57 protein-coding genes (2 of these 57 running past the window's edge) are annotated in these 54,732 nt (G+C 71.6%); 20 read left to right on the forward strand and 37 right to left on the reverse strand.

Annotated features, from left to right (window positions below):
• The 6 genes from ACWEOW_RS06345 to ACWEOW_RS06370 form a co-directional block, all read right to left on the reverse strand.
• A protein-coding gene (locus ACWEOW_RS06345; protein WP_452268325.1) for a sulfate adenylyltransferase subunit 1 crosses the window boundary here: on the reverse strand, positions 1-224 show its 5' portion. It extends 1,093 nt beyond the left edge of the window; 224 of the gene's 1,317 nt are visible here — the first part of the coding sequence; the start codon lies at positions 222-224; its stop codon lies off the left edge, out of view.
• 76 nt (positions 225-300) lie between these two features.
• Positions 301-1,245 (reverse strand): sulfate adenylyltransferase subunit CysD, encoded by a 945-nt coding sequence (cysD, locus tag ACWEOW_RS06350; RefSeq protein WP_452268326.1) that lies wholly within the window; start codon positions 1,243-1,245, stop codon positions 301-303.
• Positions 1,242-1,991, reverse strand: a complete 750-nt coding sequence (locus ACWEOW_RS06355; protein ID WP_452268327.1) for a phosphoadenylyl-sulfate reductase — start codon at positions 1,989-1,991, stop codon at positions 1,242-1,244. The genes cysD and ACWEOW_RS06355 overlap by 4 nt, the downstream gene beginning before the upstream one ends.
• Positions 1,988-3,763, reverse strand: a complete 1,776-nt coding sequence (locus ACWEOW_RS06360) for a nitrite/sulfite reductase (protein ID WP_452268328.1) — start codon at positions 3,761-3,763, stop codon at positions 1,988-1,990. The genes ACWEOW_RS06355 and ACWEOW_RS06360 overlap by 4 nt, the downstream gene beginning before the upstream one ends.
• A 91-nt stretch (positions 3,764-3,854) precedes the next feature.
• Positions 3,855-5,444: a 5-oxoprolinase subunit B/C family protein gene (locus ACWEOW_RS06365; RefSeq protein WP_452268329.1), complete on the reverse strand. Its 1,590-nt coding sequence runs from the start codon at positions 5,442-5,444 to the stop codon at positions 3,855-3,857.
• An 8-nt stretch (positions 5,445-5,452) separates the two neighbouring features.
• Positions 5,453-6,211 (reverse strand): LamB/YcsF family protein, encoded by a 759-nt coding sequence (locus ACWEOW_RS06370; RefSeq protein WP_452268330.1) that lies wholly within the window; start codon positions 6,209-6,211, stop codon positions 5,453-5,455.
• A 77-nt stretch (positions 6,212-6,288) separates the two neighbouring features.
• Here ACWEOW_RS06370 and ACWEOW_RS06375 point away from each other — a divergent pair, with 77 nt between their 5' ends.
• Positions 6,289-6,585 carry a hypothetical protein gene (locus ACWEOW_RS06375; protein WP_452268331.1) on the forward strand — a complete coding sequence of 99 codons (297 nt, stop codon included), beginning with the start codon at positions 6,289-6,291 and terminating at the stop codon, positions 6,583-6,585.
• 22 nt (positions 6,586-6,607) lie between these two features.
• Here ACWEOW_RS06375 and ACWEOW_RS06380 read toward each other — a convergent pair whose 3' ends face one another.
• A complete protein-coding gene (locus ACWEOW_RS06380; RefSeq protein WP_452268332.1) occupies positions 6,608-7,969 on the reverse strand; it encodes a 6-phospho-beta-glucosidase in 1,362 nt (453 codons plus the stop codon).
• Positions 7,970-8,079: 110 nt separating this feature from the next.
• On the opposite strand from ACWEOW_RS06380, the gene ACWEOW_RS06385 reads away from it, so the two are divergent.
• On the forward strand, positions 8,080-9,207 hold the full coding sequence (locus tag ACWEOW_RS06385) for a carbohydrate kinase family protein (protein ID WP_452268333.1): 1,128 nt from the start codon (positions 8,080-8,082) through the stop codon (positions 9,205-9,207).
• A 10-nt stretch (positions 9,208-9,217) separates the two neighbouring features.
• On the opposite strand, the gene ACWEOW_RS06390 is transcribed toward ACWEOW_RS06385, so the two are convergent.
• Both ACWEOW_RS06390 and ACWEOW_RS06395 read right to left on the reverse strand, forming a co-directional pair.
• Entirely contained in the window at positions 9,218-9,397 is a 180-nt protein-coding gene (locus tag ACWEOW_RS06390) for a hypothetical protein (RefSeq protein WP_452268334.1), read from the reverse strand.
• A gap of 70 nt (positions 9,398-9,467) precedes the next feature.
• A complete protein-coding gene (locus ACWEOW_RS06395) occupies positions 9,468-10,268 on the reverse strand; it encodes a DeoR/GlpR family DNA-binding transcription regulator (protein ID WP_452268335.1) in 801 nt (266 codons plus the stop codon).
• A gap of 120 nt (positions 10,269-10,388) precedes the next feature.
• Here ACWEOW_RS06395 and ACWEOW_RS06400 point away from each other — a divergent pair, with 120 nt between their 5' ends.
• A complete protein-coding gene (locus ACWEOW_RS06400) occupies positions 10,389-11,288 on the forward strand; it encodes an SIS domain-containing protein (protein WP_452268336.1) in 900 nt (299 codons plus the stop codon).
• 339 nt (positions 11,289-11,627) lie between these two features.
• On the opposite strand, the gene ACWEOW_RS06405 is transcribed toward ACWEOW_RS06400, so the two are convergent.
• The 8 genes from ACWEOW_RS06405 to ACWEOW_RS06440 all read right to left on the reverse strand — a co-directional run bounded on the left by ACWEOW_RS06405 (position 11,628) and on the right by ACWEOW_RS06440 (position 17,588).
• Complete coding sequence (locus tag ACWEOW_RS06405; RefSeq protein ID WP_452268337.1) at positions 11,628-12,461, reverse strand: class II fructose-bisphosphate aldolase; 834 nt, start codon at positions 12,459-12,461, stop codon at positions 11,628-11,630.
• The gene (locus ACWEOW_RS06410; RefSeq protein ID WP_452268338.1) at positions 12,458-13,411 is read right to left on the reverse strand and encodes a 1-phosphofructokinase family hexose kinase; all 954 of its coding nucleotides are present in this window, start codon (positions 13,409-13,411) and stop codon (positions 12,458-12,460) included. The genes ACWEOW_RS06405 and ACWEOW_RS06410 overlap by 4 nt, the downstream gene beginning before the upstream one ends.
• On the reverse strand, positions 13,408-14,313 hold the full coding sequence (locus tag ACWEOW_RS06415; protein WP_452268432.1) for an ROK family protein: 906 nt from the start codon (positions 14,311-14,313) through the stop codon (positions 13,408-13,410). Before ACWEOW_RS06415 ends, ACWEOW_RS06410 begins: the two co-directional genes overlap by 4 nt.
• A 106-nt stretch (positions 14,314-14,419) precedes the next feature.
• Positions 14,420-14,665, reverse strand: coding sequence for a ferredoxin (locus tag ACWEOW_RS06420; protein ID WP_452268339.1), 246 nt, complete (start codon positions 14,663-14,665; stop codon positions 14,420-14,422).
• On the reverse strand, positions 14,649-15,755 hold the full coding sequence (locus ACWEOW_RS06425) for an NADH-ubiquinone oxidoreductase-F iron-sulfur binding region domain-containing protein (RefSeq protein WP_452268340.1): 1,107 nt from the start codon (positions 15,753-15,755) through the stop codon (positions 14,649-14,651). Before ACWEOW_RS06425 ends, ACWEOW_RS06420 begins: the two co-directional genes overlap by 17 nt.
• Positions 15,752-16,315, reverse strand: coding sequence for a ferric reductase-like transmembrane domain-containing protein (locus ACWEOW_RS06430; protein ID WP_452268341.1), 564 nt, complete (start codon positions 16,313-16,315; stop codon positions 15,752-15,754). Before ACWEOW_RS06430 ends, ACWEOW_RS06425 begins: the two co-directional genes overlap by 4 nt.
• Positions 16,315-17,277 (reverse strand): FAD:protein FMN transferase, encoded by a 963-nt coding sequence (locus tag ACWEOW_RS06435; protein WP_452268342.1) that lies wholly within the window; start codon positions 17,275-17,277, stop codon positions 16,315-16,317. The genes ACWEOW_RS06430 and ACWEOW_RS06435 overlap by 1 nt, the downstream gene beginning before the upstream one ends.
• A complete protein-coding gene (locus tag ACWEOW_RS06440) occupies positions 17,277-17,588 on the reverse strand; it encodes a hypothetical protein (protein ID WP_452268343.1) in 312 nt (103 codons plus the stop codon). Before ACWEOW_RS06440 ends, ACWEOW_RS06435 begins: the two co-directional genes overlap by 1 nt.
• A gap of 195 nt (positions 17,589-17,783) precedes the next feature.
• Here ACWEOW_RS06440 and ACWEOW_RS06445 point away from each other — a divergent pair, with 195 nt between their 5' ends.
• Positions 17,784-18,188, forward strand: coding sequence for a VOC family protein (locus ACWEOW_RS06445; protein WP_452268344.1), 405 nt, complete (start codon positions 17,784-17,786; stop codon positions 18,186-18,188).
• A gap of 27 nt (positions 18,189-18,215) precedes the next feature.
• Here ACWEOW_RS06445 and ACWEOW_RS06450 read toward each other — a convergent pair whose 3' ends face one another.
• Together ACWEOW_RS06450 and ACWEOW_RS06455 are read right to left on the reverse strand one after the other, a co-directional pair.
• Positions 18,216-19,091 (reverse strand): alpha/beta hydrolase, encoded by an 876-nt coding sequence (locus tag ACWEOW_RS06450; protein ID WP_452268345.1) that lies wholly within the window; start codon positions 19,089-19,091, stop codon positions 18,216-18,218.
• A 123-nt stretch (positions 19,092-19,214) separates the two neighbouring features.
• Positions 19,215-19,556 (reverse strand): MmcQ/YjbR family DNA-binding protein, encoded by a 342-nt coding sequence (locus ACWEOW_RS06455; RefSeq protein WP_452268346.1) that lies wholly within the window; start codon positions 19,554-19,556, stop codon positions 19,215-19,217.
• A gap of 169 nt (positions 19,557-19,725) precedes the next feature.
• Here ACWEOW_RS06455 and ACWEOW_RS06460 point away from each other — a divergent pair, with 169 nt between their 5' ends.
• On the forward strand, positions 19,726-20,544 hold the full coding sequence (locus ACWEOW_RS06460) for a hypothetical protein (RefSeq protein ID WP_452268347.1): 819 nt from the start codon (positions 19,726-19,728) through the stop codon (positions 20,542-20,544).
• Here the strand turns inward: ACWEOW_RS06460 and ACWEOW_RS06465 are convergent.
• The 4 genes from ACWEOW_RS06465 to ACWEOW_RS06480 all read right to left on the reverse strand — a co-directional run bounded on the left by ACWEOW_RS06465 (position 20,517) and on the right by ACWEOW_RS06480 (position 23,008).
• A complete protein-coding gene (locus ACWEOW_RS06465) occupies positions 20,517-21,023 on the reverse strand; it encodes a GNAT family N-acetyltransferase (protein WP_452268348.1) in 507 nt (168 codons plus the stop codon). The two genes, ACWEOW_RS06460 and ACWEOW_RS06465, sit on opposite strands and share 28 nt — an antisense overlap.
• A gap of 12 nt (positions 21,024-21,035) precedes the next feature.
• The gene (locus ACWEOW_RS06470) at positions 21,036-21,863 is read right to left on the reverse strand and encodes a CPBP family intramembrane glutamic endopeptidase (RefSeq protein WP_452268349.1); all 828 of its coding nucleotides are present in this window, start codon (positions 21,861-21,863) and stop codon (positions 21,036-21,038) included.
• A gap of 126 nt (positions 21,864-21,989) precedes the next feature.
• A complete protein-coding gene (locus ACWEOW_RS06475; protein WP_452268350.1) occupies positions 21,990-22,481 on the reverse strand; it encodes a nitroreductase family deazaflavin-dependent oxidoreductase in 492 nt (163 codons plus the stop codon).
• Complete coding sequence (locus ACWEOW_RS06480; protein ID WP_452268351.1) at positions 22,478-23,008, reverse strand: mycothiol transferase; 531 nt, start codon at positions 23,006-23,008, stop codon at positions 22,478-22,480. Before ACWEOW_RS06480 ends, ACWEOW_RS06475 begins: the two co-directional genes overlap by 4 nt.
• A 337-nt stretch (positions 23,009-23,345) precedes the next feature.
• On the opposite strand from ACWEOW_RS06480, the gene ACWEOW_RS06485 reads away from it, so the two are divergent.
• The 4 genes from ACWEOW_RS06485 to ACWEOW_RS06500 all read left to right on the forward strand — a co-directional run bounded on the left by ACWEOW_RS06485 (position 23,346) and on the right by ACWEOW_RS06500 (position 27,367).
• Positions 23,346-24,761 (forward strand): FAD-binding oxidoreductase, encoded by a 1,416-nt coding sequence (locus tag ACWEOW_RS06485; protein ID WP_452268352.1) that lies wholly within the window; start codon positions 23,346-23,348, stop codon positions 24,759-24,761.
• Positions 24,762-24,900: 139 nt separating this feature from the next.
• Positions 24,901-25,521 carry a PIG-L deacetylase family protein gene (locus tag ACWEOW_RS06490; RefSeq protein WP_452268353.1) on the forward strand — a complete coding sequence of 207 codons (621 nt, stop codon included), beginning with the start codon at positions 24,901-24,903 and terminating at the stop codon, positions 25,519-25,521.
• A complete protein-coding gene (locus ACWEOW_RS06495) occupies positions 25,518-26,198 on the forward strand; it encodes a WbqC family protein (protein WP_452268354.1) in 681 nt (226 codons plus the stop codon). The genes ACWEOW_RS06490 and ACWEOW_RS06495 overlap by 4 nt, the downstream gene beginning before the upstream one ends.
• Positions 26,195-27,367, forward strand: coding sequence for a glycosyltransferase family 4 protein (locus tag ACWEOW_RS06500; protein ID WP_452268355.1), 1,173 nt, complete (start codon positions 26,195-26,197; stop codon positions 27,365-27,367). Before ACWEOW_RS06495 ends, ACWEOW_RS06500 begins: the two co-directional genes overlap by 4 nt.
• Positions 27,368-27,374: 7 nt before the next feature.
• On the opposite strand, the gene ACWEOW_RS06505 is transcribed toward ACWEOW_RS06500, so the two are convergent.
• Entirely contained in the window at positions 27,375-28,007 is a 633-nt protein-coding gene (locus ACWEOW_RS06505; protein WP_452268356.1) for an RNA polymerase sigma factor, read from the reverse strand.
• A gap of 239 nt (positions 28,008-28,246) precedes the next feature.
• Between ACWEOW_RS06505 and ACWEOW_RS06510 the strand changes: the two genes are divergently transcribed.
• The 4 genes from ACWEOW_RS06510 to ACWEOW_RS06525 all read left to right on the forward strand — a co-directional run bounded on the left by ACWEOW_RS06510 (position 28,247) and on the right by ACWEOW_RS06525 (position 32,649).
• On the forward strand, positions 28,247-29,227 hold the full coding sequence (locus ACWEOW_RS06510; RefSeq protein WP_452268357.1) for a glycosyltransferase family 2 protein: 981 nt from the start codon (positions 28,247-28,249) through the stop codon (positions 29,225-29,227).
• On the forward strand, positions 29,224-30,342 hold the full coding sequence (locus ACWEOW_RS06515; RefSeq protein ID WP_452268358.1) for an acyltransferase family protein: 1,119 nt from the start codon (positions 29,224-29,226) through the stop codon (positions 30,340-30,342). The genes ACWEOW_RS06510 and ACWEOW_RS06515 overlap by 4 nt, the downstream gene beginning before the upstream one ends.
• Positions 30,343-30,621: 279 nt before the next feature.
• The gene (locus tag ACWEOW_RS06520) at positions 30,622-32,313 is read left to right on the forward strand and encodes a sigma-70 family RNA polymerase sigma factor (RefSeq protein WP_452268359.1); all 1,692 of its coding nucleotides are present in this window, start codon (positions 30,622-30,624) and stop codon (positions 32,311-32,313) included.
• Between the two features lie 102 nt (positions 32,314-32,415).
• Complete coding sequence (locus ACWEOW_RS06525) at positions 32,416-32,649, forward strand: MerR family transcriptional regulator (protein ID WP_452268360.1); 234 nt, start codon at positions 32,416-32,418, stop codon at positions 32,647-32,649.
• A 63-nt stretch (positions 32,650-32,712) separates the two neighbouring features.
• Here ACWEOW_RS06525 and ACWEOW_RS06530 read toward each other — a convergent pair whose 3' ends face one another.
• From ACWEOW_RS06530 to ACWEOW_RS06570, 9 genes are read right to left on the reverse strand one after another with little or no spacing between them, the layout of a single operon-like run.
• Entirely contained in the window at positions 32,713-34,527 is a 1,815-nt protein-coding gene (locus ACWEOW_RS06530; protein ID WP_452268361.1) for an ABC transporter ATP-binding protein, read from the reverse strand.
• Positions 34,524-35,591, reverse strand: a complete 1,068-nt coding sequence (locus ACWEOW_RS06535) for a glycosyltransferase family 4 protein (RefSeq protein ID WP_452268362.1) — start codon at positions 35,589-35,591, stop codon at positions 34,524-34,526. The genes ACWEOW_RS06530 and ACWEOW_RS06535 overlap by 4 nt, the downstream gene beginning before the upstream one ends.
• Entirely contained in the window at positions 35,582-37,828 is a 2,247-nt protein-coding gene (locus tag ACWEOW_RS06540) for an N-acetylneuraminate synthase family protein (protein ID WP_452268363.1), read from the reverse strand. Before ACWEOW_RS06540 ends, ACWEOW_RS06535 begins: the two co-directional genes overlap by 10 nt.
• Complete coding sequence (locus ACWEOW_RS06545; protein ID WP_452268364.1) at positions 37,825-38,532, reverse strand: acylneuraminate cytidylyltransferase family protein; 708 nt, start codon at positions 38,530-38,532, stop codon at positions 37,825-37,827. The genes ACWEOW_RS06540 and ACWEOW_RS06545 overlap by 4 nt, the downstream gene beginning before the upstream one ends.
• Positions 38,533-38,543: 11 nt before the next feature.
• Positions 38,544-39,572: an RNA-binding protein gene (locus ACWEOW_RS06550; RefSeq protein ID WP_452268365.1), complete on the reverse strand. Its 1,029-nt coding sequence runs from the start codon at positions 39,570-39,572 to the stop codon at positions 38,544-38,546.
• Positions 39,563-40,573 carry a CgeB family protein gene (locus ACWEOW_RS06555; RefSeq protein WP_452268366.1) on the reverse strand — a complete coding sequence of 337 codons (1,011 nt, stop codon included), beginning with the start codon at positions 40,571-40,573 and terminating at the stop codon, positions 39,563-39,565. Before ACWEOW_RS06555 ends, ACWEOW_RS06550 begins: the two co-directional genes overlap by 10 nt.
• Positions 40,570-41,484 (reverse strand): glycosyltransferase family 2 protein, encoded by a 915-nt coding sequence (locus tag ACWEOW_RS06560; RefSeq protein WP_452268367.1) that lies wholly within the window; start codon positions 41,482-41,484, stop codon positions 40,570-40,572. Before ACWEOW_RS06560 ends, ACWEOW_RS06555 begins: the two co-directional genes overlap by 4 nt.
• Positions 41,481-42,035, reverse strand: coding sequence for an arsenate reductase/protein-tyrosine-phosphatase family protein (locus ACWEOW_RS06565; RefSeq protein ID WP_452268368.1), 555 nt, complete (start codon positions 42,033-42,035; stop codon positions 41,481-41,483). Before ACWEOW_RS06565 ends, ACWEOW_RS06560 begins: the two co-directional genes overlap by 4 nt.
• Entirely contained in the window at positions 42,032-43,459 is a 1,428-nt protein-coding gene (locus ACWEOW_RS06570; RefSeq protein ID WP_452268369.1) for a polysaccharide biosynthesis tyrosine autokinase, read from the reverse strand. Before ACWEOW_RS06570 ends, ACWEOW_RS06565 begins: the two co-directional genes overlap by 4 nt.
• Before the next feature lie 115 nt (positions 43,460-43,574).
• On the opposite strand from ACWEOW_RS06570, the gene ACWEOW_RS06575 reads away from it, so the two are divergent.
• Positions 43,575-44,783: an O-antigen ligase family protein gene (locus ACWEOW_RS06575; protein ID WP_452268370.1), complete on the forward strand. Its 1,209-nt coding sequence runs from the start codon at positions 43,575-43,577 to the stop codon at positions 44,781-44,783.
• Positions 44,784-44,819: 36 nt separating this feature from the next.
• On the opposite strand, the gene ACWEOW_RS06580 is transcribed toward ACWEOW_RS06575, so the two are convergent.
• From ACWEOW_RS06580 to ACWEOW_RS06590, 3 genes are all read right to left on the reverse strand, one after another.
• Positions 44,820-45,929, reverse strand: coding sequence for a glycosyltransferase family 4 protein (locus ACWEOW_RS06580; RefSeq protein ID WP_452268371.1), 1,110 nt, complete (start codon positions 45,927-45,929; stop codon positions 44,820-44,822).
• Positions 45,930-46,072: 143 nt separating this feature from the next.
• Positions 46,073-47,329, reverse strand: a complete 1,257-nt coding sequence (locus ACWEOW_RS06585) for a LacI family DNA-binding transcriptional regulator (protein ID WP_452268372.1) — start codon at positions 47,327-47,329, stop codon at positions 46,073-46,075.
• A gap of 23 nt (positions 47,330-47,352) precedes the next feature.
• On the reverse strand, positions 47,353-48,576 hold the full coding sequence (locus ACWEOW_RS06590; protein WP_452268373.1) for a hypothetical protein: 1,224 nt from the start codon (positions 48,574-48,576) through the stop codon (positions 47,353-47,355).
• 168 nt (positions 48,577-48,744) lie between these two features.
• On the opposite strand from ACWEOW_RS06590, the gene ACWEOW_RS06595 reads away from it, so the two are divergent.
• From ACWEOW_RS06595 to ACWEOW_RS06610, 4 genes are all read left to right on the forward strand, one after another.
• Positions 48,745-49,632: a nucleotidyltransferase family protein gene (locus ACWEOW_RS06595; protein ID WP_452268374.1), complete on the forward strand. Its 888-nt coding sequence runs from the start codon at positions 48,745-48,747 to the stop codon at positions 49,630-49,632.
• The gene (locus ACWEOW_RS06600; RefSeq protein WP_452268375.1) at positions 49,625-49,948 is read left to right on the forward strand and encodes a PqqD family peptide modification chaperone; all 324 of its coding nucleotides are present in this window, start codon (positions 49,625-49,627) and stop codon (positions 49,946-49,948) included. The genes ACWEOW_RS06595 and ACWEOW_RS06600 overlap by 8 nt, the downstream gene beginning before the upstream one ends.
• Positions 49,949-50,122: 174 nt before the next feature.
• Positions 50,123-51,649, forward strand: coding sequence for a sugar transferase (locus ACWEOW_RS06605; protein WP_452268376.1), 1,527 nt, complete (start codon positions 50,123-50,125; stop codon positions 51,647-51,649).
• A 237-nt stretch (positions 51,650-51,886) separates the two neighbouring features.
• The gene (locus ACWEOW_RS06610) at positions 51,887-53,074 is read left to right on the forward strand and encodes a hypothetical protein (protein ID WP_452268377.1); all 1,188 of its coding nucleotides are present in this window, start codon (positions 51,887-51,889) and stop codon (positions 53,072-53,074) included.
• Positions 53,075-53,139: 65 nt separating this feature from the next.
• Here ACWEOW_RS06610 and ACWEOW_RS06615 read toward each other — a convergent pair whose 3' ends face one another.
• Positions 53,140-54,141: a glycosyltransferase family 2 protein gene (locus ACWEOW_RS06615; protein ID WP_452268378.1), complete on the reverse strand. Its 1,002-nt coding sequence runs from the start codon at positions 54,139-54,141 to the stop codon at positions 53,140-53,142.
• Positions 54,142-54,462: 321 nt separating this feature from the next.
• On the opposite strand from ACWEOW_RS06615, the gene ACWEOW_RS06620 reads away from it, so the two are divergent.
• Together ACWEOW_RS06620 and ACWEOW_RS06625 are read left to right on the forward strand one after the other, a co-directional pair.
• Positions 54,463-54,642 carry a hypothetical protein gene (locus ACWEOW_RS06620; protein WP_452268379.1) on the forward strand — a complete coding sequence of 60 codons (180 nt, stop codon included), beginning with the start codon at positions 54,463-54,465 and terminating at the stop codon, positions 54,640-54,642.
• Between the two features lie 79 nt (positions 54,643-54,721).
• Positions 54,722-54,732, forward strand: partial view of an ArsR/SmtB family transcription factor gene (locus ACWEOW_RS06625; protein ID WP_452268380.1) — the beginning only. Its footprint extends 307 nt past the window's final position; only the first 11 of its 318 coding nucleotides appear in the window; its start codon is at positions 54,722-54,724; its stop codon lies off the right edge, out of view.

Here is a 54,732-nt window from a genome sequence, read left to right on the forward strand (position 1 = left end):
CGGTAGGCGACATCGATGGTGATGCCCTGCTCACGCTCGGCCCGTAGGCCGTCGGTCAGCAGCGCCAGGTCGGCGGCGGTCAGGCCGCGGTCGCGCGAGACGCGCTCGACCGCGGCGAGCTGGTCGGACAGCACCGACTTCGTGTCGTGCAGGAGGCGCCCGACGAGAGTGGACTTGCCGTCGTCGACCGAGCCGGCGGTCGCGAGGCGCAGCAGGTTGGTCATCTCGGAGTGTCCTTGTCGTCTTGGGGCCCCCGCGAAGTATCGGAGCGAGGGACGAGCGGAGAACTTCGTGGGGAGTTCAGAAGTAGCCCTCCTTCTTGCGGTCCTCCATGGCGGCCTCGCTGATCCGGTCGTCGGCGCGGGTCGCGCCGCGCTCGGTCAGGGTCGAGGCGGCCACCTCGGCGACGATCTCGGTGTTCGTGACGGCCGCAGACTCGACGGCACCGGTGCACGACATGTCACCGACGGTCCGGTAGCGCACCAGCCTGGTCTCGACGGTCTCGCCGTCGCGGGGCTGGCTGTACGGCCCGACAGCGAGCCACATGCCGTCGCGACGGAAGACGTCCCGCTCGTGGGCGTAGTAGAGCGACGCGAGCGGGATGTCCTCACGCTCGATGTAGCGCCACACGTCCACCTCGGTCCAGTTGCTGATCGGGAAGACGCGCACGTGCTCGCCCGGACGGTGCCTCGGGTTGAACAGGTTCCACAGCTCGGGCCGCTGGTTCTTGGGGTCCCACTGGCCGAACTCGTCTCGGAGGGAGACGATCCGCTCCTTGGCGCGGGCCTTCTCCTCGTCGCGGCGGCCGCCGCCGAAGACCCCGTCGAAGCGGTGCTCGGCGATGGCGTCGAGCAGCGGCTGGGTCTGCAGCGGGTTGCGGGTGCCATCGGCCCGCTCACGGAGCCGCCCGTCGTCGATGTAGTCCTGCACGCGAGCGACCTCGAGCCGCAGGCCCAGACGCGCGACCGTCTCGTCGCGGTAGGCGAGGACCTCGGGGAAGTTGTGCCCGGTGTCGACGTGCAGCACGGGGAACGGGATCGGCGCGGGCCAGAACGCCTTCGCGGCGAGGTGCAGCATGACGACCGAGTCCTTGCCGCCGGAGAAGAGCAGCACCGGCCGCTCGAGCTCGGCGGCGATCTCGCGGATCACGAGGATCGACTCCGCCTCCAGGGCGTCGAGGTGGCTGAGTCTGCGGTCGGGCGCCTCGGGCGCGAGGGCGGCCGGCGGGGTGATGGTCGTGGTCATGTGTGGAGTCCGCACTCGGTCTTGGTGAATCCGGCCCAACGGCCGGCACGGGGGTCCTCGCCGGGCTCGACCCGGCGGGTGCACGGCTCGCAGCCGATGGAGAGGAAGCCGTCCGAGAGGAGCGAGTTGACCTCGACCTGGTTGTCGACGGCATACGCCTGGAGCTCGTCGAAGGTCCACGCGGCGAGCGGGTTGATCTTGACGAGGCCGTTCTTCTCGTCCCACGTGACCAGCGGCGTGTTGGCGCGTGTCGCCGCCTCCTCGCGCCGCACGCCGGTCACCCAGGCTTCGTATGCCGGCAGCGTCCTCGCGAGGGGCTCGACCTTGCGCATCTGGCAGCAGAGTGCCGGGTCCCGCTCGTAGAGGCGCGGGCCGTACTTCTCGTCCTGCTCGGCGACGGTGAGCTCGGGCAAGACGTCGACCAGGTTGATCGGAAGGTCCTCGGCGACGATGTCGCGAGTGACGAGGGTGTCCGAGAAGTGGTATCCGGTGTCCAGGAACAGGACGTCGACTCCTGGCGCGAAGCGAGAGACGACGTGCGGGAGGACGGCGTCGGCCATCGAGCAGGCGACGGCGAGCGACCCCTCGAAGTGGAACGCGGCCCACGCGGCGACCTCGTCGGCCGTCGGCTCGTGCTCCGGGTCGGCGCCGAGCGTCGCGTTGAAGTCGTCGACGAGCGCTTTCAGCTCGTCGTTGCTCCGTCGCCTGCGGGGCACTGTGGGCGTGGCGAGGGACACGGTCGTCATACGAGTGCTCCTTCCTCTGCTCGGGCGGTCCACTGGGAGAAGGTCTCTCCGGCCTCGCGCTCGTCGAGGAACCGGCGGACCACGCGCTCGACGTAGTCGGGCAGGTCGTCGGCGGTCACCTTGAGGCCGCGCACGGTGCGGCCGAGGCCGGCCTCGTCGCGGTCCGCCGAGGCGAGACCGCCGCCGAGGTGGACCTGGAACCCGGGCACCTGCTGTGGCCCGGAGCCGTCGGGTCCGTCGACGGTGATGATCTGGCCCTTGAGACCGATGTCGGCGACCTGGATGCGCGCGCACGAGTTGGGGCAGCCGTTGACGTTGAGCGTGATCGGCGTGTCGAGCCGGTCGGTGATGTCGGCGAGGCGGCGCTCGAGCTCGGTGACGGTGCGCGCCGCGGTGGCCTTCGTCTCGACGATCGCGAGCTTGCAGAACTCGATGCCGGTGCACGCCATGGTGTTGCGGCGGAACGGACTCGGCGCCGTGGCGAGACCCAGTGCCTCGAGCCGGCTCACTGCACCACGGACTCGCCGCCCGGGGACGTCGAGGACGACGACCTTCTGGTGCGGGGTGAAGCGGAGCCGGTCCGAGCCGACCGACTCGAGCAGGTCGGCGAGGCCGGCGAGGACATCGCCGCTGATGCGACCGGCGACCGGTGAGGCGCCGATGTAGCGGGTGCCGTCCTTCTGCAGGTGCACGCCGACGTGGTCGCCGGGGCCCGTCGCGGGGGCCGGTGGGACGCCATCGGGCAGCGGGTGCCCGAGGTACTCGTCCTCGAGGACGTGGCGGAACTTCTCCGGCCCCCACTCGGCGAGGAGGAACTTGAGGCGCGCCTTGTTGCGGAGCCGCCGGTAGCCGTAGTCACGGAAGATCTGGATGACGCCGTGCCACACGTCGGCGGCCTGGTCGGGCCGGACGAACACCCCGACCCGTTCGGCAAGGCGGGGGGCGGTGGACAGACCGCCGCCGACCCAGAGGTCGTAGCCGACGCCGAGGTCGGGGTGGACGACGCCGACCAGCGAGACGTCGTTGATCTCGTGGACGACGTCGAGGCTGGGGTGGCCGGTGACGGCGGTCTTGAACTTGCGGGGGAGGTTCGCCAGCGACGGGTCCCCGATGAAACGGCTCCGGATCTCGTCGATCACCGGCGTCGGGTCGACGATCTCGTCGGCCGCGATGCCGGCGAGGGGGCTGCCGAGGATCACGCGCGGCGTGTCTCCGCAGGCCTCGGTCGTCTGCAGCCCGACGGCCTCGAGGCGGCGCCAGATCTCGGGGACGTCCTCGACGCGGATCCAGTGGTACTGGATGTTCTGCCGGTCGCTGATGTCGGCGGTGCCGCGGGCGAACTCGGTGGAGATCTCGGCGAGGGTGCGCAGCTGGGCGAGGTTGACGGCGCCGCCGTCGAGCCGGACCCGGAGCATGAAGTAGCGGTCGGAGAGCTCGGTGTCGTCGAGCTGGGCGGTGCGGCCTCCGTCGATGCCGGGCTTGCGCTGGGTGTAGAGCCCCCACCAGCGGAAACGTCCGCTGAGGTCCTGTGGTGGGATCGAGTCGAAGCCCTGCTGTGCGTAGATGGTCTCGATGCGCTCGCGGACGCCGAGGCCGCCCTCCTCCTGCTTCCACGTCTCGTTCGCGTTGAGCGGTGTGGTGCCGTCGACCTTCCACTGGCCGTTCGAGCGGTCGGCGCGCGGCGGCCTGGGTGCCGGCCGCGCGCCCGGAGTCCCGGGAGTCCGGGGGGTCCCGGGAGTCCCAGACGGCGCGGAGGTCTCGGTGACGGTCATGTAATCGAATGTATAACCGTCGCTTATCCACGATCATGCCGGGTCCGCCATCCGGCCCTTTCCCACTGATCTGGTGGGAGAACTGCGCGGCTCAGGACCAGGCCAGCCGCACCTCGTCCCCTGGTCTGAGCTGTGCGGCTCGGTCGATGGCCTTCGATGTCAGCACCGCGACGACCGGGTAGCCACCGGTCACCGGGTGGTCGGCGAGGAACACGACGGGCTCGCCGCCCGACGGCACCTGGATGGCCCCGGGCACGAGTCCCTCGCTCGGTAGCTCCTGCCCGTCCAGATCCCGTCGTCGCGCGACCTGCATGCCCTGAAGGCGGATTCCGACGCGGCTGCTTCGGGGGGACACCGTCCAGGTCGTCCTCGTCAAGGCCGTGAGGTCGCACCAGTCGGCACGCGGTCCGAGCGTCATCCCCAGCACGACGGCTGTCCCTTGGTCCGACTGAGGCAGGGGCGCCAGGTCCGTGACCGGGAACCGCTGCGGCGGCTCGCCGATCGGCAGCACGTCACCCACCGCGACTGCCGGCGGGCCGAGCCCGGAGAGCGTGTCGCTCGATCGCGAGCCCAGCACGGGCGGCACGGCGAGGCCACCTCGCGCGGCGATGTAGGTCCGCAGCCCTGATGTGGCGCGGTCGAGCCTGAGCACCTGACCGTCCCGCAGGGCGAACGGAGCGGCGTGCGGCACCGGCCGACCGTCCACGGATGCTGGGCAGGGCGCGCCGGTGATCGCGAGGAGGAGGTCTCCGCGCGCCCGGGCGACGAGGCCGCCGAGCACCACCTCGAGGGACGCCGGCGCCGCCGCGTCGGGGCCGAGCAGGTGACCTACCAGGCGAAGTCCCAGCAGGTATGCCGCCTGGTCGGCCGCCCCGGATCGCGGCACTCCCGCGTCGGCGAGACCACGCCGCCCCAGGTCCTCGACGAGCACGAGGGGCCCGGTTGCGAGCACCTCGAGCGCGACGCTGGGGACAGGGGGTGCAGGCCGTTCGTCGGGCGACGAGGGTGTCGGGTCGACGGAGGGCACCCTCCGGACGCTGATCGCCCGGAAGCGCACCGTCGTGCCCGGCTCGAGGAGGGCGGGCGGGGTCCGCTCGGCGTCCCAGAGCACCAGGTCGGTCGACCCGAGGATCTGCCAGCCGCCCGGCGATTCCTGGGGATAGATGCCGCTGAACTCGCCTGCGAGAGCGACGGACCCGGCTGGCACGCGCTCACGCGGTTCGTCACGGCGCGGGACCCGCAAACGCGTGTCGCCACCCACGAGATAGGCGAAGCCAGGCGCGAACCCGCCGAAGCCCACCTTCCACTCGGCGCCCGTGTGCGCATCGACGACCTCCTCTCGCGACAGTCCGGTCAGCCGGGCGACCTCGTCGAGGTCAGGTCCGTCGTAGACGACCGGAACCTCGACCTGTCGCGCAGACGAGGCGGCCGGAAGTGTGGAAGCGGTCGCACCTGCGATCCCCAGCGCTGCCTCAGTCACGGGGGCCAGGCGGGCAGGGTCTGACACCCTGACGAGCACGGTGCGGGCGCCGACGACCAGCTCGTCCACCGCCTTCAGTGCGCTCTCGCTCCCAGACCGGATCGCGGACCGGAGCGCGGCTCGCAGGGCCAGCGCGGCGGCGGTGTCGTCGACCTCGACGAGCGCTGCCGTTTCGCCCATCGGATGCAGGCGCGCCTCCATCGGCCTCCTCAAAGCACGAACGGGCGGACGGTGACGCCGTCGGCCTCGAGCGCGGACCGCACCGCTCGGGCCATTCGGACGGCTCCGGGCGTGTCGCCGTGGATGCACACGGACTCGGCCTGGACCGCGACATCTCGCCCGTCGACAGCGGTGACGACCCGGTCCCGGACCAGGCGCACGACGCGCGCGGCGACCTCGTCGACGTCACGCAGGACGGCACCAGGCTCGGTGCGCGGGACGAGGTGGCCGTCACTGGTGTAGGCGCGGTCTGCGAAGGCCTCGGACACAGTCCGAAGGCCGGCCGCCGCCGCGAGCTCGAGCACGGCGCTGCCGGGAAGTCCCATGACCGGGAGCGACCGGTCGACGGCCACGACCGCCTCGACGACGGCCCGGGCCTGGCCCTCGTGCGTCACGATCGCGTTGTAGAGGGCTCCGTGCGGCTTGACGTAGGCCACCCGGGCGCCGGCGACCCGGGCCATCGCCGCGAGCGCCCCGATCTGGTAGATCACGTCGGCGGCGAGCTCGTCAGGAGGCACGTCGACGAACCGCCGTCCGAAGCCGGCGAGGTCGTGGTAGCCCACCTGTGCGCCGACCACGACACCACGCTCGGCGGCATACCGGCATGTCGAGCGCAGGGTCAGCGGGTCGCCCGCGTGGAAGCCACACGCGACGTTCGCGCTGGTGACGACACCCAGCATCGCGTCGTCGTCACCGAGGGTCCACGCCCCGAACGACTCCCCGACGTCGGCGTTGAGGTCGATGCGCATGGCACGATCCTGCCGCACGGACCGGAGGTGGAGCCCGGGAGCGGCTATCCCCGTTGATCGTGAGGGGCCGGGCCGCCGTGACCCCGTTCCAGGAGAAGTTCGCCCGGGCGGGCCACGCCCACGCTGGGGTGCTGCTCGTCCTCGCTCTGCTGTGTCAGCTGTTCGTCGACCACGCCTCCCTGACCGGCTTGTGGGAGTGGCTCGCCCGCGCGGGCGTCGCCGTGGCGGCGCTGCTCATGCCGGGCGGCTTCTTCTTCTCGTCGATGGGCGCCGGTCGCGACCGGCCGAACCGCCTCATCGTCATGGTCTTCGCCGGTGCCGCGCTGCTCGCGGTCAGCCTCGCGACGCTGGGGGTAGGCCTCATCGTGGCGTGACGCGGGCGACGCGCCCGGCCGACTAGCGAAACCGGTCGTAGAAGTCGGGCAGGCTGCGACGGTAGCCGGCCATGAGGTCACGGGCGACGGTGACGCTGTCGACGAGCGGGTGGAGCGCAAGGGCTTGCACCGCAAGGGATTCCGAGCCCTCGCGGACAGCCTCGAGGACGAGCTCGTCGACCGCCTTGACCTGCTGGGCGAGGCCCAGCTGGTGTCCGGCCAGCGGCGTGACCGGCAGCGGCGCCGGGCCGCCCGCCGACACCTTGCAGGGCACCTCGACGACGGCGTCGGCCGGCAGCCCCGGGAGTGTGCCGCCGTTGCGGACGTTGAGGATGAGCCGCGAGGGCTCGTCGCGGGCGATCGCCGCCATCAGCGACAGCGCCACCCCTTCGTAGCCGCCACCCTCGACGTCGGCCTCGGAGCGCTCCTGGCCCTCCGCGTCGCGGGTCTCCTGCATGTACGTCGCGTTGCGCTCGCGCCGCACCGCGTCCCAGCGCTCCCACGCGCTCGCCGGTGAGTCCGCCACAGCCGCATAGAAGCTCGCCTGCTGGGCGACGAGGTACTCGCCTCGCGTCCGGGGCGCCGCGGTGATCTGCGCGACGGCCTCACGGGTGAAGTAGTAGTAGAAGAGGTACTCGTTGGGGATGCACCGGATCGACCGGAGCCAGTCGACGCCGAACAGCGCCCCTTCCTCCAGGGTGGCGAGAGCGGGCGTGTCGTCGAGCAGCGTGGGCAGCAGGTCGACGCCGTCGCGCCGGAGGCCGGCGAGCCAGCCCAGGTGGTTGAGGCCCGCGTAGTCGATGTCGAGGTCGTCGAGCGACTCGCCGAGCGCGCCCGCGGCCCGCTTCGCGAGACCGAGCGGCGAGTCACAGATGCCGACGACGCGGTCCCCGAGAGTCGCCTGCATCGCCTGGGTGACCATGCCCGCGGGGTTGGTGAAGTTGATGACCCACGCGCCGGGGGCCCACCGGGCGACCCGCTCGGCGACATCCACAGCGACCGGGACGGTCCGCAGTCCGTAGCCGACGCCCCCCGCGCCCGTCGTCTCCTGCCCGAGGAGGCCGAGGTCCAGCGCCAGCCGCTCGTCCACCGTGCGGCCGGGCAGGCCGCCGACCCTGATCGCGGAGAAGACGAAGTCCGCACCGTCGAGCGCCCGCTCGAGGTCCGTGGTCGTCACCACGCTGGGAGGAGGGTATGCCGTGGGGTCGGCGCCGGCATACCGCGTGGCCTGGGCGTCGAGCACCCTGGCGATCACCGCCAGCCGGGACGCGTCGGTGTCGTGGAGGACGACCTGCGCGACGCGCGGCTGCGCGTGGTCGCCCAGGAGGGCGCCGTAGACGAGCGGCACGCGGAACCCACCACCACCGAGGACGACGAGCTTCATGGATGCACCACGTCCTGGACGCTACCAAGCGGGCGCTACCGGCCCCGGCCCGACAACACCGATGCGGAAAGTATGGGACCAGCGTCGGTCGCGTGGGGGACCATGGAGCCGTGCCCAGCAACCACACGTTCGACCCGCTCGCGGCTCGGCGCTCCGCCGCCGACCCCGACCTCGACGTGTTCGTCTGGGGCACCGTCTTCCTCGACATGATCTTCGCCGGGCTGCCGTCCGCGCCCCAGCCGGGCACCGAGGTCTGGGCCGAGGGCCTCGCGTCCTGCCCCGGCGGCATCGCCAACCTCGCCGTGGCGGCGCGCCGGCTCGGTCTGCGCACCTCGCTCGCCGCGGCCTTCAGCGACGACGACTACGGCGACTTCTGCTGGCGCACGCTCGAGGAGCAGGAGGGGATCGAGCTCTCGCGCAGCCGCCGGTTCGCCGACTGGCACAGCCCGGTCACCGTGTCGATGTCCGTCGAGCGCGACCGCAGCATGGTCTCCCACGGCCATCCGTCGCCGCTTCCAGCGAGCGAGCTCATCGGCACCCCACCGCGCTCGCGGGCCGTCATGGTCGACCTGGCCGAGGACGAGGCGTTCGGGTCCGCGGCCACGAGCGGCCCGACCTGGGTCGACGAGGCCCGGGCCAACGGCGCTCTGGTCTTCGCCGACGTCGGCTGGGACCCCAAGGAGCAGTGGTCGCCCCACGTGCTCGAGCGCCTCGACCGGTGTGACGTGTTCATGCCCAACGCCGTCGAGGCGATGGCCTACACCGGCACCCGGTCGCCGGTCGAGGCGATCTACGCTCTCGCCGACCGCGTGCCCGTCGCCATCGTGACCGACGGCGCTGACGGCGCGCTCGGGATCGACCAGCGCACGGGCGAGGAGGTCCGCGTGCCGTCGCTGCGCGTCCACGAGGTCGACCCGACGGGCGCGGGCGACGTGTTCGGCGCAGCCCTGCTCGTCGGCACCCTCGCCGAGTGGCCCTTGGAGCAACGGTTGGCGTTCGCCAGCCTGTGCGCCGGGCTCGCGATGCAGCAGTACGGCGGGTCGCTCGCCGCGCCGGGGTGGGGTGACCTCGCCGACTGGTGGACGGCGCTGTCTGCCGACACGTGCGAGGACGCCTATCACCGCTCGCTGCGTCGCCGCTACGCCTTCCTCGGCGAGATCGTGCCCACCGTGCCGGTCATGGCCTGCCGGCGCGCGACGGCGACGATCGCCCGCCGCGCCGACGTCGAGCCGTTCTGAGCCGAGGTCCTCAGTCCCGCGTCGGCGGGGTCTCACGTGCAACCAGTCGGGCAACCCGCCCACGACTGGTGCCCGACTGCCTGCGCTCGGCGCGCCACTGTGCACGCTTGCGGCTCAGCTCGGCGCGACGGATCCGGTCCTGCGCCGTCGCCAGGTACATCTCGGGATACGTGTAGTTCAGGTCGTACATGGTCTCGTCCTCTCTCGTGGTTCGTCCGTGAGAGACGACGGAGCGGACGTGCCGATCTCGACAGCAGCGCTCAGACCATATGCACGTCGACGCCCGCGTCGCGCAGCGCGTCGACCTCGGCCTGGGCCGCGCCCGCGGTGGTGACGAGATGGTCGATGCGCGTGGCGGGGCAGATCGAGGCGAACGTCCGCACCCCGAGCTTGTCGCCGGTGGCCACACAGATGACCTGCTTGGAGCGCTCGATCATCGTCCGGATGATCGCCGCCTCCTCCTCGTGCCGGCAGGTGGCGCCCTCGCGGGCGGTCAACCCGTTGACGCCGACGATGGCGACGTCGAGCCAGAGCTGCTGCAGCACGAGTGTGGCCAGCGGCCCGGTCACCTCGTAGGACTCGGGTCGGGCCACGCCGCCGAGCGACACGCACTGCACGTGCGGGCGCAGCACCGCCTCGGTGGCGATGTTGAGCGCATTGGTGACGATCGTGACCTCGCCGCCGTCGGCCAGGTCTTCCCGTCCCGTGATCGCGCGGGCCGTCGCCGTCGTCGTCGTGCCGCCGTTGAGCCCGATCACCTGGCCCACCTCGACGAGGGCTGCTGCGGCGTCGGCGACGCGCGACAGGTCGTCGTCGGTGCGGCTGCTCCGGTAGCGGTACGGCAGCTCGTACGCGACCGAGGTCGCGACGACGCCGCCATGGTTGCGCGCCACGAGCTGCCGACGCGCGAGCTCGGAGAAGTCGCGCCGGATCGTCGCCTCGCTCACCCCGAGCAGCTCGGCCGCCTCGCCGACGCCGAGGCGGCCGGACGTGGCCAGGCGGTCCAGCATGACGGACCAGCGACTGGCCCGGTTTCGCGCAAGGTCGCTGTCGTCCGTCACGCGCCGACCATACCGCGCAGATTCAGCATTAGACATGACCATCTATGCGCGTTTAGGCTGTGATTCGCGCAGACACAAGCAAGGAAGTTGCCGCCCGCCCCCACGTCCCGGAGCCGCCTCATGTCGCAGACCACCCACCTTGCCAGCGAGATCGCCACGCAGCCCGACGACTGGGCGCGCACCATCGGGCGCCTCGACGAGCTCGCGGGAGTGCTCCCGCAGCCCGGTGAGAGGGTGGCGACGATCGGCTGCGGCACCTCATGGTTCATGGGCCAGGCGTATGCCGCGCGCCGCGAGTCCCTGGGGCAGGGCGCCACCGATGCGTTCGCCGCGTCCGAGCACCGGCTGGCCCGCGGATATGACCGGGTCGTGGTCATCAGCCGGTCCGGCACGACCACCGAGGTGGTCGCCGTCATCGACGAGCTGCGCGCCTCGGGCGTGCCGCACGTCTCGATCGTCGCGACCCCGGGAACCCCGGTGGCGCAAGAGTCCTGGTCGACCATCCTGCTCGACGACGTCGACGAGAAGTCGGTCGTGCAGACGCGGTTCGCCACGACGACGCTCGCCCTGCTGCGCGCGTCGCTCGGCGAGGACCTCAGGCCCGTCGTCGAGCAGGCGCGCGCGGTGCTCGCGGAGGACCCGACGTCAGCGCTCGACACGCTGCTCTCCGTCGAGCAGGTGACCTTCCTCGGGCGTGACTGGAGCAACGGCATCGCCAACGAGGCGGCCCTCAAGCTCCGCGAGTCCTCCCAGTTCTGGGCCGAGGCGTATCCCGCCATGGAGTATCGCCACGGCCCCATCAGCATCGCCGCGCCCGGGCGGGCGGTGTGGGCCTTCGGCGAGGTGCCGGAGGGCCTGGCCGACGAGGTCCGCTCGACCGGCGCCCACTTCGAGCACCGCGACGTCGACCCGCTGGCCGACCTCGTGCGGCTGCACCGGCTGTGCCTCGCGCGGGCCGAGGCCGCGGGTCTGGACCCGGACGCTCCGCGCAACCTGACCCGCAGCATCGTCCTCACCTGAGACGCCGGGGCCACTCGACCGCCCAACCCCCTCGAGTGGCCCCCCAGCCACACCCGCGGGCTGAGACGCCGCGGCCACTCGACCGCCCAACCCCCTCGAGTGGCCCCCCAGCCACACCCGCGGGCTGAGACGCCGGGGCCACTCGACCGCCCAACCCACCTCGAGTGGCCCCCCAGCCACACCCGCGGGCTGAGACGCCGCGGCCACTCGACCGCCCAACCCCCCTCGAGTGGCCCCCCAGCCACACCCGCGGGCTGAGACGCCGCGGCCACTCGACCGCCCAACCCCCCTCGAGTGGCCCCCCAGCCACATTGGGATCCTTCTCGGCCCAGCGTGGGGTCAGGGCCTGGCCAGCAGGGCAAGGAGCCGGGCGGCCTCGTCGGCGACCGCGTCGCGGGCCGCTCCGAGGTACTTCCGGGTGTCGACCGTCGGTGACTCGTCGAGCCGCGTCAGCATCGCCCTGGTGAAGACCTGGTTGAGGTGCGTGGCGATGTTCACCTTCGTCATCCCGGCTCGCACCGCGGCCACGAGGCCGTCGTCGGGCACCCCGGACGAGCCGTGCAGGACGAGTGGCACCGGGACCGAGTCCCTCAGTGCAGCAATGAGATCCGTGTCGAGCGACGCCGTGCGATCGGTCATGGCATGGGAGCTGCCGACGGCGACAGCCAGTGCGTCCACCCCGGTCTCGTCGACGAACCGCGCGGCGTCGGCCGGGTCTGTGCGCGCGCCGGGTGCGTGCACACCGTCCTTGCCGCCCACCTCGCCGAGCTCCGCCTCGACGCTCACTCCCTCGGCGTGACACCGCTCGACGACCCGCCGGGTCTGCGCGCGGTTGGCGTCGTCAGGCAAGGTGGAGCCGTCGTACATGACGGACGTGAGGCCAAGGCGCACGGCCTCCTCCACCAGGTCGACGTCCTCGGCGTGGTCGAGGTGGACGACGACCGGCTGTGCGCAGGCGCGCGCGACGGCGAGCGTGGCCGCGGCGACCGGGGCCAGCGAGCCGTGGTAGCGCACGCAGTTCTCGGAGATCTGCATGACGACGGGCAGCCCGGCCCGCTCGGCAGCAGCGGCATACGCCTCGGCATGCTCGAGCTGGATGACGTTGAAGGCGGCCAGGCCGCGACCGGCCGTCCGCGCGTCAGCGAGCACGCTCGCGAGGTTGACGAGGGTCATCGGACGCGCTCCTCGATCTCGACCGCCGGCAGGAGTCGCTCCACGTCGGCAGGGTCGATGACCCCCGCGACCCGCTGGAGCACCGCCGCTGCCGACCACGCGACTCCTCGACGAAGCACGCCGGCCCAGGCGTCGCGTCCCTCGGGCAGGCCGCCGAGCGCGTCGACATCAGCGGCGAGGGACGCCGTGAGGGCGTCCCCAGCCCCGGTTGCGTTGCCGCGCAACGGTTCCCGCAGCCAGGCGCGCAGCTCGATCCCATCGTGGACGAGCTGTATGCCGTCTGCCCCGTCGGTGACGATGGCTGCCTCTGCGCCCCCGTCGACGAGCGCGACGGCAAGCTGCGCCGGTGTCGAGGACGGGCCGCCCTCAGCGCCCACGGCAGACTGCGCCTCCGCCCGGTTCGGCTTCACGAGAGTCGGGTGGGCCGCGAGGGCCCGGGCGAGAGCCGGTCCGCCGACGTCGAGGACGACGCGCAACCCGGCGCGAGCGGCCTCGCGGGTGAGGGACTGGACCAGATCGTCGGGCGCGCCGGACGGCAGACTGCCGGAGATGGTCAGCACGGAGGCCCGGTCGGCGAGCGCGGCCAGGGCGCCGGACACGTGGGCCCACACGGCCGGGGGCTGGTCGGGCCCGGCCTCGTTGAAGAGCGTCGCCGTGCCGTCGTCGGCGACGACCGCCACGGATCGCCTGGTGCGGCAAGGTGACTCGACGAGCCGCAGGCTGACGCCTCGATCGGTCAGGTCGGTGGCGAAGGCTGCGAGCTCGTCCGCGCCGACCGGCGCCACGGCGATGACGTGTGCGCCCATCGTGGTCAGCACGGAGGCGACGTTGAGCCCCTTTCCGCCGGCGCGCTCGCGCACGTCGTCGACGCGGTGGGACTCTCCGAGCGTCACGGTCGGGACGGCATAGGTGATGTCGACCGCGGGGTTCGGCGTGAGCGTGACGATCATCGGCCGACGAGGTCGAGCGCGATCGTCGCGGCGCCGAGCGACCCGGCCCGGTCGCCCAGGGCGGCCGCCTCGACGGCGACGTCCTCGCGGCCGCCCAACCGCATCGTCAGGGCAGCCCGCAGCGGGTCGAGCAGCGTGTCACCCGCGTGCACCAGACCGCCGCCGATGAGGACGAGCTCCGTGCCGGCAGCGGCGACCACGGGCGCGATCATGATCGCGAGCGCTTCGATGGCCTCCCGCCAGACGCGTCCGGCGATCTCCTCCCCGGCGTCTGCGCGGCGAGCGACCTCCTGTGCGTCGCCGACGAGGCCCGTGGCTTCGGACCAGCGACGGCCGATGGCTCCAGCGCTCGACAGTGCCTCGAGGCAGCCCCGCTGGCCGCAGCCGCACTGGGGACCGTCGGGAACCACGATGATGTGGCCGATCTCGCCGGTCCAGAGTCCGCCGGTCACGAGCCGGCCGCGGCACAGGATCGCGCTGGCCAGGCCGGTGCCGAGCGGCACGAACAGGACGTTGTCGGCGGCGCGGGCGGCGCCGAGGCGGTGCTCGGCCAGCAGGCCCGAACGGACGTCATGGCCGATCGCGACGGGAACGTCGACGCGGGCGGCCACGCTGCCGCGCAGGTCGAGGTCGCGCCAGCCGAGGTTGGCCGACCAGACGCCGATGCCGGCGGCTTCGTCGACCAGGCCCGGCACGGCCACGCCCATCGCGAGCAGGTCCACGGCCTCACCCGAGGCTGCGACGAGCTCCACCGCGACCTTGGCCGCCATCTCGCCGAGCTGGCTGCCGACATCCTCGGGCGTCGGGGTGACAGTCTCGGCGAGCACGGCCCCACCAGGGGTCACCAGGGCAGCCTTGACCCGGGTGCCGCCGACATCGATCCCGACCACTGCCTCACGCATCACGATGCGCAGTCTATGAGCATTAGTGCACGGATGGACAGCCAGCCAATCACATTTGGACATTCTCCGGGGTGCTACTGCCCGGCACAGGCTGCGTCGCGCTCGTTCAGTGGCGGTAGATGGCCCGGGCCGGGCAGAGGCGGATGGCCGTGGCGGCCTCGTCGGGCGAGGCCGTGGCATCGTGCACTACGGGGTAGCCCCACTCGTCGAGGGTGACACCGCGCAGCAGCTGCGCACAGACCCCATGACCGGTGCAGGCGACCCGGTCGACCGCGATGCCACGCGGCTCGACCAAGCCCAGCCGGGCGGCGGTGTCACGCGTGCGACCTGCGGGCTCAGTGGGCGAGGACATGGTGGCTCCTCCGGTCCGAGGCGAGGTCTCGGGCAGCGCACCGACCATCGCGGTGCTGCTCGACGTGGGCGGCGAAGACGTTCAGGGCCGACCAGGCGAAGCCCGCCACGCCGTCCGGGAAGTGGCACGCGCCACGCCCTGGCAGCAGCGCGGCCCGCGAGGACACGCGGCCGTATGCCGCAGGGTCGGCTCCGGTAGCAAGCGCTCGCCAGTCGGCGGCGAGGGCGGGCAGCCCGAACATGCACGGACCGCACTGACCGGCCGACTCGCCGGAGGCCCAGGTCAGCCAGCGGTCCACGACATCGAGTGGGCACTCGCGTGGGTCGAGGACCTCGACGACTCCAGGTCCGAGAGACGCACCGAACGGCGCGAGGTCGGCACCGGTCCAGCGCAGGCGCATCGCGGCCTCGAGCGGCACGAACCGGCCCCCTAGGCCGCCGACGAGCAGCGCCTCCGCGCCCTGCCGAGCACCGCCGGCCGCCAGAAGGTCCGCGAGCATGGCGCCCGCCTCGACCTCCAGCACCAAGCCTCGGACCTCGGGCGTGTTCACCGTGACCAGGCGTGGGCCGGGCTCGGTGTCGGTGCCGAACGACCGGAACCAGTCGGCGCCGTTCCGGGCCACCTGGCCGATCCGCCAGACCGTCTCCGCGTTGAGCACGACCGTCGCAGAGATCCGCCGGCCGGCGGAGTCGTGACCGCCACGGACGAAGGGCCGGCGCTTGGTCATCGGTCGGGCAAGGCCGCCGTGCACGAGGGAGATGAGCGACGACTCCTCCGACGAGACATAGCGCGCCGGGACCTCGACGGTCTGAAGGCCCGCCGCCCGCAGGCGCGCGACGGTCGCGGAACCGCGGTGGGCGGCATACGTCACGGGCTTGCCCGCCGCCACCGCCGTCGCGCCCTCGACGAGCGCGGCGAGCCGGTGCTCGACGACCCAGGCGTCCTTGGCCGCTCCCAGCTCGCCGTCGCACGCGTTGACGACGAGGTGGGCGCCATGTGCAAGCGCCGCCTCCACCTTCAGCGCGGTGCTGAACGCTGCACCCCCGCGGCCGGTGAGGCCGGAGTCCCTCAGCACTGAGACGAGGTTCATGACCACTCCTGTCCTGCGACGACCTCTCGGCGCTGCCGGTCGAGGTGGGTCGTGGTGAACCGCCAGCCGATGGCGAGAAGCCCGATGACGCCGCAGGCGATCGTGGTGGCCCGAAGCAGGCTCTGGTCGCCCGTGCCGAGGGCGACCCCGTGGACGACTGCGAGCGGCCACAGCGCGAAGGACAGGGCGTGCACGCGCCGCCACGTCCGCTCCGCCAGCCGGTGCCGGAGCACCGACGTGACGACGACCGCGACGATGATGTCGAACGCGAGCGTGCCGAGGCCCACCCACAGCGGCTCGTATCCGGAGGTGAAGGGCAGCACGGCGGACACGAGGTCGATCGAGACGTAGGTCTCCACGACGGCGGTGAGGATATGGGCCGCGAGGAACACGGTCATGCCCAGCGACAGCGAGCGATGCAGGGCCACGACGACCGTTGCCGACTCACCGTGGGGTCGGCGACGCCCGGAAGTGAGCACGCCGAGCACGAGGACGGCCGTCAGCAGGACGATGCTCACCACCCCGGTCGCGCGCGACGTGTACCAGAGGATCTCGTTCATCAGGCGGCCCTCCTCATCGGCTCCGGCCACCCGGGCGTCGTCAGGACCGCACCGTCCGCGCGATCGAGTCGCGACGGGATGCCTTGTGTGGCAAGCCATTCCGCTGCATCCTCGCCGAGCACGATCGCGGCCGTGGATGCAGCGTTGACCTCGAGGCAGGTCGCGCCCGCGCAGGTCACCTGCTGCCAGGTGCTGGTGGCTGTGCGGCCGGTGCGCGGGTCGATGATGTGGTGGCGGGGGCCGTCGACCGTCTGCCACACCCGCAGCCGGGTCGAGGACGTCGCGAACGCCTGACCGGTGCTCGTGACCACCTGCCGGGTGATGCCGTTGGCGTCGTCGACACCGACCGACCATCCTCCACGCGGCAGCTCACCGGACACGGCGACGTCGCCACCGAGGTTGACGAGGAAGCCGCCGGGCAGGGACCCGGCGAGTGCCGCCGCGATGGTGTCGGCGGCGTGAGCCTTGGCCGTCGCGCCGAGGTCGAGCAGCGTTCCGGCAGCCACGGACACGCGACGCGCCGACACGTTGAGGTGCACCGAGTGCCAGTGCGGCACTCGCCCGATGCTCACCTGCCGGAACTCGCCGCGCGCCCGCACCGCGTCGAGGTCGTCGTCGTAGCCGGCCGCGACCAGGGCCGACCCGATCGTCGGGTCGACGAGCCCGCCCGTCAGACGTGCGGCCCGCAGCGCCGCGTCGAGGTATGCCGCACACGTCGTCGAGAGGAACGCCTCCGCGGGTGCCCGGCGAGCCCGGTCGGCCAGGTGCATCAGCTCCGAGTCCGGGCGGAACCGGCTCACTGCGCGGTCGACCTCGCGAAGATGCGACTGGGCCAGATCCACCGCCCGGTCCAGCAGGCCGGGCCGCGTGCAGAGGATCTGGTTCGTGGTCCCGATGGCGCGGAAGGTCCCGCCGGCGGCACCGGCGACGTCGGCGCGGGAGTAGGCGATCGGCGCGGACATCAGGACCCGCTCGAGCTCGACTGGGCCTGGCGGTCGGTCCCACCGACGGGAGAGACGGCCGTGAAGCCGCTGGTCGTGTCGGTCGTGCTGCTCGAGCCAGTCGAGCCGGTCGAGCCCGTCGAGCCGGTCGAGCTGGTCGAGCTGCTCGAGCTGCTCGAGCTGCTCGAGCTGCCGGACGTCTGCGCGGCGGCCGACTGCGCGTGCGCCTCGCCGAGGTGGACGGCGATACCGCCGACGACCAGGGTCGAGGCGGCCAGCAGACTTGCGGACCATACCCTCGCTCGCTTCAGGGGTCGGGGAGTGGGGCTCATGGACGCCTCCTTCGGGGGGTTCACACCACCGTCGCGGGCGCCTCTGTGTGCCTGCTGTGGTCGGGCGGTGCATGCGGCATGACTCCCGACCCGGCGGCATACGGAAGGGCCGACCGGACGGGACCCCACCGCGACGCTCAGGGATTTCGAGCAATTCGCTTGCGGTGGAAGGCGACTCCCGCAACGCTCAACCACATGGCACTTCACATCCACAGCATCACGTTCGACTGCGGGGACGCCCGCACCCTTGCCACGTTCTGGTCCGGGCTGCTCGGCTGGAACGTCTACTACGACGACGACCCCGAAGTCGTCGTCGCCCCGTCGTTCCCGAACCAGGGCCTGGGCCTGCTGTTCATCCCGGTGCCGGAGGGCAAGACGGCCAAGAACCGCGTCCACCTCGACATCGCCCCACACGACGGCACGCGAGACGAGGCTGTAGAGAAGGCCCTCGCCGCGGGTGGAACCGTCGTGGGCGACCACCGCAACGAGGACGGCACGGGCTGGGTCACGATGGCCGACCCCGAGGGCAACGAGTTCTGCATCGAGCGCGGCCCGGCCGAGAAGGGCGATCCGGGCCCACGCGAGTTCCGGATCGGCTGAGCTCGGTGGGAGCCGGCCCGCGCCCGGTCAGGCGTCGGGTCCGGCTCCGTGCCTGGCCAGGAACGCCGCCGCCGTGTCGGCGACCTCGCGCCATCCGCTGTCGACGACGAGCGAGTGGCCTCGGCCGGGGATCTCGATGATCTCGGTCGGGCTGGGGTTGCGCAGCTGCTTCTTGTACGACGCGTGCGAGATCGCCCACGGCACGGTGTTGTCCTTCTCACCGCTGATCACCAGCAGCGGTCCGCGGTCCGCGCGAAGGGTGTCCACGCTCGCCTCGGTGCGTGGGTTGAAGTTCGCCGTCGCGGCCTGGAATAGCGGGCGACCCGGCGCCGCAACGGGATACGTCCGGTACAGCTCGGCCGCCTCCTCCGCGCTCACGGCGTTGGCGAAGGCGAAACGGTACTGGTCGAAGGTGAGGGAGACCGCCCGGCTGTAGTTGGCCGGGTTCGTCAGCACGGGAGAGCTGGCCCGCAGCGCCGAGATCGGCAGCGGCAGCACGCCGCGGAACGGGGCGGGGTCGATCGCGACCGCCGCCTTCGCCAAGCCCATCCCGGCGAGCTTCTGCGTGATGAGGCCGCCGAAGGAGTGCCCGATGATCACCGGCTTCCGATCGAGCAGTCCGATGACGTCGGCGAAGTGGTTGGTCACCTGGCCGACCGACTTGCCCGCGAGGACCTCGGGCTTGGCGCGAGCCTCGTCGACCGTCTCCGGGTCGTCGGGCCAGCTCGGTGCGAGCGTCGCGTAGCCGAGCTCCTCGAAGTGGGCTCGCCAGGTGGCCCAGCTGCTCGGCAGCAGCCACAGGCCGTGGACGAAGACCACGGGCTGCCTGGCACTGGCGTTGGCGCCTTCGACCTGGCCGCGCTCGGAGGCCGTGATGGAGGGGGCGCTGGCGGGACCGGTCATGGGGACTCCTTCAGGGTCAGGTGATGCGTGTGCTGACCGGTCGTCCCGGTGTGGCCATCGTGGTCCGCGATGACCTGGCCGTCGAGAGATGTGAGGCGACATCCCGCAACCCGGACATCACAGCTAGTCGACGACGGACAGGGCCACCTTGCGCGGCACGACCATCCGCCACGCGTCGACGACGATCTCGCGCATCCGCTCCTCGTCGATGGCGTCGAGCCGCACCTCGACCCAGTTGAACCGCAGGTCCGAGTGCCGCGGCATGATGAACACGTCCGGCTCGCTCGCGACGAGCACGTCCCGCTCCTCCTTGGGGAAGGCGAAGCCCATCTGGGTCTCGTCCGCGGAGAACGCGAGCCAGACGATCTTGCCGACCCGGAACTTCACGCGGTCTCGCACGAGCACTTCGTACGAACGCGGGAGTCCTTGCGCCACCCGCCGGATGTCGTCGATGGTCACAGGCACCCTTCCACCCTCCCATGGGAGGGCGACATTGGGCACCGGCCGCGTCCCGGGCATGCCGGCCGATGTCTTCCGGGGACGGTACCCGACGGCATACCCTCGGCGGTGTCGCGACCTCGACGGCACCATGGCCGGGCGGGCTGAAACGTCGACCTGACTGAAGGAGCGACGGATGTCGACGACCCCACCCGCACCCATGCCCACGATGCCCGAGCGACTGCTCGCCTTCCTCGACCGCCTCGCGCAGGTCCTGGCCGAGCGCGGCGATGCGGTCGCGCTGCTGGGCCTCGGCTCGGTGGGCCGAGACCTGCACCGGCTGGACGAGCACTCTGACGCGGACTTCTTCGTCTTCGTCGACGACGACGCCGCTCGCGACCGCTACCTGACCGACATCGACTGGCTGGAGGCCGCTCACCCCGTGGTGTGGTCGTTCGAGAACAGCCTGGCCGGGCGGAAGGCACTGCTCGCCGACGGGCTGTTCGCCGAGTACGCAGTGCTCTCGCTCGCTGAGCTCGACACGGCCGGCTACCCACCGGGACGCATCCACTGGCAGCGTGCCGACGCGCCCGCGGGCCTCGACATCCCCCGGGTGCCACTGCCGATGACACCGACGCTCGAACACCAGGTGGGCGAGGCGATCACGAACCTCTACGTCGGGCTGCACCGCGACCTGCGCGGCGAGCGGCTGACGGCGACCCGCTTCATCCAGGGGTATGCCGTCGACCGCTGGATCACGATCCTCGGCCTGCTCGGGCTGGGCAACGGCCCACAGCAGGACCTCTTCGTCATCGACCGGAGCGCGGAGCGGCGGTTCCCGCCGGAGCTGCTCCCGCTCGGCGACCTCGTGCCCGGCTATGACCGCAACTCGCACGCGGCCGCGACCCTGCTCCGGCTGCTCGAGGCGCACGTCGAGCTCGACCCGTCCATCGTCGCCGGGGTGCGCGACCTGGTCGCGCGAACGGCTCAGGACAGGGTCAGCTCGAGCGTGTAGACGATGAGCGCGGTCCCCGGCACCGGCGACCAGTCTCGGTGCGGCTGGCGGACGAAGCCCGCGCGCTCGTAGATGCGGTGGGCCGCGTGCATCGTCGGCTGCGTGGACAGGACCAGCCTGCGCCGGCCGAGCTCTCGCGCTCGGTCGACGCAGTGCTGGACGAGCGCGGCACCTACCCCTTGCCCGCGACCCAGCGGTGCGACGGCGAGGGTGCGGAACTCTGCCTCGTCACTCTGGGCGATGTCGGCGTAGGCCCCCGGCGCGCCGACGAATGTCACCCCGCCGAGGACGGTCCCGGCGTCGTCGACAGCGACGAGCACGTCGGCGTGCTGGGCGCGCGACCGCACGTCACGCAGCAGGACGAGATACGGGTCGTCCGCGCCGAAGTCGAGCAGGCCGTCGTCGAGGTACGCCGCCGCGGTGATCTCACCCAGCCGGTCGAACTCCTCCGGCCGCGCCGGCCGGACGGTGAACGCCATCGCCGGCCGTCGTCAGGCGGCGAGGCGCCAGGCGATGACGCCGAACAGGACGCCGAGGGAGTTGGTCGCCCAGTGCATGCCGACGCTCGCGAAGATGCTGCCACTGCGCCGCCGGAGCTCGCCTGCGAGCAGCCCGCCGAGCGCGGTGAAAAGGACCGTTCCGCCGATGACGGCGATCTTGGCGAAGGCGCCGAGGTCACCGACGGCCGACGCGACCGCCTCGTTGCCGGTCGCCGAGGCCATGGCTGGAAGGACGTGCCAGAGCCCGAACAGCACCGAGGAGGCGACCAGGACCTGCCAGACGCGAGCGTGCCGCGACAGGAAGCCCCAGAGCACGGACCGGAAGGCGACCTCTTCGAGCAGGATCGTGCCGACCGGGATCATGACGAACGCCGTCAGCAGGGCTCCGGCGGGCGGGAGGTGGTAGCGCGCGTCGAGGAACGCCGAGCGGGTCGCCGGGAGCAGCACTCCCGCGAGGTAGACGAGGCCGACGACGGCGATGACCCCCAGGCCCCAGCGGATGCCACGGGCGTGCGTGCGCCGCGCCAGGCCGAGCTGGTGCCAGCTCAGCCCCTGCCAGCGAGCGAAGGCCAGCAGCACCACGGCACCGGCCGGACCGAGCCACATGGTGTCCCAGCCGAAGAGGTGGTTCGCGATGTTGACCCCGGCAAGGGTGAAGACCACGACCACCGTGGAAGCGAGGCGAGCACGCTTGGCCCGGGCGATGAGCGCGAGCCGGCGGCGCCGGACGGCCTCCTGAGGCCCGTCGTGGAAGCCCACGATCTCACCGGAGGTCGGGGTGTCGACGGCGGCGGGGACGGTCGCGAGCAGGGTGGTCATCCCGGCCAGTCTCCCATGCGAGCCTGTGTCCCGCTGACGCGTCCACACACGCTACGCACAGGTCCTTCACAGGGTCGGGCTCCGGAAGCCGCAGCAGAAGGCCGCACGTGGGCTGCCGCGCGAGGCTCAGGCGGGACGGAACGCGATCATCGGAAGCTGCTCGGCCAGACGTCGGCGCGCCCGGGGCGTGCCGTCGTAGCGCCAGCCCAGCAGCGAGGTCAGCGTCGCGCGCACGCCGGGCCGGATGAACGGGTGGCGCCGCTCGTAGTCGGCGAACGTCTCGACCGCCTCGTCCACGCCGAGCAGGCGGTATGCCGCCGGGCGAGGGCCGCGCCCGAAGTCGAGTCGCGCGCCGCCGGCCACCTCGGTGTTGCGCACCCAGTCCGCACCTCGACCGTAGCCGGCCATGACGACCGCCTCACCGGTGACCGGCTCGTAGTGCAGCACCTCGACGACGGCGTGGTACGTCCGGCCGCTACGACGGCCGACGTGCTCGATCCGGACGAAACGGTGACCGAACAGGCGCCCGAGGCCGTGGTCGTAGAGACGGCTCGGTGCGGCATACATCCGCTTGAGCCACGGCGGCATCGGCGCCGGCTCGCCCTCGGCCCGGGTCATCGACGCCGCGTGACGAGCCCGCGGACGTACTCGGCCTGGCCGAGATGCTTCACGGCGTCGTCGAGGACCGAGACGACGCGGACGGCCAGCGTGACGGGTGGGTCCCAGCGCGCGTCGACGACCCTGGAGTAGTCGTCCGCGTCGAGGCCTTGCACGAGCTCGATCGTGCGCGCATGGACCGCACCGTGATACCCGGCGAAGAGCTCCGGGTCGCCGACGGTGAACCGCCCCACGTCGCGCGACGACATGCCCCAGCCGTGCGTGTGCCGGGGGTAGGGCAGCGCGAAGCGGTCGACCCAGCCGTCGTCGAGCCACGCCGACCCGTCACCGCTGAGATCGGCGACCTGGTCGTCCTGCTGGCGGGCCAGGTGCCAGACGAGCCACGCGATGTGGTTGGCATCGGCGTCCGGGCGCCAGAGCAGCTCGTCGACGGTGAGGCCGCGGACGACGTCGGGCACGCCGTCACGGATGCGCTCGAAGCCGTCGACGAGAACATCGCGGGCCAGATCTGTCGTCACGTCAGCCATGTCCCAAGCATGCACCCCGGTACCGACGCGCCACGCGCCAAAAGCACGCCGCGGCGCCGGCGTTGCCTGGACGCGGCGCAGCGAGCTGGGTCCCACGCTCTGCGTGGGAGGAACGAGCGAGCGGAGCGGAGGAAGGCAACGCCTGGGGGGCGCCGCGGCACGCGCCGCAGCGAAGCGAGGCGCCAAAGGCGCGTATCTGCAGCGGGCCGGCACGCACTGATCCCCCGGTGCCATGAGCGCGCGGCCTTGGGCCGGACCCCTGGCTGACTCGACGTCGGCCGCAAGCGGGGAGCGAACGGTGATCCCGACCACGAACCACTCAGCAAGGAGACCCAGCATGACCATCGACCTCACCACCACCGCTCGGCGGGCCACGAGCCTCGCCGGACTCTGCGAGGGTGCGGTTCACCTGCCGGGCGACGCCGGCTACGACGCAGCACGGCTGCCGTGGAACGTCGCCGTCGACCAGCGTCCCGCCGCCGTGGCCCTGCCGCGCACGGTCGCCGAGGTCCAGACGATCGTCCGGGCGGCAGCCGACGCCGGGCTGCGCGTCGCCCCCCAGAGCACCGGCCACAACGCCGGTCCGCTCGCCGCGCAGGGGCTCGACGACGTCGTCCTCGTGCGCATGCAGCAGATGCGCGGCGTCACCGTCGACGCCGCCCGCCGGACCGCTCGCGTCGAGGGTGGCGCGCTCTGGCTCGACGCCACCGAGCCGGCGGCAGACCACGGTCTCGCCGCGCTGCACGGGAGCTCGCCCGACGTCGGCATCGCCGGCTACTCGCTCGGTGGCGGTATCGGCTGGTACGCCCGCAAGCTCGGCCTCGCGGCGAACAGTGTCACGGCCGTCGAGCTGGTGACCGCCGACGGCGAGCACGTGCGCGCAGACGCCGCGGAGAACACCGAGCTGTTCTGGGCCGTGCGGGGAGGCGGCGGCAACTTCGGTGTCGTGACCGCGCTCGAGTTCCGTCTGTACCCCATCGAGACGGCGTATGCCGGCATGCTCGTCTGGGACCGCGACCACGCCGAGCGCGTGCTGCGCCGCTGGGCGGACTGGGCGCCTGAGGCACCCGACTCGGTGACGACCGCGTTCCGGTTCCTCAACCTGCCGCCGCTGCCCGAGATCCCGGCGGCGCTGCGAGGCCGCTCGCTCGTCGTCATCGACGGAGCGGTCATCGGCTGCGACGCGGAGGCGAGCTCGATACTCGCCCTGCTCCGTGGGCTCGGCCCCGAGATCGACACCTTCGAGCGCGTGCCCGCCCGGTCGCTCGTCCACATCCACATGGACCCGGAGGGCCCGACGCCGGGTGTGTCCGACGCGCGGATGCTGCGCGAGCTGAGCGACGCCACGATCGACACGCTGCTCGAGCAGGTCGGCCCCGGCTCGACCTCGTCGCTGCTGGCCACGGAGTTGCGTCAGCTCGGCGGTGCCCTCGGCCGGGCCCCGGAAGGACACGGTGCGCTGGCGAAGCTCGACGCGGCATACGTCGCGTTCGGTGCCGCCATCGCGGCGACGCCCGAGATGGCGATGCAGGGACAGCTCGATGCGAGCGGTCTGATGGCGTCGCTCGAGCCGTGGACAGCTGGGCACAGCTACCTCAACCTGGCCGAGCACCGCAGCGACGCCAAGAACGGCTTCGAGGAGCTGACCTGGCTGCAGCTGAAGGGGATCCGTTCGGCCTACGACCCGGACGACCGCTTCCTGGCGAACCATCGGATCTCCCGGCTGTTCGAGAACGGTGCCGTGGCCGACTGACCGCCGCCCTGTGGTCCACCACCGCCGCCGCGCCGCCTGACCGCTCAGGTGGCGCGACGGCGTCACAGCGACCACCTCCGCGCGTCTCACCAGTGGGCAGTCGGCCGGCGTGCCCGTTCGCCTTCAGGAGGGAGCCGGGGTGCGTCGGGTTGTCGTCGCTCCACACATGGATGACGAGTCGCTCGGGTGTGGCGGGCTCCTCGCGAAGTATGCAGACGAGTGTCTGGTCGTCACCATGACGGACAGCGGACCGGTGCGAGCGAAGGAGCAGGGCCGGGCGATGGCCGCCCTGGGCGTCTCGAACGTGCTCAACCTCGGCTTCGAGGACGGCCTGCTGCCGCAGCGCATGACCGACACGGTCGGCGCACTCGACGCCGCCATGGCCGACTACCGGCCGGACGAGCTCTACCTGCCGTTCCCGTCCTTGCACCAGGACCACATCGCGACCTACGAGGCGGGCATGCGTGCCGCACGGATCTCGATGGACGCCAGCCACTGGTACCCGGCCGCGGTTTTCGTCTACGACATCGCGGTCTACGACGTGAGCCTCTACCCGACCGACCTGCGCTGGAACGTCTTCGAGCCGCTCGACGAGGACCAGGTCATGGCCAAGCAGGAAGCGTGCCTGGCCTACCAGTCGGAGATCCCCAGCGAGATCCACCCGATCCGGAGCGTCGGCGCCATTGCCGCAGCGGTCGGCCGGCCGCGACTGCTGGAGTATGCCGAGCAGTTCGCTCTCGTCCGGAGCGTCCGTCCGTGATCGTCGCCATCCACCAGCCCGACCTGCTGCCCTACTCCGGCTTCTGGTTCAAGATGGCCAACAGCGACGTGTTCGTGCTGGCTGTCCACGACCAGTTCCAGAAGCACGGCTACCAGCGCCGCGTGCGGATGCGCGACTCGTGGGTCTCCCACCAGCTCGTCGGCAAGCCCGCTCTGGTGCCGATCCGCACCATTGCGGTCCAGCCGGGATGGCAGGGCAGGATGGCCGCCTCGATCCGGGGGCGCTACACCGGCTCGAGGCACTGGAAGGACCGGGGGGTCGAGCTGTGCGCCCGCATCGAGGGGGCGCACGGGTCCACGCTGGTGGACGCCAACCGGGCGCTGATCGACATCGTCCGCGACCTGCTCGACATCCACACCCCGCTCGTGGTCACCGACCCGCCCACCCGCAGCGGCACCGATCGGCTGATCGAGCAGGTCAAGCTCGTCGGCGGGACGGCATACCTGTCGGGCTCCGGTGGGGCCGCCTACATGGGCGACCAGGCCGGCCAACGCTTCGCGGATGAGGGCATCCAGCTGACCTGGAGCCCTCATGAGCACCTCACCGGCGACTCCATCGTCACCGTGCTGATGGATCACGACGACCCCCGGGCTGCCATCGCCAACACGGCCCGCACGTCGGCGCCCGCGGCGCCCGCGCGGGAGCCGTCCCGATGACCGACGTCGCCGTCACGTTCCAGGGCGACGCGCGGGACGCGACCGCGTGGTCGGGCACGCCCGCCGGGATCGTGCGCGGCCTGGAGGAGCTCGGTGTCGTGGTGCACACGATCAGGGCCGCCCCTCCGGCCCGCTGGGACGCCCGGGTCCGGCAGACCCTTGGTCTGCCCAGATGGGACCCGCGACGCGCTCGGAGCGAGGGCTGGCGGGCCGAGCTCGCCCGCACGACGTCTGCATCGCTCAACGGACTTCCGTACAACGCGCTCTGCTCCCGCTTCGCCCAGCGCGACCTCGCCGCCGTCGGACCCGTGGACGCCGTCGTCCAGATCGGGACGTCCTACCGGGTCGAGCACCCGAACCTCGTGACCTTCGAGGACCTGACGATCAAGCAGGCACTCGGCAACCCCTACTTCCACTGGCAGCACCTTGACCGGCGGACGGTCGAGGCCCGAATCGTGCGCCAGACGGACGCCTATCGCCGGGCGCGCGCCGTCTGCTGTGCCACGCCCTGGACCGCCGCGTCGGTCGTCGACGACTACGACATCCCGAGCCAGAAGGTGCATGCCGTCGGCGTCGGCACCAACCACGAGATGTCGGCGCCGGACCGCGACTGGAGCCGCCCCCGATTCCTGTTCGTCGGCAAGGACTGGGAGGACAAGAACGGGCCTGTCCTGCTCCGAGCCTTCGCCGACCTGCTCACCACGGCGCCCACCGCCACCCTCGACCTCGTCGGGCACCACCCGCCGGTCGACCAGCCAGGCGTGACCGGTCACGGCTTCCTCAGCCTGAGCGACCCTGTCGCCCAGGAGAAGCTGTCCGAGCTGTATGCCGCAGCCACCTGCCTCGTCGTGCCGACGACGTTCGAGCCGGCCGGGATCGTGTTCCTCGAGGCGGCCGCTGCCGGCATCCCCTGCATCGGGACGTGTCGTGGAGGAGCCGCCGACATCATCGGCCCCGGCGGTGTGACGGTCGACCCGACCGACCCGATGGCGCTGGTCGCCGCGATGCGACACCTGTGCGAGCCCGCCACGGCTGCCGCGGCCGGCGCGGCCGCCGCGGCACGGGTCCGACTCTTCACCTGGCCCAAGGTCGCCGAGCGGATCCTGGCCGCAGCCGGACTGCGTTCCTGGCCGCTCGACCAGGGACTGTTCGACGGTTCGGCTCGGTAGCCGGGACTCAGAAGTCCAGCACCGGCTCGGGCCACCGCGCGAGCAGGTGCCTTCGGAGGGCCTTTCGCGCCCGGTACGACATCGAGCGCACGGCGTCCGGCGTCGTCCCGAGGTGTCTCGCGCACTGCTGGACGCTCATGTAGTCGACCAGCTGCAGGAGCAGGACCTGCCGTGCGCTCGGGTGCAAGGCTGCCATCGCGACCGACAGGGCCTGGCTGGCCTCGGCCCGGAGCATGGCCTGCTCGGGGTCTTGGCCGTGCCCGGGGCTCGAGGTCAGGTGGTGCAGGGTCTCCGGCGGCACGGACTGCGGGTGGGCGGCATGGGCTCGGCGCCGCGCCGCGCTCGCGGCGAGGTTGCGGATGGTGACCGCCAGGTACGCACGGACCGAGCCTCTCGGGCCCTCGCCGTGGGCGAGGGCGCGCAGCAGACGCATGACGGCGTCCGCGGCGAGATCCTGTGCCGGATAGTCGTGGGTCGCGTGCCTGCCGGCGATCCGCACGGCGGCCGGGTGATGCCGCCGGCACAGCTCGTCGATCGAGGCCTGGTCGCCCGACCGGGCGGCGTCGAGGAGATCCTCGTCCAACTCGTCGACGACGGCGTCGAGAGCCGCGGGAGCGATGTCCGGGTTCAGTGCAGTCACGGTGACCTCTCCTCGTGCCGTGATGTGACACCAGGAGACTGGGCCGCGAGGCCCGACCCGAACATCGGCAAAAGCGCCCGACCGTCAGCACATGGGCAGAACGGGCAGTTCTGCGCGGATGCGTCAGCGCACCGTCACACCCGAGGTCGACCTGCGTCATGAGGGGTGACCGCGTTTCGCCGCCCGCCGGGCGGCCTGTCCCGGCCGGGGAGCGCGTCTGACCCGCCGAGGAGCCCAGCATGTTCGACCAGAGCCGGGGCCTGGACGGAGGCGTTGACGAGTCGCCTGTGCCCGAGATCAGCGTGGTCATCCCCTGCTACAACTGCGCCCACGTGCTCCCCCTGCAGCTGGAGGCACTCGCGACCCAGACACAGGCCCCGCCGTTCGAGGTCATCGTCGTGGACAACCGCTCCACCGATGGGCTGGGCCGGGTCGTGGACGGCTGGCGGGCCCGGCTCCCGACACTGCGTCTCGTCGAGGCACGCGCGTTGCAGGGAGCGTCGTACGCGAGGAACGTCGGCATCGGCGCGGCCCGCGCGAGGCGTCTGATGTTCTGCGACGCGGATGACGTCGTCTCGAAGTGGTGGCTGCACCACGGCCGGCTCAACTTCGAGGTCGCTGACCTCTGGAGCGGCTCGTGCATCGCCCTCGATGGCCATGCCTTCCCGACGTCGGTCAGCGCGGCGCGGGCCGCGATCGGTGACGCGGCCCCCTGGGCACCGCCCGCCGACGACCAGCCCGGAGCCTTTCCCGTGCTCATGGGAGGCAACTTCGGAGCGTCTCGGGACGTGCTGGACGCCGTGGTCGGGTTCGACCAGTCTCTGCCCAATGCCGGCGAGGACAACGACTTCGCGTTTCGGGCACGTCGGAGCGGGTATCCGGTCCACCTGTCGTCGAGCACCAGGGTTGCCTACCGCCAGCGCACCGACCGGCGGGCACAGCTCGGCCTCGTCTATCACGGCGCGGTGGCGCACGCGCTGACGGCCTCGAGGTACGACGCGTGGGACGCCTCACCGCAGCCACCGTGGCTGGAGGGGCTGATGCGAGTCGCCGTGGCCGGCGTGCTCATGTGTGTGGTCAGCCGACGTCGTGACTGGGCCGCCCTGGCCGAGCGGGCCTGCAGCGCCGTAGGTATCGCGCACGGCGTCCTTCGTTACGGCCGCGGGCGACGCCTGCCGCCGCCCCTGATCGGACGTGGCGTCGACGACCGGGTGGCGTGAGAGTGCACCGGACGACATCAGGCGACGCCACCGCCTCCGGGGGTCGAGACCCGTCCATCGACCTCGCCAAGGGCGTCGCAATGATCATGATCGTCGCGAGCCACGTCCTTCGGGGGCTCGTGGCCTCCGGCCTGCTCGCCCCGGAGGCGTCGACCTACCGCGTGCTCGACCGCGCTCTCTACCTGGTCCACGTCGCCGTCTTCGCGTTCCTCGCCGGCCTGTTCGTGCGGTCAGGCGTGCAGCGGCGTGGGGCAGCGGCATACCTGTTGTCCAGGAACGCCATGTTCGTGTGGCTCTACCTGCTGTGGACGCTGCTGCAAGGCGGTGCCAAGGTGCTGGCCGCGTCCCAGGTGAACACGCCCATGTCGTGGGGCGATGTGGTCCGGATCTGGCTTCCCGACGGTCAGCTGTGGTTCTTTCCCTGGCTTGCGCTCGCCACGACGCTGACGGTGCTCGGGTCACCGTGGCACTCGCGGGCCCGGACCCTCGTGCTGCTGGCTGCCGCCTCGGCCGTCGCCGTCGCGACATGGGGCATCAGCTTCTCCGTGATCTGCCTCAACGGTGTCCAGATCACCCCGTTCTTCGTCCTCGGGGCAGCGGTGGGCGAGCTGGGGTATGCGGCGTGGTGGCGTCACCGGGGGCGCACCACGTTCGTCGCGGTCGCAGGCATCGCCTCCTGGCTTCTCGTGAGCCTCCTGACGGAGGCGACCGTCCCGACCGGGGAGGGTTTCGGTCGGACGGCGCCGACCGTCGCTCTCGGCATCGTCGGCGCTCTGGCGGGAGCGTCCGGGCTGCTGGCGGCTGCCGCGCTCGCCGGTCGCACGGGCTGGTCCTGGCTTGAGCGCTGCGGGCGCTTCAGCCTGGACATCTTCCTGCTGCACATCAGCGTCATCGCGGTCGTCCGTATCGTCCTGCTGCGGATGGGCGTCGACCAGGTGGCGGTCCAGCTCGTGGTCGCGACGGTGTGCGGCGTCGCCGTGTCCCTGCTGCTCGCCAAGGCGCTTCGGCGTATCGGGCTGTCGTGGCTGTTCGGGCTGCCTTCACCGGTCGCCGCGCTGGTCCGTCGGGTCGCTCCGCGAGCTGGTGACCACGTGCGTCGGCGCCGAACCGTTTGAGACAGACGCAAAAACGCGGCGAGAGCGAAAGTTGATTCATATTCGCTCAAAGAGAAGCGAATAGGCGGTTCGCCCGAATCCATTCGTGCTCGGGGCACCCGGCGGACCAGGGCGATACCTGGGTTTGCGGCCGTTCCCGGCTTGACTTGCCCAGCCTGGGCTGCAAACACTTCCGCTAGCGAGAAGCGGTCAGCCATTTGTCACAGTCGATGCGAAGCCGCGTTTGTCGCTTCAAATGCACACGTGTGAACGTAACGACGAGAAAGCTGGGCGGGAGCTTTGACGATCATCGACGAGACGCCGACGGACTCCGACCTGGTGGCCCGCGTGCGGGCCGGCGACACCGAGGCGTACGGCGAGCTGTGGTCTCGCCACGTCGACGTCGCCCGCGGTCTGGCGCGACGGATCACCTCCCGCGACCCCGACGACCTCATCGGCGAGAGCTACGCGCGCATCCTGACGGCCATCCAGGCGGGCCGGGGCCCCGACACGGCGTTCCGGCCGTACCTCCTGAGCACGATTCGCCGCGTCAACATCGACAACGCGCGGCGGTACCAGACACGGGTCGTGCCGACCGACAGTCCCGAGGTCCTCGACCCGCGCAGCAGCGAGTCGTCCGAGGACATCGCCATGCGAAACGCGGACGGGTCGTCCGCCATCGCCGCCTGGCAGTCCCTGCCCGCCGAGACGCGCGACCTGTTGTGGGAGCTCGTGGTCATGGACGAGACGCCGGCCAGGCTCTCCGGAAAGCTGGGGATGTCGCCCAACGCCGTGGCCTCGCGAGCACGACGGGCCCGAGAGCGGCTCCGGCAGGCGTACCTGAGCCAGCTCGTCACCTCGAACGCCGACGACGAGTGCCGGCTCATCCGGTCAGACCTCGGCGCCTACGTGCGCGGCAGCCTGGGCGCGACCCGGCGAGAGACCATCGACGAGCACCTCGAGTCGTGCGGGCCGTGCCGCAACGCAGTGGCGGACCTTCGGTCGGTGGACGACATGATCAAGCTGCGCGTCGCGCCGTTCCTTCCGATCGTGGCCCTCGGCGCCGCGCATGAGCTGGTCAGCGGTGCCGGCGCCCTCTCGGCGGTGACCCAGAAGGCCCTGGCCGTCGTGAGACCACAGCTCGCGCGCGTCACCGCCTTGAACGGGCCGACCGGGTTCGTCGCCGCCGCCTCCAGCCTCGCCGCCGCCGTCGGGATCACGGCCGTCCTGCTCACGGGCGGTCACGACGTGCCGGCCACGGCGGCCAGGCACCCGGCACCGGTGGCGTCATCGGTCTCGAACGCCGACCGCGCCAGAGCCGCCACCCCGGTCGCCAGCCCCGTCGCCTTGGTGTCAGCGGGGCCTGCGCACGTGCCGATCGCGAAGCCGCACCCGGTGGGCGCGACCGCAGTGCACGCGGTGAACCCGAGACCGGCAGGACCGCCGACCCACACACCGTCCGGCGTGCCGTCTTTGGTGCCGTCAACTGTGCCGCACGTCGCGCCGTCCCGTCCCGCGCCGAGCCCGGCGCCGAGCCCCACACCGACAGTCACCGAGCCTCCCAAGCCCAGCCCGGGCCCGCCCGCGACCCAGCCGATACCGACGGCTTCGGACCAGGACGACCATGACGACGATGACAACGGTGACGAGCAGACCGAGCAGAGTGGTCAGCAGAACGCCCCAGACCCGGTCCCACCGGCCGCCCCGTCCGGACCCGTCACCGTCGTGCTGGCGTCGAACGCGACGTCGCCAACACTGACCATGCTTCGCGTGACCGAGGGCTGGATGATCACCGCGGTGAGCACCCTGAGCGACCACCCGTCCAACCGGAGCTCGCACTTCCCGACCAGGTCCTTCGTCGGCTTCGTCCGGCCCGGCCAGATCATCGTCGCGGTCTCGCGCACCTCATCGGCCAGGTCGAGCGGCAGCCTCGACTACGACATCGTCGACCGAGGCGGGCGGCTCGAGCGCGGCCGGCAGAGCCTTTCCTGACCGAGGCTCCCCGGATGGGCCGGCACCTCTCGCGACATGCAAGCCCGACTCTCGCGTCTCTAGGAGAAAGCGGCAAAAGAGGCGAGGGGGTCAGAGGTGCGCATGCTGGCAAGGGACCAACCCGACCCCTGGATGCAGGACTCCACCGGCAGGATGCCCCCTCGGCGCCTCCTGACCCCACAGGAGGCCGCCGACATCATCCAGGTGAGCCCGACGACGCTGCTGCGATGGGCACGCGAGGGCGCCGTGCCCTGCGTCACGATCCCGAGCGGACGGCGCCGCTTCCGGATCTCCGACCTTCCCGGCTTCGACCGCGCAGACCTCCTGACGCCCTGATGTTCTGATGTCCTGACCCCGGGGGTCTACACCAAGGCAACGGCTCGGTCCCTGCCCTCGGCCTCAAGCCAGCTCGCCGAGCTCGACCAGCCGCGCGAAGTCGACGTCCGTGCGACGCACCTCGGCGAACGTCCCTTCCGCGGCGATGCGGCCCTGGTTCATGAAGACGATGCGGTCGGCATCCCGGACCGTCGACAGCCGGTGGGCGACGATGACGATCGTCATGCTCCCGTGGAGGTCGCGCAGCGTCCTGGAGATCTTGTGCTCAGTCAGGTTGTCCAACGCCGAGGTCGCCTCGTCGAGCACGAGGACGCTCGGCTGACGGTAGAGCGCACGGGCGAGGCCCAGGCGCTGTCGTTGGCCGCCCGACAGACGAATGCCACGCTCGCCGACCGGCGTGTCGAGGCCTTCCGGGAGGTCGGCCAGGAGCTGGTCCAGCTGGGCCATGGACACGACCCGGGCGATGCGCTCCCGGTCGACATCCGCCTCGGACACGCCGTAGGCGATGTTCGCGGCGACGGTGTCGTTGGTGAGGAAGACGTCCTGGGGCACGACGCCGAGCCCGGCATACCACCCGGCCAGGTCATCGCCGATCGAGCGCCCGCCGCACCGGATGGAGCCATGGGTCGGCTCGAGCAGGCCCAGCACCAGGTCGATGAGCGTGCTCTTGCCGGCGCCGCTGGAGCCGACGAAGGCGACGGTCGTGTTCTGACGGATCGTCGTGGTCAGCCCGTGCAAGGTGTCGCTGTCCGCGTCCGTGAACCGGAACGCGACATCACGCACCTCGATGTCGCCGGCGAACCGCGTCCGCGAGACCGGGAGCTCGACATGTGACGGCGTCGAGTCCAGGTCATCTCGCGCGTCGAGGACAAGATCCAGACCGATCCGGTTGGCACGGATGATGGCCAGGGTGGCCGTGACCCGGTTGAGCGTGGGCAGTGCACGAAGGGAGGCGGCCCCGAAGACCGCGAGGATCCCGAGCGCTTCCGCTGGCGTGTTGCGGGAGAAGAGCACGAAGCCCAGGACGCCGATGGCGGCAACGAAACAGATCTCGAGCAGGTACCGCGGAAGCTCGGAGAGGATGAGGAGCTGTCGCTGTGCGCGTGCCTGACGCTGCCTGACCACCCGGAACCGGTGGGCCAGCGCTCCTGCGGTCGAGGTCAGGCGCGCCTCACGGAACCCGTTCAGCGCCGGGATGAGCAGGGACCACGCCTGGAGCCCGGTCTCTGCGACCGTGTCCCCGATCCGCGCGTGGAACGGTCGCATCGCGCGTTGCGTCACCCAGACGACGACGCCGAACATCGCCCCCGCCAGCAGCATGACGCCGGGGGACGCGACGGCGAGCACGACGACGATCGCGGCGAGCAGCAGCAGGTCGGACATCATGCCGACCACGCCGAGCAGCACGCCCGAGGACTGCAGCGTCGCCTCGTTGATCACCCGGTAGATCTCCGGGAGGTTCCGCATCCGGTGCGCAGCGAACGGACTCAGGACATACCTGCGCAGCAGCGCCGACGACGCGTCGGCCGACACGCGGGTCGTCCTGCCCAGGAGCCACCATCGGAAGCCGATGGTCGCGACGCTCTTGCCGACGAATGCGACAACGATGAGACCGGCCACGACCGGGATCAGGGTCTGCGGGTCATGGGACCCGATCACGTTGCCGACGGCCGTGACCGCCGCGCCCTGCTCGCCACCGTTCGTGGTGAACAGCTGCATCAGGGGCAGCATGGCGGCGACCCCGAGGGTGTCGAGCAGCGCCAAGGCCACCGAGCCGACGACGACCGAGACGAGCCACCGACGCGATGTGACGCCCGCGAGCTCCAGGTAGGCCTCGAGCTGCGGCCGCAGCGACCGGTGGGTGCTTGCCTGCGTCATCGTCGGCTCCGTTCGTAGGCATCGGCGATCGCGTGGCACATCGCAGAGACGGTCCAGTCGGGCAGGCCCGCGTCGAGGGTGACGGCGCGCACGATGGCGTCCGCGACCGAGACGGTGTCGTTCGGGTCCACCAACGACTCAGCCGTGAGGATCTCGGGGTTGCCGCCGACGTTCGCTGCCACGACGCCGATGCCGGCAGCAGCGGCGTCCAGGAGGGAGTAGGAGCAGTTCTCCCACATCGACAGCTGCACGAGGACGTCGGCATCACGCATGGAGAGCTCCGGGTCGAGGAGCCCGGGCATCGACACCGCGTCACCGACACCGAGCCGCACCGACAGAGCGCGCAGCGCGTCATGGAGCGGACCTTCGCCCCCGATGGTGAGGCGTGCGTCAGGCCGTTCCGCCCGGAGGAGCGCGAAGGCCTCGACGAGCCGGTCGATCCGTTTCTCCGGGGCGAGACGGGACAGCGACAGCACCCGGGGACCGGCTCCGCCGCCGCCCCGCACGCGGCGGCCCTTCGGAACGTCGACGCCGTTGCGGATCACCTCGATGTGGCTTGTCGCGTGCCACCTGTCGACCATCGCTAGACGCGTCGCCTCGGACACGGCGATGGCGCCGTCGAAGCGGCGCAGCCGCAGCCGGTGAGCCCGCGCCATCAGCCCCGAGTGCACCCGCGAGCGGTGATAGATGCCGTCATCGCCCGCGATGCCGTGCTCGGTCGTGAACCGCCGCACCTGCCCTGGCAGCGGCGTCGCCGCCAGCACGATGTCGGCGTAGGCGAGGTGCGAGTGGACGACCGCCGGTCGCTGGGCCAGCACCGTATGCCGCAGCGTGCGCACCGACCTGACCAGCCCTGCCGTGGGTCCGATCGGACCCGTCGTGACCCGGGCACCCGCGGCCCGCAGCCGCTGGGCGAGAGGCCCCTCGGGGCACAGCACGCTGACCCGGTGCCGGGGTATGCCGTGGGTGGCCACGTCGAGAACGTGCCGAGCGACGCCGCCGAGCTCGGCAACGGGAACCACCCAGAGCGCCTCGCCGGCATACGTCGTGCGCGTCACAGCCATTGCTCCAGCCGGTCGAGGGCCACCCAGAAGCCCTCGCCGTTGTTGACATGGCCCTGCCAGATCTCCGGGATGAACGGCACGTCGGGGGCGACGCGGTCGAGCTGGGCGGCGAACGCCGGCCAGTCGATCTCGCCGTCGCCGACCTGCACGCCCTCGCCGTCGACGCCTCGCGCGTCGACGAGGTGCAGATGTGCGGTGTGCGGGGCCAGGAGCTCGACCGCCTCGGAGAAGGACTGGCCCAGGAATGTCGTCGCCAGCTTGGTGTGTGAGGCGTCGAGGCACAGCATCGTGGCTGTCGCCGCGGCGAACTCGGCGGTGTCGCGCGGGTCGAGGAACAGGTTGTGGAACTGCTGCCCACCCATCAGCCACGGGTAGGGCGGAAGGGTCTGCGCCGCGATGCGCACCCCGCTGGTGTCCAGACGACCGAGGGCCTCGGCGATGCGGTCGTACTTGGCGGCCCGAAAGGCCGGGTCCACATGGCCGGTGCGGGTGAACCCGCCCATCGTCACGACCATGAGGGGGTCGTCCTTGGGGCTGAACCACGGCGTCAGCGACCGTGTGATCCCGATCGTGCGCTGCACCTCGGCGATCGAGCGCTCCCAGACCGCGTCGTCGTGCGACGCGAGGTCGACGATGAAGTCGCCGGCGAAGAGGTCGGGCAGGTGCGTCGTGAAGTCGCAGTCGAGCTTGCGGTCGAAGACCTCATCGACGTCGAGGTCAAGATCCTTGTAGGAGAAGTGGAACTCGAGGAAGTCGGGGTTGGTGCCCTCGGTGAGGGAGGCGTAGTCGTGATAGCGCACCGGCAGTCCCCAGGGCCGCCGGAACGCGAAGTCGCGGCCAGTCGGCGTGACCTCACGGAGGTCGCCGTCGAAGAAGAAGTCGCCCTCGGCCAGGTCGCGGCGCAGCGTCCGGCCCAGGAGTGCTGGGAGAGCGTTCGGCTGCAGGCCACGTCCGGGACTCTTGACGGCCACATCGTCCGCGGCCAGCACGACCCCGGCCGCGAGCGGCCGGGCCGCCACGAGCGACTTCGCCAGCGTGACGCGGTTCATCAGCTCACCAGTGGACACCCCGCGGCTCTCGGCCGTGCCGATCGCCGACTCGACGTCACGGATCTCGTCGACCATGCGCCGGAACTCCGCGGGCACGAGCGACACCGTGTGGTCGTTGCCCTCCATGGTCCGGTCGACGGTGAAGTGCTTCTCGATGATCAGGGCCCCTTGCGCCACCGCGGCGACCGGCACGTGCCACCCCCGCTCGTGCCCGGAGTAGCCGACCGGGCACTGCCCGATCTCGGCGAGGCGCGACAGGTAGGCGAGGTTGAGGTCCTTGTACGGCGCGGGGTACGTCGACTGGCAGTGGAGCAGCGCGAAGGTGGCGGCTCGGTCCCGAAGCAGCCCCACCGTTTCGACGATCTCTCTCTCCCGCGACATGCCGGTGCTGAGGATGAGCGGCAGGCCCCGCCCCGCGGCATACGTGACGAGCGAATGGTTCGTCAGGTCGGCGGACGCGATCTTCAGGGCGGGTATGCCGTACGCGGCGAGGGCGTCGACGCTCGGCTCGTCCCACGGCGTGCAGAGCACGTCGATGTCCATGGCACGGCAGTGGTCGAACACCTCGAACAGCCGCTCGGCCGGCAGGGCGAAGCGACGCAGGAGGTCGAGGGTGTACTGGGCGCCGAGGTCTTCGCCGAGGGTCGCCGCGCCGCGCTGACGGTACAGCGCGTCGAGGTCCCGCAGCTGGAACTTCACCGCGTCGGCGCCGGCCTGGACGGCGAGGTCCACGAGGTGCTTGGCGAGCTCGACCGAGCCGTTGTGGTTGTTGCCGATCTCGGCGATGACCAGGGCCGGCCGGCCCTCGCCGACCTCATGACGCCCGATGCGCATCGTCGCGGCCCGGTTGACGGCGACGGCGAGCAGGTGACCGCGCTCGTCGACGAGGGGCACGTGGCTCACCCCGTCGGCCCCGAACTCTGCCGTGATCTCCGCGGGGCCGGCGGTGCTGGCCGCCGTACGGGGGTAAGGGTTCGCGACCTCGATGCACGACACGTCGAGGGAGGCGGTCGGGTTCGCGACGATCCAGCGACGGAAGTCGCCGTCGGACAGGGCTCCCCGAAGGACACCGTGCTCGTCGACGCAGAAGACGACGCGCTGCTGGTTGGCATTGATCTTGCCCAGGCCGACGATGATCGGGTCCTCGGCGAAGACGATGAACGGCGTGACGTTGCGCTCGATGATCATGACCTGGCTGCTCCCTGTTGGGCATGACCGTCGAGGTCGGCGAGGAGCTGCTCGGCGATGCGCAGGTCGACGAGCGTGTCGACGTCGACGCCCTCTACCTGGTCCATGACGAACAGCCCGGTGCGGCCACCGATCCGGTTGTGCTCGCGCTCGTAGACCTCGGTGCGGGTCAGGTAGAGCGAGCCGGTCTCGCGGTAGACACAGTCCTGTGGGCGCAGGTCCTGGCGGCGCGGCCGGGCGCCGACGGCATACTCGGCCGAGGCCGGGTCGGCAGCGCGCTCACCCAGCCGCCACAGGAACGGCGTCTCGGGCACCACGCCGACCAGGGAGTCCACCCCCGTCTCGGAGAACTGGGCCAGGGCACGGTCGATGGTCCCGGTCAGACGGACCGGCGAGGTCGCCTGCAGCAGCAGCACGGCGTCGGGCCATCGCCCCCGTGCAGCCAGCTCGGCGATCGTGTGGAGCACGACCGGCTCGGTCGGTGTGTCGTCGCGGGCGAGCTCCGCGGGCCGCAGGAACGGCACGTCGGCACCGGCCGCGCGGGCGAGGACGGCCAGATCGGGGTCGTCGGTGGACACCACGACATCGAGGCCGGCTTGCGCGGCACAGGCCTGCTCGACCGTCCACGCGAGCAGCGGCTTGCCGGCCACCATGCGGGCGTTCTTGCGGGGCACGCCCTTCGAGCCGCCGCGCACCGGGATCACACACAGGACGTTCAACTTCTTCCCTCCACGATGGCAGAGACGCGCCGGGCGACCGCCTGTGACGGACACACGACCGGGACCGGCGGCGGCGCGGTCGGCGCGCCGCCCCAGAATGCGAGGCCATAGCGCTCCCAGAGGTCGCGGACCCAGTGCGGCGGAGAGGCGCAGGTGACCCACGCGGGCAGGCCCATCGCCGCTGCCTCGAGGACACCCGTCGAGAAGATCGACACGACCGGGTGCCGCTGGTCGCGAAGGGGGCCGGGCTGGGCGAGCCGGATCCCGGCGCGGCGCCACCGCTGGTGCTGGAGCCGAGAGCGGATGTCGGTCTCGGCGGGGTGTGGCCGGTAGGCGGCCCCGGTCTCCCGGCAGAACCGTGCCGCGGTGACGGCCGAGATGCGCCGGGACAGCTCGGCGCCGTGGAGCTGCCCGAGGAACACCGGAGGTGCGCCGGCGTCCACCTGCACGCCGACCTGGGCGGCATCCCACAGCAGCTGGCTGCCGATGGGCTCAAGGTCCACATCGGATCGACCGGATGCCCAGAACCGGCCATCGGCGTCGCTGAAGGCCAGCACGTGAGAGTCACGTGGAAGCGGTGGCGCGTAGGGCGTGAGCAGTCCGTGCTGCACGACGACGAACGTCGCGCCGAGCTGCCGGGACCAGTCATAGGCAGCGGCTCCCGCGGGCAGGAAGTGGCCCGTGGCCACCACCGCACGGATGCCGCGCAGCTGAGTCGGAAGTGTGCGCGTCGCGTCCAGCCGGTGGACCACCCACCGGCCCGGGAGCACCCGTGAGACGTCGCCCACCGCGAGGACGGCGACCGGGGCCTCGCCGAGGTGGTGGATCGGTGCCGCGAGCGAGGCCACCGCGGTCGGCGTGGTCGCGTCGATCGCGAACAGCGCGGCCGGCTCCTGTCCCCGGGTCAGCAGGACCAGCTCGGGCGGAGGGGTCCGGCGGATTGCGGCCCTGGCGGCGCGGATCCGGCTGCGGCTGCGCTGCCAGCGTCGCCACTCGTCGATATCCGCGGGGATCATCAGGCCCATCGCCGCGCGACCTCCGCCATCCGGTGCACGAGGGTGTGCTCGGCGAGCGTTCGCCTCCGGCCGGCTTCACGAACCGACGTGGCCCATGCCGGCTCCCGCTGAGCACGAGCGAGGTGCTCGACGAGCTCGTCGTCGCTGGTGAAGACGAGGGTCTCGCTCCCGATGTCGTAGTGCTCCGCGACGTCGGGGCGGTCGACGAGCGACAAGGCGCCGACGCCGGGGGCCTCGAACGTCCGCATCGACAAGCCGTCGTGTCCCTGGCCATGGATGTTCAGCGTTGCCAGACCGCCGGCCATGACGCCGTAGTAGTCCGTTCGCGACAGGTCACGGTGGGCCGCCAGGCCGGACCCCCGGTACTTCCCCGTGCGCACGACGTCCCAGGGGTGCCGCGACCACTCACGCCCGTATGCCGCCACCGGAAGCCCTCTGGACGCGACCTGTCGCAGGACGCGCTCGCGCTCGGGATAGCGGGCGCCGACGAAGGTCACGGCAGGGCTGGGGTGGGGCGTGAAGGAGGTGAGCGAGTCGAACCCATCCGGCAGGAAGCCTGCCTCCACGCCGGCGTCCCGGAGGCTGGCGACATCGCGCCTGCTGTAGCTGACCGTGGAGCCGAGATCGCGAAGCCGGTCGAGGCGGTAGCTCATGCGGCTGAGCTCGTCGTAGAGCCACACGACGACGCGAGCTCCCGAGTCCTGCAACGCCTCCCACCACGCGTCGCCGAGCCGGTCGCCCTTGACCACGAGGACGGCGGAGGGGCGCGAGTCACGAAGGGCGGCGACGGCGCGCTCGGTGATCCGGCTCTGCACCCCGGCGCGTAGCCCGCATCCAGGGAGCCGGTGTGCCAAGGCGTTCCGCGCGTCGGCGACGAGCCCCCCTCCTGTGTCGTAGCAGTGCGCGACGACCTCGTGACCGAGCGCCTCGAGGGCGGCGGCCATCGCCGCCCAGTACCCGTGGAACGCGGGACTGACGACAAGGACCCGGTGCTTCGCCTGAGCCGTCACCGGGCAGCGCTGCCGTTCGGCCAGAGGTAGCCGAGCTCCTGGGCGAGGACGCCGCGGGCGTCGACGTCGCGACCGGCCAGCTGGCGCGCGCCGTTGACGACGGCGTTGACCAGCGATGCCGCGGTCAGCGATGCGCGGAGCCGGCGTGGGTGCTCGTGCCACTTCTGGGCGTACCGGAGGCGCGAGGCCACGAGCCAGGGGCGCCGGTGGTCATCGCCGGACGAGCCGCCGCCGGCATGCGTGGCCGTGACGGTGCCGACGAACACCGACGGGATGCCGTGGCGCCGGAGCCGGCGCTGGAGATCGACCTCCTCGCAGTTCATGTGAAAGCCCTCGTCGAACCCGCCGATGTCGAGGAAGGCGGCGGTCGGCAGCAGCAGCGCTGCCCCGACGAGCCAGTCGACGGGCCGGACCGCTCCGACGACGCACCGCGTGTCGTGACCGACCGCCTCGTGCATGAGCCGGGCCGACCGGAACCGGGCCAGGGGGGTGAGCCACTCGACGACCTGGTGACCGGTCGTCGGGTCGTGCCGACCAGCCCACTGGGTCTGCCCGCCGAGGCCGACGAGGGCCGGGCCCACGACGGCGGGCTGCCACGCGAGTGCGGCTCGGCACAGGTCGGCGACGAACGTCGGTTGGATCGACACGTCGCTGTTGAGGATGAGCAACAGGGGGTGGCGCGCCGCAGCGGCGCCGGCGTTGACGGCGGCACCGAACCCACCGTTGGCCCCGCGACGCACGAGGACGACGCGTTCGTCGTCGGGGTACGGCGTCGGCGAGGCGTCGTCGACGACGACGACCTCGAGGTCGGCCACGTCCCGCTGGGCGGCCAGCTGCGACACGAGCGCGAGCGCGTGGGTCGGGTCGCCGTAGTGCGGCACGACCACCGAGACGGCTTCGGTGTGGCTCATGAGGCCAGCTCCTCCGCGAGCCGCGAGCGCGACGGTCCGCCGGCCGCACCCAGCGCCGGCAGGATCACGCGCAACAGGTCCTCGATCTCCCCGGCCGCCCGGCGCGCGGCCTCCGCGCCGAGGCCGTACGGGTCCGGGAAGTCGTCGTCCGGGCCGTATGCCGCGCGGTCGTGAGCGAGGAAGCCGAGCGGCTCGCCGTGCCTCGGGCGGTCGGCGAGGATTCGAGCCGCCCGGCGGACCGTGAAGGTGCAGCGGACTGCGGCCGGATGCTGCGCCAGCACCCAGGCGCGCTGGGCAGCCTCGAAGGTGAGGACGAGGTCGGCGTCCCGGACCAGGTGCGCCGACAGCTGGCGTGCCCGATGGGCGGAAGTATCCACGCGGCGGTGGCTGAGAGCCTCGGCCATGACCGGGTCGATCGGATGGTCGACGAGGGCCGACACGCCCGCGCTGTCGACGGTCCAGCCGGTCGCCGCGGGCGCCATCGCTCGGGCGAGCGCCGCCGCGCCGGCCGACCGGGCGATGTTGGCCTGGCACACGAACAGGAGCCTCACGAGACCGCCGCTCGCTCGCGGCGCTCGGCACGAGTCGATGGCGCGCGCCGGCGGCCCTTGGGCTTGGTCAGGTCGGGCTGTCGGGTGTAGTAGCTCCGGCTCTTGCGGTAGTAGTAGCCGCCTTCACCCTCGCGTGGCGACACGAGGTTCATCACGACACCGAGGACTCGGGAGCTGACCTGGTCGAGGATGCGCCGGGCGGCCTGGAGCTCCGGCTTCCTGGTGCGACCGCTGGCGGCGACGAGCACGACGCCGTCCACGACGACACTGATGAGCGCCGCGTCCGTCACCGGCAGCAACGGCGGTGCGTCGACGATCACGCAGTAGTCCTGGCTCAGCTCCTTGACCAGAGTGCGCATGGCCTCGGAGCCGAGCATCTCGGACGGGTTCGGCGGGATGCGCCCGGATGGCAGGGCGAAAAGTCCGGGCCAGTCGGTGCCCTGGATCGCATCGGTGACCGGCACCTGAGAGCTGAGTACCTCACTGAGGCCCACGGTGCTGTCGATGCCGAGCATCGAGGTCACCGACGGGCGACGCAGGTCCCCGTCTACCAGCAGCGTCGGCTGCCCGGACTCCGCCATCGCCTTGGCGAGCGCGGCAGAGATCGTCGACTTCCCCTCGCTCTGGTTGGCGCTGGTGACGGCGATGCTCTGCACCTCCTTGTCCACGCTCGAGAAGCGCAGCCCGGTGCGCACCTGACGGATGGCCTCCTGGGCCAGCACGTCCGTCGTCGTGATGCCCCGGGAGCTTCCTCTGCGCTTGCCGAGCTTCGGCACCCGTCCGAGGATTCCTGACCCGACGAGCAGGTTGACGTCGTCGTCAGGCCGGAGGCGGACGTCGAGAGCACGACGCAGGAACACCCACAGATAGCCCGCGACGAGGCCCGCGGCGGCGCCGACGAGCAGGTTGCGCTTCCACTTCGGGGTGCTGGGCGAGGTCGGCTCGCCGGCGTTCTCGAGTGGCACGACCCGGATCGTCACCGCGGTCGCCCTGGAGCCCTTCGACTCGATGTCGTCGATGACCGCGGCCAAGGCCTCGAGAGCGCCGTTGGACAGTGCGACGGCCGCTGCCGGAGTCGAGGCCGAGGCGCTCACCTCGATGAGCGTGCTCCCCGGCACGAGGGCGGCGCTCAGGCGCCCCGCGAGCGGTTGGCCCCCGCTGTCGACCTTCGGGTTCTCGCGGATCTTGTCCAGCACCGGCCGGCTCGAGATGAGGGGAAGGTAGGAGTTGGCCCGGGCGATGGCGTCGTCGGAGCCGCCGATCACCCCGGCCTGGTCCGGCGCGATGAACCCGGTGGACTGGGCCTCGTAGGTCGGTGGCGTCGCCGCCGAGACCCCGGCCATGGCCGCGATGCCGAGCACGACGGCGACCAAGAGGGCTCGCCAGCTTCTCCGGGTGAGCGTGACGAAGTCGATGACGGTCACAGTGACTGTGCCTCTCCTTGCTGTGACATCGGGCGTGCAACTCCAGGCCGACCCGTCACATCCCGCGCGATCAATCCGTAGTCACACGTGTGACAACTCTGCGAGAATAGTAGCCGTGCCTGCGACCGATGTCAGCCGACTCAGGACTGATGCGCCACCGAGCGACGCCCTGACGCGCGTCGCCGGGCGGCTGATCCCGGCCCAGCACTCGGCGCGGATCAGCGATGCGCTGCTGATGGGACTGCTCGTCGTTCGCGTCGGGGCCGCTGGGCTGCCGGTCCCGACGGGGCAGGCCGCCGTCATCGCTCTCGTCTGTCTTGCTCTGTGCCGCCGCCCGACCCGGTCGCTGCGCCCCGTCCAGTGGTTTCCCGTGACCACCGCGGCGCTGCTCTGCTTCGCCGCCGCGGAGTCGTGGTCCAACGGAGCCGACTTCACGCGCCGGCTGACCAACATCGCGGTGCTGCTCGTCATGGCGGGGTTCCTCGCGAGCGGACGCATCGACATCGGGTCCGCCCTCAAGGGGCTGCTCGTCGCGGCCGGCCTCAACGTCGCCCTCTTCTATGCCGGCGTCGCCCCGGACGAGTACGCCGGCAAGCTGACCGGCTTCCTCCAGGACAAGAACGCCAGCGGGCTGTTCTATGCCGTCGTGCCGCTGCTCGCGACCATGGTCGCCCGCCGCCCGTGGCAGCGAGTCGCGATCCTGCTGGGCGGTGCCGCCTGCCTGGTCGGCACTGACTCGCGCACGAGCATGGCGGCATACCTCGTCGGGATCGTGTGGCTCACCGTGGCTCCCTGGCTGCGGCGCCCGGGGCGCATCGTGCTCGGCGTCGCGCTTGCGCTCGCCTTCGCCTATGCGAACAGCAACCTCGCCGAGGTCGGCCACTACGCCGACGACCGGTCGGGCTCTGACGCCCTGCGCTCACGAATCGATCTCGCCGCTTCGCTGAAGGCGGCCGGTGCACCCTGGTACGGCCGCGGGCTCGGCCAGGCGGTCGTCGAGCTCGAGGGCAGCCAATGGTTCTTCCACAACTCGTACGACGCCCTGCGAGTCGAGGGGGGCGTCGTGATGCTTGTCGCCGTCATCGCGATCTACGCCTTCAGCTCCCTCGGCCTCTCACGACGCGACGCCGGCAGGATCGACCGGGACGGGGCCGTGGTCGGCGCGGCGGCCCTGGTCGTCCTCTGCTGTGCGACCCGGCTCGGCGAGGTCTTCTTCGCACCGACCAGCCTTGTCGTGGTCGGCATCGGGCTCGCTCGCCTCGCCGGCCAGTCTCCTTGGAGACCGCCCTGGGCGGCGGCACCACGACCAGGAAAGGGCGGATGACCGAATGGCCACCCGCCCTCCCGTCATGTACTTCCGCTAGGCCGGCACGGTCTGGGGGCGCAGACGCTCTCGGGACGGCATACCCAGCTCGCGCAGGACGGTCGCCACGCGGTCCAGGCCTGCGTCGGGTGAGTAGCGCGCCGCCCACCGCTCGAACCGCTGCTCCGTGGCAGTGCTCAACCGTCCTTCATGCAGACCCGCGAGCACGGAGGCGAGCCTCGTCGCATCGCCGGCAGGGACGACCAAAGACCGATCTCCCACCACCTCGGGCAGCGCACCGGCGTCGCTGACGACCACAGGGACCCGCGCCGCCATCGCCTCGGCCGCGACCAGCCCGAAGGACTCCTTGACCAGCGACGGGACCACGAGCACGTCGACCCTGCCGAGGAAGTCCCCCGGATCGACCCAGCCCAGCCGCTCGACGAGGTGGGCGACCGGCACGAGCGAACGCTCGACGGCGTCGCGCTCGACGGCGTCGACGAACCGCGGCGCGCCGCCGAGCACGAGGCGGAACCGTCCAGGGGCACGCCGGTCGAGAAGCGTCATCGCCTCCGCCAGGACCTGCACGCCCTTGTCGAGGGACAGCCGGCCGAGGAAGCCCACCTTCAGCTGATCGGACCGCGGCCGCACTCCACGAGTGCCGGCGATCGGGCCCGTCCAGTTGGGCAGGACCCGCGCGCCCGGCACCGACCGGAGCATCGACTCCGACGGCACGAGCGTGTCGAGAGCACCCCAGCGAGCCGTGGCGGTGGCCAGTCGGCGGATAGTGCTGCCGGGCTCCTGGTGCAGATGGACGATCCGGCCCGGGTGGCCACTCGTGGCCACCGCGGGCACGAGCCCGTTGCACCAGAGGACGCCCTGTCGCTCGCGTCGGTCCCACCGTCGCAACGCGCGCATCCACGCGCGCCGGCCCGATGCGGGCAGCCGCACGGTGGGAAGGCCTTTCGCCTCCGCGGCGCGAGCAAGGTCGTCCGGGCCGGTCGGCGCCACGACGGTCACATCGACCGCGAGCCGATCGAGCGCGTGAGCGATCTGGAGCAGCATGACCTCGCCGCCGCCGATGTCGCCGTTGTTCGTCGCGAGGGTCACCTTGGGCGCCTGGGTCCGCGGTCGGACACCACGATGGATGGCTGGGTCGGCGTGCATGCCGTGCCTCCTGCTGGCTGGATCACACGTGTGACAGCTTTCGTCACACGTGTGGGTAGACGCAGGACTGGACCGGTTGTGACGCGAGTGGGACTGCGATCAGTCCCTTGTGGGCCGCCTGCGGTGGCGGCGGGAGTGCGGGCTCAGGCCCGATCGTCCTCGGAGCCGGTATCGCGGGAACCCTTGCGCCGCCGCTGAACCCGCTCGGCAACGGCGTCGAACGACTCGGTCCGCGCCGGATGGCCCGTCGCGTCCTCGAGCGTGCTGACCGCATCCGTGTGCATCGCACCGGCACCTGAGCCGACGCGGCGGGTGGTGCCCGCCGCCGTCCTGCGAGAGTGCCGACGAGTCGGGGCGCGGCCGGGCTCGGCGGTCCCCGCGGCTTCCGGCACGCGCATCGCGCTCGCCGCTGCATCGTGGTCGAGCTCGGTGCCTGGGAGGAGGACGTAGTCGGGCCGCGGCATGGCGACGGAACGGCCCGCGACGATGTCGACCGCGGCAGCGACGATCTGGCGACCGAGCGTGGCCGGGTCGAAGCCGACCAGGCTGTACGGCAAGGCGGCCGCGCCGGGCGAAGGCCTGGCCCCCACGGCCACGAGGGCCGGCTGGGGAGCCACGCCCGCCTCCATCACGGCCAGGCGGATCGCGCATGAGAGCTGTTCGTCGAGGGCGAAGACGCCGACGCGCCCCTCCCGGCCGGACCGCGACCGCATCCACTCACCGATGGCCGCCCCGTCGGGTGTGGCTGCAACGACCCGGACGGGCCGAGGCGAAACGGCCTCGCGGAAGGCCTCGACGAGGCCCTGCTCCGGACCGGGGAGCCGGTCTGTTCGAGTCACGACCACCACCTCGTCGGCTCCCAGAGTGGTCAGGCGTTCGGCCGCTAGTCGCGCGACGAGTCCAGGGCGGTAGTCGACGCCATGGGCGCCCCAACCGTCCTCGGCGCCGAGCCGGACCACCGCCTTGACCCCGGCGGTGAGCAGGATCTGGGTCGCATCCTTCGGCAGCGAGTCTGCCGTCGCGATGAGGACCTCGGGGCGAAGCTGTGCCCACTCCCGCGCGGCGGCTGTCCCACTGGTCGACCGGGAGCCGTGGATGAGCACCTGCCGGCCGTGCAGGTCGGCGCCCTCGATCACCCCGCCGAGGAACGCCTCGGACGTCGCGTCGAAGGGAACGGCCGCCAGGGGAAGCAGGATCGTCTTCGATGCGCCGGCGCGGAGCTGGCTCGCCGCGGCGTTGGGCGCGTAGCCGAGCTCGGCGGCGGCGTCCAGGACGCGTTGTTTCGTCGCCGCAGTGATGCGGCTCGTCTGGGGGTCGTTGAGCACGATGGACACCGTCGACCGGTCCACGCCGGCCAGACGCGCCACGTCGTGGCTCGTCGGCGAGCTCCGCTGCCCCATCGCGCCCCTTTCCGGTCCGGACTCTATGGCATCACGACCGCGACCGGCTCGACGCGGAGGAGGACGTTGTTGGCGACGGCTTCACGCACGAACTCGCCTACGAGACTGCTGGCGTCCGGGTGTGGCCCGTGGGCCCGCACGGCCGCCTCGACCAGCTCCTCGAGAGTCGCGGCCTCGCTTGCCGCGAGCCAGACGGACGCTCCGAGGCCCGTGAGACGGACCGGCTGGGGCCCGAGGAGCAGCAGCACCTCACCGTCGACCTCGACAGCGTCGGACCATGGTGCCCGGACGAAACGGTCCGCAGCATCGGCCTCGGCGCAGGTCGGGGACGCATCGTGCCTGGTCGGATGCCACGCAGTGTCGTCGGTGGGCGGGTGCGTGAGGTACTCCTGCACGATCCGTCGCTCGGCGTCCTCCCCGTGACGAGGGTCCAGAACGTCGGCGACCACGTCGCGGCACGAGGCGATCTCTGAGTAACGAAGCTCGAACGGTCCGCCACCGCGGACGGCCGCCTGCGCGAGGCGCTCGAGCGGGCGGTCGAGAAGCCAGACCGACGAAGACTGCTGCACGAGGTCGAGCAGCGCGTCGACCAGCCCGAGTCTGCGCAGCATCGGCGCCGCCACAGCCACGTCCCGGCGTAGCAGGAGCACGGCTGCGAGACCGGGGCCACGTGCCGGGGTCGGCGCAAGTCCCAGCTCGTCGGGAGCCCACTCGTCCTTGTCGCCGGGCCGGTCGCCGGCCACGACGGAGATCGGCTTCGGGTAGGAGCTGAGCCGCAGGTCGGGCTCGATGACGACCAGCTCGTCGGAGAGGTAGCCGAAATGCCTCCCGAGCGTCCGCGCAGCCGTGGACTTCCCGGTCCCGGACGGTGCTGCGAGCACGACGGCCCGATCGCCATCGGCCGAGGCCACACCGGCGGCGTGCAGCAGCACCGCCGAGCCGGCACGACGCAGGATCGTCAGACGAGTCAGCGCGCGGGAGAACGCGTAGGGAAAGGCGGCGCGGTCGGTGGGTGCCACGATGCGCTCCACCCCGGGCGGGACGGCATACGCCCAGTCGCCGGGCACGACCTGGACCACTGGCTCGTCGCCGCCCGGGACGACGCAGGAGCGCCACCACAGGTGGACGACCATGCCGGCCAGCGCGGACCCCGTCTCGTCGCCGTAGGCGGACAGGTCGACGAGCCAGCGAACGCCGGCGAGGTCGAGCGCGACCGAGGTCGTGCCAGGACTCTGGTGGGGTGACATGTACGAGGCTCCATGAGGGCGGCTGCGGGCGAACGGGCCCGCAAAGGCATGGACGCAGCCAAACGATGCCTACACTGTGTTGCGGCTATTCACACGAGTGACTGTTGTGGAGATGCTACGCCCTCGCGATCGCAGCCGACCCGAGACCGACCCGAGAACAGGCCCGTCATGAGCACGACCCCAGTCCCGCTGTGGGCCACGGTTCGGCTGACGCACGCGCAGCTCCAGGCCGTCGCCGACGAGGTGGGCGTCGACCTGATCCATCTCAAGGGCCCGGCGCAGAGCGAGGAGCTCGGGCTGGCGCCGCGCGACTCCACCGACGCGGACGTGCTCGTGCGGCCGGCCCATCTGGAGCGATTCCTGGCCGGTCTGGAACGACACGGCTGGAGCCTCTACACCGGTTTCGCGGAGGGATCCAGCTTCGAGCACGCGGCCAACTACCGCCACCCCGTCTGGACCTTCGCCGACGTGCACCGCCGCCTCCCCGGTCCGACCCGACGGGCCGACGAGGTGTTCCAGCGGCTGTGGGCTAGCCGGCAGCCACTGCTGATCGCGGCGCGCCGGTGCTGGGTCCCCGATCTGACGGGCCAGGTGCTCGTGCTCACCCTCCACGCTGCGCGGTCACACGGTCGCGAGGTGCCGGCGGCCTGGGCGGCCTCGCCGGCAGCGCGCCAACGGGCGGTGCGGGTCCTGGCCCGCGACCTCGGAGCAGAGGTCGCGCTCGCTGCCGCCGTCGGTGAGCTCGAGCGGTTCGCCGGCACCCCCGAGCACGACCTGTGGCAGTGGTGGTCCGGCACGACGTCCGCGGACGAACGCCTCGCCGAATGGGCCGCCCGATGGAGGTCAGCCCGCTCCCTCCGGGAGCGCGGGACGGTCCTGCGCCGACTGGTCGTCGTCAACCGCACCCATCTCGAGCTTCGGCTCGGACACGCGCCCAGCAGCCGCGAGCTGGCCGCTGCGTATGCCGTCCGCGCCCGCAGCGGTGCGCGTGCCCTGTTCAGCCGCCTGGTCATCCGCCGCGCCGACCGTCTGCGTCGAGGAGATGGCGATGCCTGAGCGGTACCGGTGCGCGCCCGACGTCGCGTGGGTCGACGGCACCGAGGTCGGCTACCCGTCGGCGGTGGCCTGGGTGACGCTCGTTCCGGACGGTTCGGCGGTGGCCCTGGAAGGGCCCGCCTGGCTGGTGTGGGTCGCCCTCACGGAGTCGGCACAGGGCGCGACCGCGGCTGAGATCGTCGAACGGGTCCAGCGGATGCGCGGCACGGACGAGACGACGGACGGCTCGGATGGTGTGGCCGACACGGTCGTTGCCGAGGACGTCGTGGCGTTCCTCCACCACCTGGCCGAGGCCGGGCTCGTCGAGGGCGAGTAGCTCCGACCGTTGCTCGCCGTATGGATGCACCCTCTCGCGTCATATGACGACCGGTGGTGCGTCTCATTCACACGTGTGAGTCCTCGCATCCTCCCGGGTGACATCGGCTGGTGCGAGCGGCCACACAGTCCGTTCAAGCGCCCCCAGGGGAGGGCCGGTCACGAGAGCAGTGAGATGACGATCGACACGGGACGGGCGAAACCGAGCGCGGCGGGGGCCGCCGAGCAGGCCTCGGCAGGCACGGTCCCGCCCCATCCCGTGAACCCCGAGTGGCGGACCCGGCTCACGCGTCGCATCCGGTTCACCGACTCCCTCGTGGTGGGCGCGGCCGTCTTTGCCGTGCAGCTGGGCTGGCTCGGCTCGTTCGGCGCCCCGGTCTCGATGCGCGAGGACAGCCACATCCGAGGGCTCTCGTACACGCTCGTGTCAGTGGTGCTGGCGCTGGCGTGGCTCTGGACCCTGGGCCTCGCGGAGTCGCGCGGCGACCGCGTCGTCGGCGCCGGCTCGACGGAGTACCGCAAGGTCGTCGACGCGAGCTTCCGGGTGTTCGGCGGGGTCGCCATCATCGCGTTCCTGCTCCATGTCGACGTCGCGCGCGGCTACCTGCTCAGCTCGCTGCCCCTGGGCCTCGCGCTCCTGCTCTCGTCCCGGTGGATGTGGCGCCGGTGGCTCGTCCGGCAACGCCGGGCTGGGCGCTACAGCGCCCGCGTCGTCCTCGTGGGGTCGGCACGCTCGGTCGCGCAGATCGCGAGCGAGCTGGGCCGGGCTCCCGAGTCCGGCTATGTCGTCGTGGCCGCCTGCCTCACCTCCGATATCCGCGAAGGTCGCGTGCCAGGGACGTCGATACCGGTGCTCGGCAGCGTGGACGACGTCGACGTGGTCATGGCCGTCAGCGGCGCCGACACGGTGGCCGTCACGAGTACCGACGAGCTGCCACCGCTGAAGGTCAAGCAGATCTCCTGGGCGCTCGAGTCCGGGCAGCAGCACCTCGTCCTCGCACCGAGCATCGTCGACATCGCCGGTCCCCGGATCCACACGCGTCCCGTGGCCGGGCTGCCGCTGATCCACGTCGAGACACCGCGCATGACGTACGGTCAGCGCTTCGCCAAGCGGACCACCGACATCGTCTGCAGCGCGGTCGGGCTCCTCCTCATCAGCCCGCTCCTGCTCGTTCTCGCCATCCTCGTGAGGCGGTCGGGGCCGGGCCCGATCCTGTTCCGGCAGACGAGAGTCGGGCTGGATGGAGAAACCTTCCAGATGCTCAAGTTCCGGTCCATGGTCGACAAGGCCCAGGACCTGCTGCCCTCGCTGCTCGATGTCGAGCGCGACTCGGGCAACGTGGTCCTCTTCAAGATGAGGGACGACCCTCGGGTCACCGGGATCGGCCGGGTCATGCGCCGCTTCAGCCTCGACGAGCTGCCGCAGCTGCTGAACGTCCTCGCGGGCACCATGTCCCTTGTCGGGCCTCGTCCACCGCTGCAGTCCGAGGTCGACACCTACGACGACCACGTCCACCGGCGTTTCCTCGTCAAGCCCGGCATGACCGGGCTGTGGCAGGTCAGTGGACGATCGTCCCTGTCGTGGGACGAGTCCGTGCGCCTGGACCTGTCCTACGTCGAGAACTACTCCCTCGTCGGCGACCTGCTCATCCTCGGCCGGACCGTCAGGGCCGTCGCCGCCCCGGGCGAGACCGCTCATTGAGCGGCGAGTGCAGGGGAATGACGATCCTGGTCCACCGAAGGTCGGGGAGCATGCCCAGATCCCAAGATGGCGATGCATCTCGCGACACAGTGGGCTCGCTTGCGCGTCCCAGTTACCGGAGGGCGACTCGACGCTGCACAGCAGGGCAGCGGTGGTCGCACGTGTGAAGACGCTTGGGCATGATCGACGGGTCAGGCCCGCGTCGCACGTCTGCAAGCCATCGATGTGGAGGGACTCATGAGCGACCCGATGTCGCACGAACCAACGAACGAAAGCGCTGAGCGCGGACAGCAGGGCCTTGGGGCCGCCAAGATCACGCGGAGGACGGTCGCGGCCGGTATCGCCTGGACCGTGCCTGCGCTGGTCCTGGCACCGGCCGCCCAGGCGGCCACCTGCAGCATCGGGACACTGGTGACGAAGTTCGCCCAGGCCAGTGGCTCCGCGTCGGATGTGGTGACGTTCGCGATTCCGGCCGGTGCCGCCTGTATCGAGTACACGATCTGGGGTGGCGGCGGACGGGGCGGCGACCTCACCCGTGTCGGCGGAGACGGCTCGAAGTTCACGGGCACGCTCGACTTGTCCGGGTGCGCGGGCGACGTGCAGGTAACGCTCATCGCGGGTGGAGGAGGCACTTTGACCAGCGGCGGGCAGGGCTACGGCAACGGCGGCGACCCCCGCCCGCTCAGCGCGCCCAGTGGCAACTACAACATCTCGCAGTGGCGGTACGGCGGTGGCGGCGGAGGTGGCAGCGCGATCCTGCTCGGCGGGACGGGCGGTTCGCCGATCGTCGTGGCTGGCGGGGGCGGCGGCAACGGGGCGTGGGCCCACGCCGAACAGGGCAACGTCAGCTGGAACGGCGACACCTTCGGCGGCGGCTACGGCGGCGACGCCCCCGGCGGCGACGGTGGGGCTGTCCGAACGATCTTCGACGGCGACAGCACCACCTGGGTCCAGGGTGGGGGCGGCCAGGGCGCTAGCGGTGCCACCGGCGGCCCGGGAGGCATCTGGTCGCGGAACAACTTCTTCTACGCGTCCGGCATCTCGCATCTCGAGTCCAACGGCCTGACGGGCGGCAACGCCTCGGGTGGCGCCGGCGCCGATGCCGTCGGCGGCACCAACTTCTGGCTCGACTGGACGGGGACCGGCAAGAGCCTGTACGTCGCCATCTCCAGCGGAGCCGGCGGCGGTGGCTATGCCGGTGGCGGGTCGGGTGCCGCGATTGTCGCCCGGACCGTCATCAACGGTGACCAGATGATCGCCGCTGCAGGTGGTGCCGGTGGCGCCGGCAGCGACTACTACGCTGGGTCAGGCTGTGTCACCGCCACGCACACCTCACCGGTCAGCGCCGGTAACGGCGGCTCGAACGCCGCCGGCAACAACGGTGCGGGCGGCCCGGGGTACGTCGAGGTCAAGTACCGCATCTAGCCGAGCCCAACCTCTAGGTGGTGACGTCGCCGTCCGCGCGACGTCACCACCTTTCTGCCTGGGTGCTATGGCTGGGTGGCCCGCTCGGTGGCGGCCTCGAGGCGCTTCTGCGTGCGGAACTCATCGGCGTCGTCGAGACCGTGGCTGTAGCCGGCGCGGCCGGCGGCCTCGACGGCGAGCGCGATGAGCCGGCCTCGCGTCCGGCTCGGAACCCAGCGCGGCAGCCGGTCGACCACGGCGCCTGCTCGCCCGAACCCGGCTGGCGTCGACACGAGAGCCCCGACGACCGCAGTCGCTGCGCTCCAGGCCCGCGCCTGCAGCCCGTCCGGAGACCCCTTGGCCGAGCCGGACTCCGGGTGCACGGCCTCGAAGAGCCGCCGGCTCGAGCCGGAGACGAAGGCCCGCGATGCTCGCGTCCGGGCGCTCGTCGCCGGGCCTCGGTGACCGATCTCGAGTGCTGGATCGATGACGATGGACACGCCGGACTGGTGCAGCCGCAGACCCAGGTCCCCGTCCTCCCGGTAGCGGAACCGGGTGTCGAAGCCGCCGACGCGCTCCCACGACTCTCGGGTGATCGAGTTGTGCGCCGCCCAGTGCATCCAGCGCCGGTCGGGATCGCGCGCGTATGCCGCTGCGAGGTGGCGTTCGTTGGCCGGACGTCCGTAGCTCGACGCGTAGGGCGTGTCGTCGAAGAGGTCCCGGGTGAGCCCGATGACGCCCACCGGGCTCGTGCTGGACTCATGCCAGGCGACGTGGCGGCGCACCATGTCCGAGGCTGGCGACAGGTCGTCGTCGCAGCGGATGAGGACGTGCCCGCGGGCAGCGGCATACCCGGCGTTGAGGGTGGCGGACAGCCCACGCGGGGCGACGGAGATGACGGTGCGCAACGAGAGGCGAGCGGCATACCGATCGAGCAGCTCGGGGGTCTCGTCGTGGACGCCGTCCAGCGCCACGACCACTTCCCACGTCTCGGAGAGGTCCTGCGTGACGAGGGCATCGAGCAAGGCTGGGAGGCGGTGGGCGCCGTTGTACGTCGGAACGATGACGGAAGCGGTCGCCTGGCTCATCGGGGGTGGGGACAGGCTCGGCAGGACTCGACGCGCGCGCCCCGCACACGGGCTCCGCGGGCCCGCCCCGTGCCGTCGCCCGCCGCCCTCAGACCGCTCGAGCGGCCCATGCACCGGAGCCCTCCGCGGTGCAGGCAGCGACAGCCTGCACGGTCTCCGGACCGGCCCCCGGTGGCGGGTGTCCCCTTGCCCATGGGGCTCCTCTCTGCGACGTACCTGCAGAGAAAGACGCACCAGCTCGACAGGTGTGACGGCGCGGCGGTGGCCACGGTGCGACGATGCAGTTCTGGGCACAGCACGAACCACAGGAGGCGAACCGGCATGAGCAGCTCGAGGGCCGCCGCGGGCGGCGGAGCGCTTTACTCCCTCGGCATCTTCGGGGCGTGGGTCTACTTCTGGCAGCAGGCCGACGGGTTCTGGGAGTACGTCCTCGCGATCATCCAGGGCCTGTTCTGGCCCGCGTGGATGGTCTACCACGTGTTCGCGGTGCTCCGCGCGTGAGCGCGTAGGCGACGGTGCGCCGTCCTGCCGCGCTCGAGTCCCTTGCGACGATGCGTTAGTCACCACTAACGTGTTTCGGGTGGTCGACGC

The organism is Monashia sp. NPDC004114 (genome assembly GCF_053603855.1).

Excerpts from the sequence above, each read along its gene's own strand:
- ACWEOW_RS06355 (WP_452268327.1), bottom strand. The coding sequence starts at position 1,991 with ATGACGACCGTGTCCCTCGCCACGCCCACAGTGCCCCGCAGGCGACGG.
- ACWEOW_RS06525 (WP_452268360.1), top strand. The coding sequence starts at position 32,416 with ATGCTGGCAAGGGACCAACCCGACCCCTGGATGCAGGACTCCACCGGC.
- ACWEOW_RS06450 (WP_452268345.1), bottom strand. The coding sequence starts at position 19,091 with ATGACCGGTCCCGCCAGCGCCCCCTCCATCACGGCCTCCGAGCGCGGC.
- ACWEOW_RS06435 (WP_452268342.1), bottom strand. The coding sequence starts at position 17,277 with ATGTCCGCGCCGATCGCCTACTCCCGCGCCGACGTCGCCGGTGCCGCC.
- ACWEOW_RS06580 (WP_452268371.1), bottom strand. The coding sequence starts at position 45,929 with ATGCACGCCGACCCAGCCATCCATCGTGGTGTCCGACCGCGGACCCAG.
- ACWEOW_RS06615 (WP_452268378.1), bottom strand. The coding sequence starts at position 54,141 with ATGAGCCAGGCGACCGCTTCCGTCATCGTTCCGACGTACAACGGCGCC.
- ACWEOW_RS06380 (WP_452268332.1), bottom strand. The coding sequence starts at position 7,969 with ATGAAGCTCGTCGTCCTCGGTGGTGGTGGGTTCCGCGTGCCGCTCGTC.
- ACWEOW_RS06360 (WP_452268328.1), bottom strand. The coding sequence starts at position 3,763 with ATGACCGTCACCGAGACCTCCGCGCCGTCTGGGACTCCCGGGACCCCC.
- ACWEOW_RS06610 (WP_452268377.1), top strand. The coding sequence starts at position 51,887 with ATGAGCGACCCGATGTCGCACGAACCAACGAACGAAAGCGCTGAGCGC.
- cysD (WP_452268326.1), bottom strand. The coding sequence starts at position 1,245 with ATGACCACGACCATCACCCCGCCGGCCGCCCTCGCGCCCGAGGCGCCC.
- ACWEOW_RS06440 (WP_452268343.1), bottom strand. The coding sequence starts at position 17,588 with ATGAGCCCCACTCCCCGACCCCTGAAGCGAGCGAGGGTATGGTCCGCA.
- ACWEOW_RS06560 (WP_452268367.1), bottom strand. The coding sequence starts at position 41,484 with ATGAGCCACACCGAAGCCGTCTCGGTGGTCGTGCCGCACTACGGCGAC.
- ACWEOW_RS06600 (WP_452268375.1), top strand. The coding sequence starts at position 49,625 with ATGCCTGAGCGGTACCGGTGCGCGCCCGACGTCGCGTGGGTCGACGGC.
- ACWEOW_RS06425 (WP_452268340.1), bottom strand. The coding sequence starts at position 15,755 with ATGAACCTCGTCTCAGTGCTGAGGGACTCCGGCCTCACCGGCCGCGGG.
- ACWEOW_RS06365 (WP_452268329.1), bottom strand. The coding sequence starts at position 5,444 with ATGGAGGCGCGCCTGCATCCGATGGGCGAAACGGCAGCGCTCGTCGAG.
- ACWEOW_RS06535 (WP_452268362.1), bottom strand. The coding sequence starts at position 35,591 with ATGGCTGTGACGCGCACGACGTATGCCGGCGAGGCGCTCTGGGTGGTT.
- ACWEOW_RS06405 (WP_452268337.1), bottom strand. The coding sequence starts at position 12,461 with ATGACCCTCGTCAACCTCGCGAGCGTGCTCGCTGACGCGCGGACGGCC.
- ACWEOW_RS06410 (WP_452268338.1), bottom strand. The coding sequence starts at position 13,411 with ATGATCGTCACGCTCACGCCGAACCCCGCGGTCGACATCACCTATGCC.
- ACWEOW_RS06470 (WP_452268349.1), bottom strand. The coding sequence starts at position 21,863 with ATGACCACCCTGCTCGCGACCGTCCCCGCCGCCGTCGACACCCCGACC.
- ACWEOW_RS06480 (WP_452268351.1), bottom strand. The coding sequence starts at position 23,008 with ATGGCTGACGTGACGACAGATCTGGCCCGCGATGTTCTCGTCGACGGC.
- ACWEOW_RS06460 (WP_452268347.1), top strand. The coding sequence starts at position 19,726 with ATGTCGACGACCCCACCCGCACCCATGCCCACGATGCCCGAGCGACTG.
- ACWEOW_RS06465 (WP_452268348.1), bottom strand. The coding sequence starts at position 21,023 with ATGGCGTTCACCGTCCGGCCGGCGCGGCCGGAGGAGTTCGACCGGCTG.
- ACWEOW_RS06420 (WP_452268339.1), bottom strand. The coding sequence starts at position 14,665 with ATGTCCTCGCCCACTGAGCCCGCAGGTCGCACGCGTGACACCGCCGCC.
- ACWEOW_RS06620 (WP_452268379.1), top strand. The coding sequence starts at position 54,463 with ATGAGCAGCTCGAGGGCCGCCGCGGGCGGCGGAGCGCTTTACTCCCTC.
- ACWEOW_RS06605 (WP_452268376.1), top strand. The coding sequence starts at position 50,123 with ATGACGATCGACACGGGACGGGCGAAACCGAGCGCGGCGGGGGCCGCC.
- ACWEOW_RS06390 (WP_452268334.1), bottom strand. The coding sequence starts at position 9,397 with ATGTACGACCTGAACTACACGTATCCCGAGATGTACCTGGCGACGGCG.
- ACWEOW_RS06370 (WP_452268330.1), bottom strand. The coding sequence starts at position 6,211 with ATGCGCATCGACCTCAACGCCGACGTCGGGGAGTCGTTCGGGGCGTGG.
- ACWEOW_RS06415 (WP_452268432.1), bottom strand. The coding sequence starts at position 14,313 with ATGCGTGAGGCAGTGGTCGGGATCGATGTCGGCGGCACCCGGGTCAAG.
- ACWEOW_RS06500 (WP_452268355.1), top strand. The coding sequence starts at position 26,195 with ATGACCGACGTCGCCGTCACGTTCCAGGGCGACGCGCGGGACGCGACC.
- ACWEOW_RS06475 (WP_452268350.1), bottom strand. The coding sequence starts at position 22,481 with ATGACCCGGGCCGAGGGCGAGCCGGCGCCGATGCCGCCGTGGCTCAAG.
- ACWEOW_RS06510 (WP_452268357.1), top strand. The coding sequence starts at position 28,247 with ATGTTCGACCAGAGCCGGGGCCTGGACGGAGGCGTTGACGAGTCGCCT.
- ACWEOW_RS06550 (WP_452268365.1), bottom strand. The coding sequence starts at position 39,572 with ATGGGCCTGATGATCCCCGCGGATATCGACGAGTGGCGACGCTGGCAG.
- ACWEOW_RS06430 (WP_452268341.1), bottom strand. The coding sequence starts at position 16,315 with ATGAACGAGATCCTCTGGTACACGTCGCGCGCGACCGGGGTGGTGAGC.
- ACWEOW_RS06595 (WP_452268374.1), top strand. The coding sequence starts at position 48,745 with ATGAGCACGACCCCAGTCCCGCTGTGGGCCACGGTTCGGCTGACGCAC.
- ACWEOW_RS06590 (WP_452268373.1), bottom strand. The coding sequence starts at position 48,576 with ATGTCACCCCACCAGAGTCCTGGCACGACCTCGGTCGCGCTCGACCTC.
- ACWEOW_RS06530 (WP_452268361.1), bottom strand. The coding sequence starts at position 34,527 with ATGACGCAGGCAAGCACCCACCGGTCGCTGCGGCCGCAGCTCGAGGCC.
- ACWEOW_RS06445 (WP_452268344.1), top strand. The coding sequence starts at position 17,784 with ATGGCACTTCACATCCACAGCATCACGTTCGACTGCGGGGACGCCCGC.
- ACWEOW_RS06540 (WP_452268363.1), bottom strand. The coding sequence starts at position 37,828 with ATGATCATCGAGCGCAACGTCACGCCGTTCATCGTCTTCGCCGAGGAC.
- ACWEOW_RS06585 (WP_452268372.1), bottom strand. The coding sequence starts at position 47,329 with ATGGGGCAGCGGAGCTCGCCGACGAGCCACGACGTGGCGCGTCTGGCC.
- ACWEOW_RS06400 (WP_452268336.1), top strand. The coding sequence starts at position 10,389 with ATGTCGCAGACCACCCACCTTGCCAGCGAGATCGCCACGCAGCCCGAC.
- ACWEOW_RS06485 (WP_452268352.1), top strand. The coding sequence starts at position 23,346 with ATGACCATCGACCTCACCACCACCGCTCGGCGGGCCACGAGCCTCGCC.